The 56,368-nt window shown below is 71.1% G+C and carries 53 protein-coding genes (1 of these 53 cut by a window edge); 28 read left to right on the forward strand and 25 right to left on the reverse strand.

The genetic code is table 11. The features are described from left to right. Positions 1-119 precede the first annotated feature (119 nt). On the reverse strand, positions 120-515 hold the full coding sequence (locus UG56_RS06005; protein WP_143054926.1) for a hypothetical protein: 396 nt from the start codon (positions 513-515) through the stop codon (positions 120-122). 106 nt (positions 516-621) lie between these two features. Between UG56_RS06005 and UG56_RS06010 the strand changes: the two genes are divergently transcribed. From UG56_RS06010 to UG56_RS06030, 5 genes are all read left to right on the forward strand, one after another. Next, on the forward strand, positions 622-1,824 hold the full coding sequence (locus UG56_RS06010) for a homogentisate 1,2-dioxygenase (RefSeq protein ID WP_045549921.1): 1,203 nt from the start codon (positions 622-624) through the stop codon (positions 1,822-1,824). Further along, complete coding sequence (gene fahA / locus UG56_RS06015; RefSeq protein WP_045549920.1) at positions 1,821-3,014, forward strand: fumarylacetoacetase; 1,194 nt, start codon at positions 1,821-1,823, stop codon at positions 3,012-3,014. Before UG56_RS06010 ends, fahA begins: the two co-directional genes overlap by 4 nt. After that, complete coding sequence (locus UG56_RS06020) at positions 3,011-3,400, forward strand: acyl-CoA thioesterase (RefSeq protein WP_045549919.1); 390 nt, start codon at positions 3,011-3,013, stop codon at positions 3,398-3,400. Before fahA ends, UG56_RS06020 begins: the two co-directional genes overlap by 4 nt. Before the next feature lie 49 nt (positions 3,401-3,449). Next, positions 3,450-3,980, forward strand: coding sequence for a pyridoxamine 5'-phosphate oxidase family protein (locus tag UG56_RS06025; RefSeq protein ID WP_045549918.1), 531 nt, complete (start codon positions 3,450-3,452; stop codon positions 3,978-3,980). A 92-nt stretch (positions 3,981-4,072) separates the two neighbouring features. Then, a complete protein-coding gene (locus UG56_RS06030; RefSeq protein WP_045549917.1) occupies positions 4,073-4,324 on the forward strand; it encodes a hypothetical protein in 252 nt (83 codons plus the stop codon). Positions 4,325-4,344: 20 nt separating this feature from the next. Here the strand turns inward: UG56_RS06030 and UG56_RS06035 are convergent, their stop codons facing one another. Genes UG56_RS06035 through UG56_RS06045 form a run of 3 tightly spaced genes read right to left on the reverse strand, consistent with a single transcriptional unit; the run spans position 4,345 to position 7,887 of the window. Then, entirely contained in the window at positions 4,345-5,958 is a 1,614-nt protein-coding gene (locus UG56_RS06035; RefSeq protein WP_045549916.1) for an acyl-CoA synthetase, read from the reverse strand. Positions 5,959-5,968: 10 nt separating this feature from the next. Then, positions 5,969-7,102 (reverse strand): DUF5938 domain-containing protein, encoded by a 1,134-nt coding sequence (locus tag UG56_RS06040; RefSeq protein ID WP_045549915.1) that lies wholly within the window; start codon positions 7,100-7,102, stop codon positions 5,969-5,971. 2 nt (positions 7,103-7,104) lie between these two features. Beyond that, positions 7,105-7,887, reverse strand: a complete 783-nt coding sequence (locus UG56_RS06045) for an SDR family NAD(P)-dependent oxidoreductase (RefSeq protein ID WP_045549914.1) — start codon at positions 7,885-7,887, stop codon at positions 7,105-7,107. A gap of 150 nt (positions 7,888-8,037) precedes the next feature. Between UG56_RS06045 and UG56_RS06050 the strand changes: the two genes are divergently transcribed. Then, on the forward strand, positions 8,038-8,673 hold the full coding sequence (locus tag UG56_RS06050) for a TetR/AcrR family transcriptional regulator (RefSeq protein ID WP_045549913.1): 636 nt from the start codon (positions 8,038-8,040) through the stop codon (positions 8,671-8,673). Positions 8,674-8,676: 3 nt separating this feature from the next. Here the strand turns inward: UG56_RS06050 and UG56_RS06055 are convergent, their stop codons facing one another. Next, positions 8,677-9,543 carry a hypothetical protein gene (locus UG56_RS06055; RefSeq protein WP_045549912.1) on the reverse strand — a complete coding sequence of 289 codons (867 nt, stop codon included), beginning with the start codon at positions 9,541-9,543 and terminating at the stop codon, positions 8,677-8,679. 91 nt (positions 9,544-9,634) lie between these two features. Here UG56_RS06055 and UG56_RS06060 point away from each other — a divergent pair, with 91 nt between their 5' ends. Beyond that, on the forward strand, positions 9,635-10,150 hold the full coding sequence (locus UG56_RS06060) for a DoxX family protein (protein ID WP_045549911.1): 516 nt from the start codon (positions 9,635-9,637) through the stop codon (positions 10,148-10,150). 80 nt (positions 10,151-10,230) lie between these two features. Here the strand turns inward: UG56_RS06060 and nhaA are convergent, their stop codons facing one another. The 4 genes from nhaA to UG56_RS06080 form a co-directional block, all read right to left on the reverse strand. After that, positions 10,231-12,114, reverse strand: a complete 1,884-nt coding sequence (gene nhaA, locus UG56_RS06065) for a Na+/H+ antiporter NhaA (RefSeq protein WP_256206459.1) — start codon at positions 12,112-12,114, stop codon at positions 10,231-10,233. A 9-nt stretch (positions 12,115-12,123) separates the two neighbouring features. Continuing rightward, complete coding sequence (locus tag UG56_RS06070) at positions 12,124-13,542, reverse strand: mechanosensitive ion channel family protein (RefSeq protein ID WP_143054927.1); 1,419 nt, start codon at positions 13,540-13,542, stop codon at positions 12,124-12,126. After that, complete coding sequence (locus UG56_RS06075) at positions 13,539-15,632, reverse strand: adenylate/guanylate cyclase domain-containing protein (protein WP_084100600.1); 2,094 nt, start codon at positions 15,630-15,632, stop codon at positions 13,539-13,541. Before UG56_RS06075 ends, UG56_RS06070 begins: the two co-directional genes overlap by 4 nt. A gap of 396 nt (positions 15,633-16,028) precedes the next feature. After that, the gene (locus UG56_RS06080; protein WP_045549910.1) at positions 16,029-17,423 is read right to left on the reverse strand and encodes a hypothetical protein; all 1,395 of its coding nucleotides are present in this window, start codon (positions 17,421-17,423) and stop codon (positions 16,029-16,031) included. A gap of 355 nt (positions 17,424-17,778) precedes the next feature. On the opposite strand from UG56_RS06080, the gene UG56_RS06085 reads away from it, so the two are divergent. Together UG56_RS06085 and UG56_RS06090 are read left to right on the forward strand one after the other, a co-directional pair. Next, entirely contained in the window at positions 17,779-18,492 is a 714-nt protein-coding gene (locus UG56_RS06085) for a TetR/AcrR family transcriptional regulator (protein WP_045549923.1), read from the forward strand. A gap of 50 nt (positions 18,493-18,542) precedes the next feature. Continuing rightward, positions 18,543-18,959: a VOC family protein gene (locus tag UG56_RS06090; protein WP_045549909.1), complete on the forward strand. Its 417-nt coding sequence runs from the start codon at positions 18,543-18,545 to the stop codon at positions 18,957-18,959. Here UG56_RS06090 and UG56_RS06095 read toward each other — a convergent pair. From UG56_RS06095 to UG56_RS06140, 10 genes are all read right to left on the reverse strand, one after another. Continuing rightward, a complete protein-coding gene (locus UG56_RS06095; RefSeq protein WP_045549908.1) occupies positions 18,948-19,214 on the reverse strand; it encodes a hypothetical protein in 267 nt (88 codons plus the stop codon). The genes UG56_RS06090 and UG56_RS06095 overlap by 12 nt on opposite strands. An 82-nt stretch (positions 19,215-19,296) precedes the next feature. Then, the gene (locus UG56_RS06100; RefSeq protein ID WP_071326898.1) at positions 19,297-20,115 is read right to left on the reverse strand and encodes a sulfurtransferase; all 819 of its coding nucleotides are present in this window, start codon (positions 20,113-20,115) and stop codon (positions 19,297-19,299) included. Positions 20,116-20,127: 12 nt separating this feature from the next. Then, entirely contained in the window at positions 20,128-22,419 is a 2,292-nt protein-coding gene (locus UG56_RS06105; RefSeq protein WP_045549778.1) for a molybdopterin-dependent oxidoreductase, read from the reverse strand. Next, entirely contained in the window at positions 22,416-24,068 is a 1,653-nt protein-coding gene (locus UG56_RS06110; protein ID WP_045549777.1) for a dipeptide ABC transporter ATP-binding protein, read from the reverse strand. The genes UG56_RS06105 and UG56_RS06110 overlap by 4 nt, the downstream gene beginning before the upstream one ends. Before the next feature lie 14 nt (positions 24,069-24,082). Next, positions 24,083-24,928, reverse strand: coding sequence for an ABC transporter permease (locus UG56_RS06115; RefSeq protein WP_045549776.1), 846 nt, complete (start codon positions 24,926-24,928; stop codon positions 24,083-24,085). 2 nt (positions 24,929-24,930) lie between these two features. Further along, positions 24,931-25,959: an ABC transporter permease gene (locus tag UG56_RS06120; RefSeq protein ID WP_045549775.1), complete on the reverse strand. Its 1,029-nt coding sequence runs from the start codon at positions 25,957-25,959 to the stop codon at positions 24,931-24,933. 5 nt (positions 25,960-25,964) lie between these two features. Beyond that, entirely contained in the window at positions 25,965-27,608 is a 1,644-nt protein-coding gene (locus tag UG56_RS06125; RefSeq protein ID WP_045549774.1) for an ABC transporter substrate-binding protein, read from the reverse strand. 34 nt (positions 27,609-27,642) lie between these two features. After that, the gene (locus tag UG56_RS06130; protein WP_045549773.1) at positions 27,643-28,842 is read right to left on the reverse strand and encodes an acyl-CoA dehydrogenase family protein; all 1,200 of its coding nucleotides are present in this window, start codon (positions 28,840-28,842) and stop codon (positions 27,643-27,645) included. Beyond that, positions 28,839-30,083: an LLM class flavin-dependent oxidoreductase gene (locus tag UG56_RS06135; protein WP_045549772.1), complete on the reverse strand. Its 1,245-nt coding sequence runs from the start codon at positions 30,081-30,083 to the stop codon at positions 28,839-28,841. The genes UG56_RS06130 and UG56_RS06135 overlap by 4 nt, the downstream gene beginning before the upstream one ends. A 122-nt stretch (positions 30,084-30,205) precedes the next feature. Next, complete coding sequence (locus tag UG56_RS06140) at positions 30,206-31,078, reverse strand: LysR family transcriptional regulator (protein WP_045549771.1); 873 nt, start codon at positions 31,076-31,078, stop codon at positions 30,206-30,208. A 127-nt stretch (positions 31,079-31,205) separates the two neighbouring features. Here UG56_RS06140 and UG56_RS06145 point away from each other — a divergent pair, with 127 nt between their 5' ends. Together UG56_RS06145 and UG56_RS06150 are read left to right on the forward strand one after the other, a co-directional pair. Beyond that, on the forward strand, positions 31,206-31,937 hold the full coding sequence (locus UG56_RS06145) for an alpha/beta hydrolase (protein ID WP_256206461.1): 732 nt from the start codon (positions 31,206-31,208) through the stop codon (positions 31,935-31,937). Next, positions 31,934-33,292 carry an FAD-binding oxidoreductase gene (locus UG56_RS06150; protein ID WP_045549769.1) on the forward strand — a complete coding sequence of 453 codons (1,359 nt, stop codon included), beginning with the start codon at positions 31,934-31,936 and terminating at the stop codon, positions 33,290-33,292. The genes UG56_RS06145 and UG56_RS06150 overlap by 4 nt, the downstream gene beginning before the upstream one ends. 122 nt (positions 33,293-33,414) lie before the next feature. Here the strand turns inward: UG56_RS06150 and UG56_RS06155 are convergent, their stop codons facing one another. Next, on the reverse strand, positions 33,415-34,308 hold the full coding sequence (locus UG56_RS06155; protein ID WP_045549768.1) for a LysR family transcriptional regulator: 894 nt from the start codon (positions 34,306-34,308) through the stop codon (positions 33,415-33,417). A 94-nt stretch (positions 34,309-34,402) separates the two neighbouring features. On the opposite strand from UG56_RS06155, the gene UG56_RS06160 reads away from it, so the two are divergent. Further along, on the forward strand, positions 34,403-35,098 hold the full coding sequence (locus tag UG56_RS06160; RefSeq protein ID WP_045549767.1) for a type 1 glutamine amidotransferase domain-containing protein: 696 nt from the start codon (positions 34,403-34,405) through the stop codon (positions 35,096-35,098). 16 nt (positions 35,099-35,114) lie between these two features. Here UG56_RS06160 and UG56_RS06165 read toward each other — a convergent pair whose 3' ends face one another. Beyond that, positions 35,115-35,678, reverse strand: coding sequence for a MarR family winged helix-turn-helix transcriptional regulator (locus UG56_RS06165; RefSeq protein WP_045549766.1), 564 nt, complete (start codon positions 35,676-35,678; stop codon positions 35,115-35,117). 157 nt (positions 35,679-35,835) lie between these two features. Between UG56_RS06165 and UG56_RS06170 the strand changes: the two genes are divergently transcribed. The 12 genes from UG56_RS06170 to UG56_RS06225 all read left to right on the forward strand — a co-directional run bounded on the left by UG56_RS06170 (position 35,836) and on the right by UG56_RS06225 (position 47,506). Beyond that, positions 35,836-37,215 (forward strand): MFS transporter, encoded by a 1,380-nt coding sequence (locus UG56_RS06170; protein ID WP_045549765.1) that lies wholly within the window; start codon positions 35,836-35,838, stop codon positions 37,213-37,215. After that, positions 37,212-38,705 (forward strand): aldehyde dehydrogenase, encoded by a 1,494-nt coding sequence (locus UG56_RS06175; protein ID WP_256206462.1) that lies wholly within the window; start codon positions 37,212-37,214, stop codon positions 38,703-38,705. The genes UG56_RS06170 and UG56_RS06175 overlap by 4 nt, the downstream gene beginning before the upstream one ends. Positions 38,706-38,811: 106 nt before the next feature. Further along, the gene (locus tag UG56_RS06180) at positions 38,812-39,777 is read left to right on the forward strand and encodes a VOC family protein (protein WP_045549763.1); all 966 of its coding nucleotides are present in this window, start codon (positions 38,812-38,814) and stop codon (positions 39,775-39,777) included. After that, positions 39,774-40,568 carry an aspartate dehydrogenase domain-containing protein gene (locus UG56_RS06185; protein ID WP_045549762.1) on the forward strand — a complete coding sequence of 265 codons (795 nt, stop codon included), beginning with the start codon at positions 39,774-39,776 and terminating at the stop codon, positions 40,566-40,568. The genes UG56_RS06180 and UG56_RS06185 overlap by 4 nt, the downstream gene beginning before the upstream one ends. A gap of 7 nt (positions 40,569-40,575) precedes the next feature. Then, positions 40,576-41,379 (forward strand): alpha/beta fold hydrolase, encoded by an 804-nt coding sequence (locus UG56_RS06190; protein ID WP_071326899.1) that lies wholly within the window; start codon positions 40,576-40,578, stop codon positions 41,377-41,379. Between the two features lie 53 nt (positions 41,380-41,432). Next, a complete protein-coding gene (locus UG56_RS06195; protein WP_045552050.1) occupies positions 41,433-41,957 on the forward strand; it encodes a cupin domain-containing protein in 525 nt (174 codons plus the stop codon). 3 nt (positions 41,958-41,960) lie between these two features. Next, complete coding sequence (locus UG56_RS06200; RefSeq protein ID WP_045552049.1) at positions 41,961-42,701, forward strand: 3-oxoacyl-ACP reductase family protein; 741 nt, start codon at positions 41,961-41,963, stop codon at positions 42,699-42,701. 16 nt (positions 42,702-42,717) lie between these two features. Then, the gene (locus UG56_RS06205; protein WP_045552048.1) at positions 42,718-43,503 is read left to right on the forward strand and encodes an SDR family oxidoreductase; all 786 of its coding nucleotides are present in this window, start codon (positions 42,718-42,720) and stop codon (positions 43,501-43,503) included. Between the two features lie 10 nt (positions 43,504-43,513). Continuing rightward, a complete protein-coding gene (locus tag UG56_RS06210; RefSeq protein ID WP_071326900.1) occupies positions 43,514-45,214 on the forward strand; it encodes a thiamine pyrophosphate-binding protein in 1,701 nt (566 codons plus the stop codon). Beyond that, on the forward strand, positions 45,211-46,173 hold the full coding sequence (locus tag UG56_RS06215; RefSeq protein ID WP_045551303.1) for a PDR/VanB family oxidoreductase: 963 nt from the start codon (positions 45,211-45,213) through the stop codon (positions 46,171-46,173). The genes UG56_RS06210 and UG56_RS06215 overlap by 4 nt, the downstream gene beginning before the upstream one ends. A gap of 37 nt (positions 46,174-46,210) precedes the next feature. Further along, the gene (locus tag UG56_RS06220) at positions 46,211-46,441 is read left to right on the forward strand and encodes a recombinase-like helix-turn-helix domain-containing protein (protein ID WP_045551304.1); all 231 of its coding nucleotides are present in this window, start codon (positions 46,211-46,213) and stop codon (positions 46,439-46,441) included. A gap of 3 nt (positions 46,442-46,444) precedes the next feature. Next, positions 46,445-47,506: an aromatic ring-hydroxylating oxygenase subunit alpha gene (locus UG56_RS06225; RefSeq protein WP_045551305.1), complete on the forward strand. Its 1,062-nt coding sequence runs from the start codon at positions 46,445-46,447 to the stop codon at positions 47,504-47,506. A gap of 27 nt (positions 47,507-47,533) precedes the next feature. On the opposite strand, the gene UG56_RS06230 is transcribed toward UG56_RS06225, so the two are convergent. From UG56_RS06230 to UG56_RS06245, 4 genes are all read right to left on the reverse strand, one after another. Further along, complete coding sequence (locus tag UG56_RS06230) at positions 47,534-49,075, reverse strand: AbgT family transporter (RefSeq protein ID WP_045551306.1); 1,542 nt, start codon at positions 49,073-49,075, stop codon at positions 47,534-47,536. Positions 49,076-49,080: 5 nt separating this feature from the next. After that, entirely contained in the window at positions 49,081-50,055 is a 975-nt protein-coding gene (locus tag UG56_RS06235) for an alpha/beta hydrolase family esterase (protein ID WP_045551307.1), read from the reverse strand. A gap of 107 nt (positions 50,056-50,162) precedes the next feature. Next, positions 50,163-50,924 (reverse strand): creatininase family protein, encoded by a 762-nt coding sequence (locus tag UG56_RS06240; RefSeq protein WP_071326901.1) that lies wholly within the window; start codon positions 50,922-50,924, stop codon positions 50,163-50,165. Further along, complete coding sequence (locus tag UG56_RS06245) at positions 50,921-51,610, reverse strand: FadR/GntR family transcriptional regulator (protein ID WP_084100606.1); 690 nt, start codon at positions 51,608-51,610, stop codon at positions 50,921-50,923. Before UG56_RS06245 ends, UG56_RS06240 begins: the two co-directional genes overlap by 4 nt. Positions 51,611-51,733: 123 nt before the next feature. Here UG56_RS06245 and UG56_RS06250 point away from each other — a divergent pair, with 123 nt between their 5' ends. From UG56_RS06250 to UG56_RS06265, 4 genes are all read left to right on the forward strand, one after another. Next, on the forward strand, positions 51,734-52,753 hold the full coding sequence (locus UG56_RS06250; protein WP_045551308.1) for a LacI family DNA-binding transcriptional regulator: 1,020 nt from the start codon (positions 51,734-51,736) through the stop codon (positions 52,751-52,753). Between the two features lie 116 nt (positions 52,754-52,869). Next, positions 52,870-54,549 (forward strand): glycoside hydrolase family 13 protein, encoded by a 1,680-nt coding sequence (locus UG56_RS06255; protein ID WP_071326902.1) that lies wholly within the window; start codon positions 52,870-52,872, stop codon positions 54,547-54,549. A 31-nt stretch (positions 54,550-54,580) separates the two neighbouring features. Beyond that, on the forward strand, positions 54,581-55,948 hold the full coding sequence (locus UG56_RS06260) for an ABC transporter substrate-binding protein (protein WP_045551958.1): 1,368 nt from the start codon (positions 54,581-54,583) through the stop codon (positions 55,946-55,948). A gap of 2 nt (positions 55,949-55,950) precedes the next feature. Then, a protein-coding gene (locus UG56_RS06265; protein ID WP_256206465.1) for a carbohydrate ABC transporter permease crosses the window boundary here: on the forward strand, positions 55,951-56,368 show its 5' end (the start). Its footprint extends 545 nt past the window's final position; the window shows 418 of its 963 coding nt (coding positions 1-418); the start codon lies at positions 55,951-55,953; its stop codon lies beyond the right edge, outside the window.

Consider the following 56,368-nt stretch of genomic DNA (forward strand, 5'->3'; position numbering starts at 1 on the left):
ACCGGGGCATCACCGGTCCGCGACACAGGTCGGTGCGGCACCCGGAACACCCGGCGAGGCCCGCGTACCAGGACACCCACAGAGGGTGGTCTCGACAAGCTCGACCACCGGACCTGACCTCACCCGAAGTCGATGAGCCGCCCGTCCTGATGCATGACGCACCCCCGACCGATCCAGGCGACAGCGTGCTCCTTGTCCCCGACAGCGATGTGCGAGTAGCTCGGCGGAACCCAGACGAGCTCGTAGTCGACATCGCCGAGAGCCGCCTCGGTGGCACGGACGGCCTCGTCGGAGGGGTCGAGGGTGCGTACGGCCTGCTCGACGGAGTCGAAGTATCTTCGGCCGGCCTCGGAGAGCTCGTTCGCACACCACGCGCACGTGCCCAACGACTCGATCTGCGCGGGAGTGGCGATCAACGGGGCGTCGAGGCCGAGGAGCTGGGGACAGGCCCGGACGTGCAGGAGACGACCCGTCGCGTGCGCCACGAAAAGGGTCTCGGGGGTCTCGGAGGGCATCCACGGAGACTAGGGGAGAGGGGCTATGCCCCGGGAGGTACCCCGACGAATTCAGGACGTTCGGCCCTCATGATCGGTGTGGTCCAGGTCACGTACGATCCGAGGTATGGCGCACTACCAACAGCGCGGGCAGATTCCACCGAAGCGGCACACCCAACACCGCGACGGCGAAGGGAATCTCTACTTCGAGGAGCTCATGGGTGAGGAGGGGTTCTCCTCGGACTCCTCCCTGCTCTACCACCGCCACATCCCCTCGGCGGTGAAGGACGTACGCATCTGGGAGCTGCCCGACCACGGCACCACCCCCAACCATCCGCTGCGCCCGATGCACCTCGGGCTGCACGACCTCTTCCCGGGTGAGGAGTGGAAGAGCACTGATCCGGTCACCGGTCGAAGGCTGGTGCTCGGCAACGGTGACGTACGCCTCCACTATGCGGTGGCGGGGGAGATCTCGCCGCTCTACCGCAACGCCATCGGCGACGAGTGTGTCTACGTCGAGTCCGGCGACGCGGTCGTCGAGACCGTCTTCGGTGACCTGGAGGTCGGCGAGGGCGACTACGTGGTGATCCCGCGGGCGACCACCCACCGCTGGGTGCCGAGCGGCGACGAGCCGCTGCGGGTCTATGCGATCGAGGCCAACTCCCACATCGCGCCGCCGAAGCGCTATCTGTCGCGGTTCGGCCAGTTCCTCGAGCATGCCCCGTACTGCGAGCGGGACCTCCGGCTCCCGACCGACCCGCAGGTGATCGCCGGGGAGGACGCCGAGGTCCACATCAAGCATCGCGGCCCGGGCGCCAACGGCATCGCCGGCTCGGTCCACGTCACCCCGCACCACCCGTTCGACGTCGTCGGCTGGGACGGCTGCCTCTACCCGTACGCGTTCAACGTCGCGGACTTCATGCCGATCACCGGCAAGGTGCACCAGCCGCCGCCGGCCCACCAGGTCTTCGAGGGGAACAACTTCGTGATCTGCAACTTCGTGCCCCGCAAGGTGGACTACCACGAGCTCGCGGTGCCGGTGCCCTACTACCACTCCAACGTCGACTCCGACGAGGTGATGTTCTACGTCGGCGGCGACTACGAGGCCCGCAAGGGCTCCGGGATCGGCATCGGCTCGGTCACCCTCCACCCCGGCGGTCACGCCCACGGTCCCCAGCCCGGTGCGATGGAGCGCAGCCTGGGCGCGGAGTTCTTCGACGAGCTCGCGGTCATGGTCGACACCTTCCGGCCGCTGGAGATCGGCGAGGCAGGCGCGGCGGTCGACGACGGGAAGTACGCCTGGACCTGGGCGGGAGGTCGCCGCCGGTGACGGCGTCCTGGCTGGACATCAAGGACAGTCTGTTCGGCCTCGAGGCACTTCCGTACGCCACCTTCCGCACCGCAGCCGATCCAGCCCCGCGCCTCGGGGCGCGGATCGGTGACCTCGTGCTCGATGTCGCCGCCGTCACCGGCGTCGGCGCAGGCGGGCTCGACGCCCTGCTGGCTGCGGGACCGGCCGTGTGGCAGGACGTACGCACCGAGGTGACCCGGCTGCTCAGCGATCCCGCGAGCGAGCAGCAGGTGCGTCCCCACCTGGTGCCGATCGAGGACGCCGACCTGCTGCTGCCGTTCACGGTGGCCGACTACGTCGACTTCTACGCCTCCGAGCACCACGCGTCGAACGTCGGGAGGATGTTCCGCCCCGACTCCGAGCCGCTGACGCCCAACTGGAAGCACCTGCCGATCGGCTACCACGGCCGCTCCGGCACGGTGGTCGTCTCCGGCACGGACGTCGTCCGGCCGACGGGGCTGCGCAAGACCCCCGACGGGATCGTCGACGGCCCCTCGATCCGCCTCGACATCGAGGCCGAGCTCGGGTTCGTGGTCGGCCTCGGCTCGGAGCAGGGCACCCCGGTCCCGCTCCGCGAGGCAGCCGGCCACATCTTCGGGATCACGCTGCTCAACGACTGGTCGGCACGCGACATCCAGGCCTGGGAGTACGTCCCGCTGGGCCCGTTCCTCGGCAAGTCGTTCGCCACCTCGATCTCGCCGTGGGTCCTCCCGCTGGCGGCGCTCGAAGCGGCCCGGGTCAGCCAGCCGGAACGAGATGTCCCGCTGACCGGCTACCTGGACGACTCGACGCTGGAGCCCTGGGCCCTCGACCTCGCCCTCGAGGTGCGGCTCAACGGCACGCTGGTCGCCGAGCCGCCGTACGCCACGATGTACTGGACCGCGCCGCAGATGCTCGCCCACATGACCGCCAACGGCGCCTCGCTGCGTGTCGGCGACCTGTTCGCCAGCGGCACGATCAGCGGCCCGGAGCCGGGTCAGCGCGGCTCGTTCCTCGAGCTCAGTTGGTCGGGCGCCGAGCCGTTCACGCTGGATGACGGGTCGGTGCGTACGTTCTTGGAGGATGGCGACGAGGTCACCATCACCGCCACCGCGCCCGCACCGAGCGGCAGCAGGATCGCCCTCGGCGAGGTCAGCGGCCGGATCCTGCCAGCCAAGGAGCGCCCATGACGACGGTCTACGAGTTCACGCCCCGCTACTTCGAGGTCGACATGCAGGGGGTGATGTTCAACAGCTGGTACCTCGGCTACGTCGACGAGGCGATGAACCACTTCATCGACGCCCGCGGGGTGCCCTACTCCCGCTGGAAGGAGCTCGGGGTCGACGCCCACCTCGCCCACGCCGACCTGGACTGGAAGGTCGGCATCGGCTTCGGCGACCGGGTCCAGGTGCCGGTGCGCACGACCCGGATCGGCACCAAGAGCTTCACGCTCGAGTTCGAGTTCCGCCGGGGCGAGGAGGTCGCCTGTGCGGTGTCGGTCGTCTATGTGATCGTCGCGACCGACGGATCCGGCACCACCGCCATCCCGTCCGAGATCGTGACCGCGCTCGGCTAGCGCAAGAACGGTCAAGCGGTGCCAGGGCGCTCGGTGTGAGACTCCTCGTGTGCACGAGACAGACGAAGAGATCGCCGACCTGCAACGCCTCCTGGACGCCTCGATCGGCCGTGCGAACGGCCATCTGACCGGCATCGTCACCGACGACCGACGCCTCGACGCCCGTCAGCTCGCGACCGAGCTGACGGGCATGAAGGTCCTGGTGCTCGCCACCGTCACCGCTCGCGGCGAGCCGCGGACGAGCTGCGTCGACGGCCACTTCCTCCACGGGCGCTGGCTGTTCGGGACCGCCGCCACCGCCATCAAGGTCAAGCACATGCGCGCCCGCCCGGCGGTCAGTGCGACCTACGTCGACGGTGAGCGCATCGGCGTCTTCACCCACGGCACGGCGCAGGTCGTCAGCGAGGGTCCGGAGTTCGAGGAGTACAACGCCTACTTCACCGACTACTACGGCTCCGACCCGCAGACCTGGGACGAGACCGGCGTCGTCTACGCCACCATCGAGCCGAGCTGGACGGTGGCGTACGCGTCCGACCCGGGGTCATTTCCACGCCAAACGGACGCAGACAATGGCAAGTGACAGAAAACGGTGAGCGACCGGGGACTTTTCTGACAGCAGCGAGGCGGAGCGTGGTGGGTGTCCGATCCGAACACCCACCCAAGGAGACCATCATGAAGCTCATCCGCATCGCCGCCGCCGCTCCGCTCGCCGCCGCCCTGATCGCCGGGGGCGCCCTGGCGAGCTCGGCCTCGGCAGCCACCGAGGAGGGCGGCTGGGAGTACACCGGCCGCGACTTCTACTGGCAGGACGACTGTGCGGCCGCCGGCCAGCAGATGTGGTACGCCGGGCAGATCGAGAAGTGGCGCTGCGACGGCTCCGAGTCGCCGTTCGACGACTACTCGCTGTTCGTCGTGTGGCGCTGATTGCCTTACGGCTCAACGCTTTACGGCCGAGTCGGCGCATCCGCCCCCTCTCGCTCGCTTCGCTTCGCGAGGCACGGGGGCAGATCCGCCGACTCGGCACCACCGGCAAGGCTTTTCTTGATCTCGGTCTTGAGCACCTTGCCTACCTTCGAGCGCGGCAGGTCCGGCCAGACCTCGATCTGCTTGGGGGTCTTGACCGCGCCGATCCGCTCCTTGACGTACGCCTTCAGCTCGGCGACGTCGACCTCGGCACCGGGCCGGGGGAGGACGACGGCGGTGACGCGCTCGCCCCACTTCTCGTCGGGCAGCCCGACCACCGCACAGTCGGCGATCGAGGGATGCGTCATCAGCGCCTGCTCGACCTCGGTGGAGTAGACGTTGAAGCCGCCGGTGATCACCATGTCCTTGGCGCGGTCGACGATGTGCAGGAAGCCCTCCTCGTCGAGGAACCCGATGTCGCCGGTGTGGTGCCAGCCGTGCTCGCTCGCCTCGGCGGTGGCCTCGGGGTTGTCGAGGTAGCCCCGCATGACCAGGGAGCTGCGTACGACGATCTCGCCTCGCTCCCCGGGTCCGAGCAGCGTGCCGCGCTCGCCCATGATCGAGACGGTCACCAGGGGCGCCGGACGACCGGCCGAGGAGAGCCGCTCGGTGGCGACCGTCCCGTCCGCGTGGAAGTGGTCGGCGGGCGACATGGTCGCGATCATCATCGGCGCCTCGGTCTGCCCGAACAGCTGCGCCATCACCGGACCGATCCGCGTCAAGGCCTCCTCCAGACGGGTCGCCGACATCGGCGCGGCGCCGTACCAGAAGCAGCGCAGCGACCTCAGGTCGGTCGAGGACAGCGCCGGATGGTCCAGCACCAGGTAGATCAGCGTCGGCGGCAGGAACGTGTGGGTCACGTGGTGACGCTCGATGTGCTCGAGGAACGCCCCCACGTCCGGCGTACGCATCACCACGATGGTCCCGCCCAAGCACAGCACCGGGAAGCAGAGCACCCCGGCGGCATGGGTCAGCGGTGCCAGCGCGAGATAGGTCGGCCGGTCCGGCGCACCCGGCCACGGGTAGGCCATCAGCGTGATCGCCGACATCGTCTCCAGGTTGGTTCCGGTGAGCATGACGCCCTTGGGTCGCCCGGTGGTCCCGCCGGTGCCGACGACCATCGCGAGATCGTCCTCCACCTCGACGGGCTCGAAGGCGTCGGGGGAGCCGAGGAAGTCGTCCCAGCCGATCGCCCAGTCGTAGGTCGCGTCGAGACAGACCAGGGTGGTCAGCTCCGGCAGGTCGCCACGGATCTGGTCGACCAGGCCGGCGAAGGCCGACTGGAAGATCAGCGCCGAGCAGCCGAAGAGATCGAGGAGCTCCCGGTTCTCGGCCGCCTCGCTGCGCGGGTTGACCGGGCACCAGACGCCCCCGGCGCGGCTGATCCCGAAGACGGAGGCGAAGGCGACCGGGTCGTTGGCCGAGAGGATGGCGACCTTCGCCCCCGGCGCGACGCCGCGGGCCTGGAGGCCCGCGGCGACACGTACCGAGAGATCGACGACCTCGGCGTACGTCCAGGTGTCCTCGCCGCAGACGAGACAGGGCGCGTCGCCTCCGAGCGAGGCGCCCTTGTCCAGGTAGTCGACGAGCCGCATCGGCGCCCCCTCAGCCGCGCTGCCGGGTGACGACCGGCTCCGAGACCAGCCCGAAGGCCTGCAGCTGGCCGAGGAGCTCGCGGTGGCCGAACGCCTGGCAGCCCGAGGCGAAGCCCACCCGGCGAGGCGGCTGCTGGAGCAGCGAGTAGGCGACGTACGCCTGCAGCAGCCCGGTCTGCTTGTAGTTCTGGTTGCCGTGGATGACGCAGTGCGCGCGTCCCAGCGGGCCGGAGGCGTGGACCGAGTCGAGCGACTTGTTGAGCCGCGGGTTCTCGCGCGGCGGCATCTGGTTCATCACCTGGGCTGCGGTGGCGGTCAGCGCCTCGTCGCGCTGCTCGGGGTCCATGTCCTTGGTCGCCTCCAGCGCACCCGCGACGATCTGCGGCACTCCGTTCATCAAGGCGGCGTTGAAGACGCCGCCCTGCGCCTTGCAGCTGGCCACCTTCGGGTCGCGGCGGTACCAGACCGGGTGCGAGGTGCCGCCCCACGGCAGTGACAGCGCGAGCTCGTGCTGGCCGGGGACCACGAGCGGGACCAGGCCGGCGGTCGGGTCGAACTCGACGTACGCGTTCTGCTCCAGGTAGTGCGCCTTCGAGGTGGCCGCGTTGACCAGGATGGTGCGGGTCGAGGCGATCGTGGGGGAGCCGCCCCAGAAGACCGCGATGTCGAGGGTGTCGAGGCCGGGCTGCTCCAGGCAGATCTCGGCGGCGATCTCACCGGTGGTGTACATCTGCGCGATGCCCGGCGCGAGCAGCAGCCCCTTCTCCGCGTAGCCCTCGCCGTAGGTCTCGTCGCAGGTGATCAGCCAGTCCTGCTCGCCGGTGGTGTCGGTGTAGTGGACCCCGGCGGCCAGCGCGGCCTCGACCACCTCTGGCCCGTGCTTGGAGAAGGGGCCGACGGTGTTGAGGACGACGCGGGCGCCGGTGAGCAGTTCGGTGAGCGCCTCGACGGTGTGCTCCACCTCGGCGATCTCGTAGTCGGCGGTCTCGATCCCGGGGACGTGGGAGGTCATCGAGTCGACCAGCTTGTCCTTGGAGCGGCCGGCCGCGACGAACGGCACCCCGAGCTCGCGCAGGTATTCACAGACCAGCCGGCCGGTGTAGCCGGAGGCGCCGTAGACGACGACGGGCTTGTTCTCGCTCATGCTCACATCCCCATTCCACCGTCGACCGGCAGGCCGACTCCGTTGATGAACTTCGCCTGGTCGGAGGCGAGGAAGACGACCGCGTCGGCCATGTCCTCGACCGTGCCGAGCCGGCCCGACGGGGTGAGCTCGACGACTCCGGCGACGGCCGCGTCGGGAGACTCGAAGAGCCCGAGGTCGGCGCAGTCGACGGCCAGGCCGACGCCCATCTCGGTCGGCACCAGCCCGGGATAGATGCAGTTGACGCGTACGCCGTAGCCGAGCTTGCCGCTCTCCATCGCCGCGACCCGGGTCAGTCGGTCGACGGCGCTCTTGGTGGCCGAGTAGACCGAGATGCCGGGGAAGGCGATGGTGGCCGCGACCGAGGCGACGTTGACGATCACGCCACCGTTGCCGGCGGCACCGTCGGGCCGCATCGTACGCAGGCCGTGCTTGAGCCCGAGGGCCGTGCCGAGCACGTTGACCTCGAGCATCTTCCTGACGTCGTCGGGGTCGAGCTCGGTGACCAGGCTGGTGATCTCCACGCCGGCGTTGTTGACCAGCACGTCGAGCCCACCGAGGCCCTCGACCGCGGCGGCGACCCCGGCCTCCCAGGAGGCGTCGTCGGTGACGTCCAGGTGCACGAAGGTGCCGCCGATGGACTCGGCCACCTTGGCACCCTGGTCGTCCTTCACGTCCGCGACGGCGACCTTGGCGCCGGCCGCGGCGAGCGCCCGGGCCATCCCCTCGCCCAGACCTTGGGCTCCGCCGGTGACGAGTGCTGTGCGTCCGCTCAGATCGGTCATCTGTGACTCCTTCGTCGCTGTGATGTCGCTGTGATCCGGCTCACAGACAATCGCTAATCTTGACGACTGTCAAGATTTCTCTTGACGATTGACCAGAAAATGACCCGGGTGGCGCCGAACAGCGGACGGGAGGGGGTATCGTTGCGGCTCATGACCCCGGTCGCCGCCCCGAAGGCGTCTCGCCGCACGCCTGCCGACAAGCACGACGAACGCCGCAAGGCGCTCGCCGAGTCGGCGCTGCGCACCCTGGGGGAGCTGGGCTACGCGCGCTCCAGCCTGCGCGAGATCGCCAACAACTCCGAGTTCAGCCACGGCGTCGTGCACTACTACTTCAACGACAAGCTCGAGCTGATCGTCTACTGCGTGCGCTACTACAAGGAGACCTGCGTCCACCGCTACGACGGCGTCGTGGCCGAGGCGACCTCGCCCGACGACCTCGCCGAGCGGTTCGGCGACAAGCTGGTCGAGACGATCGTCGAGGAAGCCCCGATGCACCGGCTCTGGTACGACCTGCGCTCGCAGTCGATGTTCGAGGAGAGCCTGCGCGAGGCCGTCACCCAGATCGACCAGAGCCTCGAGGACATGATCGCGCGGATCGTGGACCGCTACGCCACGCTCGCCGGCGCCGAGCCCGCGATTGCCGCGCCGGTGGCCTACGGGATGTTCGACGGGATCTTCCAGCAGGCGCTGCTCGGTCACCTCAACGGCCGCGAGGGTGCCCTGGAGGACCTGCGGGCCCAGGTGGTCGGCCTGATGCCGATGCTGCTCGCCCCCGCGAAGGCGTAGGGCTCACACCACCATCGTGACCACGGCCGCCGCGGCGAGGATCGTCGCGGCGACGCGTACCGTTCCGATCGGCTCGCGCAGCACCAGGGCCGCCGAGAGCGCGACCCAGATCAGGCTCGAGCTGCGCACCGCGGCGACCAGGGAGACCGGGGCGTGCAGGGTGGCGTAGAGGCTGAGGACGTACGAGGTGGGGACCAGGACCGCGAGCACGGCCACGGTCCGCGCGTGGATCCGGAGCTGGCGCAGCCCCTCGGCGTACTTCCCGCGCACGACCACGCTCCACAGGGCCACCTGGACCACCGTGCCGACGGCGTAGTAGGCGATCGGGTCGAGGCCGCGCTCGACGACCACCCAGCCGTCGTAGGTCGTGTAGCCGGCGATCGCGGCGGCGATGCATCCCGACCACAGCAGCGGCTTGGCCTGCAGCGAGCCCTTGGTGCGGATGGTCTCGAAGAGCAGGGCCCCGACCGCCGCCGCCATCAGGAGTACGCCACCCCACTGCGCCCAGCTCAGCCACTGCCCGAGCACGACCATGCCGGTGAGCGCCACCACGACGGGCGCGAGACCGCGGGAGAGCGGGTAGATCTGGCTGACGTCGAAGTCCTGGTAGGCGACCTGGACCAGGCCCATGGTCAGCGCGTGCATCGCGGTGCTGCCCAGCGAGAGCAGCAGGAGCTCCCCGGTCACCGTGATGCCGTGCCCGCGCACGATCATCACGACCGCGGTGACCGTGACGACCAGGCAGCTCTCCACGATCGCGACCGCCCACAGGGCCGGCCGTCCCGCGGGAGCGATGGTCTTCGAGGCCGTGTTCCAGGCGGCATGGGCGACGGCCGAGCCCAGCGCGAGGGTGACTCCGAGGAGCAGCATTCGGGAGAGCCTACGGCGTCCCTCCGTGCATCGTGCCCGGCCTCCTCCTAGGCTGGGCCGACCACTCCCCATAACAGCGAGGAACCTTCTGATGGACCCCGTCGATCTGGCCCTGATGCTGCTCCGTCTGGCGGTGGGCGGCACGATGATCGCCCACGGCGTCAACCACTGGCGAGGTGGCGGCAAGATCGCCGGCACGGCCGGCTGGTTCGAGAGTCTCGGCCTGCGCCACGGCACGCTTCAGGCGTGGGCCAGCGTGGTCACCGAGATCGGCGCGGGCGTGCTGCTGATCCTGGGCCTGATCACCCCGCTGGCCGCCGCCGGCGTGGTCGGGGTGATGCTGGTCGCCGCCCTGCTCGCCCACCGGCCGAACGGGTTCTTCGTCTTCAAGGAGGGCTGGGAGTACGTCATGATCCTGGCCGTCGTCGCGGTCGTCCTGGGTGTCACCGGACCCGGCACGATCTCGCTCGACTCCGCCCTCGGCATCGTCTACGACGGCTGGATCGGCGGCGCGGTCGCTCTCGGCGGCGGTGTCCTCGGCACCGCGCTCCTCCTCGCCGCCACCTATCGGCCGCAGGGCGACGCCACCGACGCGGACGACGCCTGAGCCTCGCCGAGTCGGCTCGTTCTGACGCGAATCGATGGCGAGTCGGCTCGTCATGACGAGCCGACTCGGCGTGGGTTTCGTCAGCGGCGCGAGCGCATCCCCAGTCGTGCGGTCTCGCCGGTAGCCGACCGTTCCAGCTCGGCGATCAGGGTGCGGGCGTCGTAGCGGCCCTCGTGGCGGTGGACGCCGACGAAGAACGTCGGGGTGCCGCGGGCGCCGCTGTCGTTGGCCGAGGCCATGTCCTCGCGGACGTGCTCGGCCAGCGCCGGGTCCTCCAGGTCGCGGAGGAACTGCTCGACGTCGAGCCCGAGGACACCGGCGTAGCCGGCCAGGTCCTTGTGCTCGAGCTCGTTCTGATGGTCGAAGAGGTGCTTGTGCATCTCCCAGAACCGGCCCTGCCGCCCGGCGGCCTCCGCAGCGACGGCGGCCAGCTCGGCGTGCGGGTGCTGGGGGAGGGGCAGGTGGCGTACGACGTAGCGGATCCGGGGCCCGAAGTAGTCGCGGACCTCGTTGGCGGTGCCGGTGGCGCGGGCACAGAACGGGCACTCGTAGTCGAGATACTCGAGCAGGGTGATCTCGGCGTCCAGGTCGCCGTAGATGTGGTCGCGCGCCGGGTCGACCGGGGTCGAGAGCACCTTCGGCAGCGCCGCGTCCCGCTGGCCGAGGAAGCGCGCGGCGAGCTGGAAGATCACCCAGCCGAGGGCGGAGGCGATCACCACGGAGAGGAGTACGCCGACGATCGCGTCCCGCTGAAGGGTGGGCGAGTCGAAGGCGAGGGTGGTGATCAGCAGTGCGACGGTGAAGCCGATCCCGGACAGCGCCGCGCCGCCGAGGACATGGCCGCCGCCGACGCCCTGGGGCAGTCGGCCGAGCCGCAGCCGGGTGGCGACGAGCGCGCCGCCGCCGATCCCGAGGGTCTTGCCCAGGACCAGGCCGGCGACGACACCCCAGGTCACCGGTGAGGTCAGGGCCTCGCCGAGGACGCCGTTGCGCAGGTCGACGCCGGCGTTGGCGAGCGCGAAGACCGGGACGATGAAGTAGCTCGTCGGCACGTGCAGCGACTCCTGGAGCCGCTCGTTGACCGAGATCGTGCGGGTCAGCTCGTCGCGGGTCTCGCGCTGCAGGGTGGGCAGCGGCGACTGCCGGAACGCCCGGAACCGCGAGGTCGCGACCTCCATCTGGGCCCGGGTCGGCTCGGCCGCGGGCACGAGCAGCCCGGCCAGCATCCCGGCGATCGAGGCATGCAGACCGGCGCCCAGGGTGGCCACCCAGGCGATCAGGACGAGGAGTACGTAGGGCCCGGCCCGCCACACCTTCACCCGGTCGAGCACGAAGATCCCGGCCAGGGCCAGCCCGGCCACGATCAGCGGTCCGACCGAGAGGTGCTCGGTGTAGGCCACGCCGATGACGCTCACCGCGACGATGTCGTCGATCACCGTCAGCGTGAGCAGGAAGATGCGCAGCTGGGTCGAGACCGCCGGCCCGACCAGCGCGAGCATGCCGAGCAGGAACGCGGTGTCGGTGCCGATCACGATGCCCCACCCGCGGGCCGCCTCGCCGGAGGAGTTGAGCAACAGATAGATCAGCGCCGGCAGGATCAGGCCGCCCGCACCGGCGATCAGCGGCACCACCGTGCGGCGGCGGTCGGTGAGCTCGCCGACGGCGAGCTCGCGGCGTACCTCCAGGCCGACGACGAAGAAGAAGACCACCATCAGGCCGTCGTTGACCCAGTGGTGCAGGTTCATCGAGAGCCCGACGTCGCCCAACCGCACCGACAGCACCGTCTCCAACAGGTGCTCGTAGCCGTCCGACCACGGCGAGTTGGCCCAGGCCAGCGCCAGCAGCGAGGCGACCACCAGGAGGGCGGCGCTCGTCGACTCCAGATGCATGAAGTGCCGCAGTGTCGTGCCGAGCTGTCCGGTCAGGTCGTCGTCGCGCCGGCACTTCGTCTGCTGTGTCCCCACAGGAAGATCCTAGGTGTGCTGTCCCTGCGGTGTGTTGGCGCGCTGCATGTCGGCCACCTCGCTGAGCCGCCGGGCCACGCCGTGCTTGGCGACGACGAGCTGGTCGACGACCGCGAGCGGCAGCTCGAGGACCTCCGTCAGCGTGACCGCCGTCGCGGTCAGGGTGCCGCTCTCGCGCAGGAGCGCCTCCGCGGTGACGACCTGACCGCGGTCGAGGCGCGCCACGACGACCGCGCCACCGGAGCCGTTCGCGGAGGCGGGGCCGGCGGGAGCGGTCACCTCGACCACGCCGCTGGCGACGAACCCGTAGGCCGTCGGCACCCGCCCCGGCCGGACGATGTGCTCGCCCGCACCGAACGTCTTCAGGCTGCACTGCGGTGCCAGCGCCTCGATCTCCTCGTCGGTGAGCTCGAGGGTGGTCGAGACGGACCGCAGCGCCGCCTCCACGTCGGCCACCGGGCGAGGGTCGGCGGCGACGCCGTCGAGGGTGAGGCCGGCCCGGCGGGCTGCGTACCAGAGCCGGGTGCGCAGGGTGGAGCTCGCGAGGCCGGCCTCGGAGGCGGTGGCCAGCGGAAGGGTCACGTCGTAGACGCCGCCACCGGCGGCGCGCACCTTCGTGACGGACCCGGGCCGTAGCGACGGCAGGGCGGCGGCGGTCGTGGTCACCGTCTCGACCACCTCATGAGGCGGGTCGGCCGGCCCGAAGGTCAGGCTGAAGGTGTGGTCGTGGGCGCGGGTGGGACGGCTGTCGTTGGTGAACGAGGCCGCGGCCAGCGAGGAGTTGGGGATGACCTGGACCCCGCTGCCGGTGTCGAGGTGGGTGGAGCGCCAGTTCATCTCCACGACCCGGCCGCTGACTCCGCCCACGTCGAGGGTGTCGCCGAGCCGGAAGGGCTGCTCGAAGAGCAGCAGCAGTCCCGAGACCACGCTGCCGATGGCGTTCTGCAGCGCCAGGCCGATGACGATCGATCCGACGCCGAGCGTCGCCCACAGCCCGCCGACGTCGAAGCCCCACACCATCGAGGCGACGAACGCGGCACCGGCCACGACCAGGACCAGCCGAGCCAGGTCGATGAAGATCCCGGGCAGCCGCTCGCGCCAGCTGCCACGCACGGCGTTGCCGAAGAGCAGTGCGTTGAGCGCGCCCAGGGCGATGCTCACGGCGAGCACGCCGACCACGGTCGCCACGATGCGTACGCCGTTGTTGTCGGCCGAGAGGTGACCCACCTGGGTGAGGAGCACCAGCAGAGCCGCGCCCGGCAGCAGCCACAGCCGGAGCCGGTTGACGGGCGCGGCCAGGCTGCTGTCCCGACGGACCAGCCGCAGGTGGACCTCGGAGAGGACCAGCAGGAGGATCGGCAGCCCGACGATGAGCGCCATCGCCCACCCGAACCACCCGGTGCCACCGATGTCGACGATGTGCGTCACGACAGCACCACCCGCCACACCGGGCTCTCCTCGATCGTGCCGACCTGCTCGAAGTCGTACGCCGAGGCGAGCTGCTCCTTGACCTCGTCGGTCACGTAGATCCCGGGCTCGCCGTCGACGGTCCGGACCCGGTAGGCCAGGTCGACCGCCTCACCCCACAGGTTGTAGACCATGTCGCCCTGGCCGACCAGGCCGCCGCGTACGTCTCCGGTGTGCACGCCGGCGCGCAGCACCAGGTCGGCACCGTTGGTGACGTTGAACCGCTCGACCATCCGGGCCACGTCGACGGCGAAGTCGGCGACCCTGCGGACGTGGTCGACGCGCTGGACGATGAGGCCGCTGCTGCCGATGTAGCCGGTGCCGACGCTGCGTACCTTCTCGATGCCGGCGCGGTGGGCGGCCGCGTCGAAGCCCGCGGAGAGCTCCTTGAGCATCGCCAGGGACTCCTCGGCGGGACGCTTGCCGGCGAACGCGTCGAAGCCGTCGATCTCGGTGTAGACGACCGAGGCGTTCTGGTGCTCGGCCGAGATCGTGGTCTCCCCGTGCTGGTAGCGGTCGGCGACCGCCTCGGGCATCAGCGAGCGCAGGATGCGGGAGTTCTCCGCCTGCTGGGCGTCGACGAGCTCCTGCTTGGCGGCCAGGTTCGAGCTCAGGTCGTTGAAGGCGGTCGCCAGGTCGCCGAACTCGTCCCGGGATCCGGCATCGACCTGGGTGCCGAGGTCTCCACCGGCCACGGCACGGACACCGTTCATCAGCCGGCCGACCGGTCTGGTGAAGACCCGCGCCAGCAGGATCGAGATGGCGCAGACGAGCAGGATGACGGCCGCCGTCGCCAGCAGTACGTTGCGGGCGAACCCCTGCACGGGCGCGAGCGCCTCCTCGGTCTCGATGGTCGCGACCAGCGACCAGTCCAGCCCTTCCACGTCCAGCGGTTCGTACGCCGCCAGCACCTGGTGACCGGCATAGTCGGTCATCTCGGCGACACCGGTGTCGCCCTGCTTGGCCACCTCGGAGACGTCCGGTCCTGCGGAGAGCAGCCCGACGGCCAGCTTCATCCGGAGCATCTTGTCGAGGGTCTCCTCGCTCGCGCCGTTGTCGCGCATCTGCTCGGCGAAGGCCTTCGGATCGGTGAGCAGCTCGCGGGAGTTGGTGCGCAGCAGGCCGTCGGTGCCGACGATGTAGGACTCGCCGGTCTCGCCGAGGCCGGTGACCTTGTCGGCCCTGCCGGACCCGGTGGTGAGCATCGTGATCGCGTTGGACGAGACCTCGTAGACGAGCACGCCGGTCGCATCGCCGCCGGTGCCGATCGGGGAGGCGACGAACATCCGCGGCCGGCCGAACGCGGGCTGGTAGCTCTCGTAGTCGGAGATCGCCACGTAGTCGCGGTTGTTGGAGCGCAGCGCCTCGCGCCACAGCGACTCCAGCGCCCCGTCGCGGAGCTCGCCGGTGTCGACGTCGCTGCCGAGGTCCGTGCCCTTGTCGGCGGAGTAGACGATGCGCCCCTCGGTGTCGATCATCATCACGTCGTCGAGGCCGAGGGAGTCGCGTACGGCCCGCCAGTAGGGATTCCACTTCTTGTTGGCGGCACTCCACGCGGAGCCGTCGCCGGCGTCGTCGACATCGGAGACGGGACGCGAGGTGTCGGTCTCGGTGGTCGCCTTGACGGTGTAGCGCGCCTGCAGGTAGGTCCGAGCCGGCGACGTCGGGATGAAGGCCTCGGCGTTGATCTCACCGCCGACGTTCTCCTGCAGACGGGGTGCGTAGTAGTCGTTGTAGTAGCGGGTCAGCGCCGCCGTGTCCGCCGGGTTCACCGTGCCCCGCGCCAGCTGGTTGTAGGCCGAGCTGAAGTCGGCCATCGACTCCGGGCCGACGCCCTGGCTGTCCAGGACCACGCCGCCGGAGACGTTGTTGATCAACGCCGAGACCCGGGAAGCGCGCTCGTCGAGCACGTCCTGGAGGCGGCTGCGGGTGGAGTCCTCGAGCGCCTGCGTGCCGCTGCGGTAGCCGAAGTAGCCCACCACGATCGAGGACAGCACGCTGGTCAGGACCAGCATCAGCAGGAGCTTGGACTGGATGCTTCCGAAGCCCACGCGGCTGCCGCGTCGCCGGGTCGCCAGCGGTTCGCCCGGGCCGCCCGTCCCATCAGCTGCGTCGTGCTCGGACTCGACTGGCCCGGCTGCTGCCGCCGGCGCGTGCGTCTGTGTAGGTCTCGCGTTGCCGCCCGCCCGCTGGACGACTGCGTCACTCTGGCCCATGTGCTCTTCCCCCTTGGCGATGCGCACCCGTGGCGGGGGATCCCGAGACGAGTGCTCCAGGCACCGTGAGATTTCACTTGTCGGTATGCGTGGGGGAGTTGATGCGTGAGCGGCACGACCGGGTGTGCCATCCGGGCGAGCGTACCTATGAACAGAGCCAACGCGCAGCGATCTGCACCAGATGACCTCATCCGTACGCATCGCGAAACGTCCGGGATGGATGTGGCTCGTTCAGGGTCGTACGGCGACGAGACCCGCGAGCGTCCCCTGGAGAAGAGTGCGGTCGGGGAGGATCGTGCCGACCATCTGCAGGGTGTTGGCCAGCGGCCCGAGGCCGAGGAAGGTCTCGGAGAGGATCTGGCCGTCGGCGGGGTCGATCCGGGCCAGGCGCCAGGTCGTGCCGCTGCCGCGTCGGGTGACGGTGTAGAGGACGTCCTCGCCGCGGGAGAGCCGGGGGACCGCGGCCGAGGGCACCTCGTTGCGCCAGACCGACGCGCAGGTGCCGGACCTCTCGTCGACGTCGATGCGCTCCATGCCGCCGGCGAAGTTCGCCTCGGCGGGGACCGATTCGCCCGCGTCCTCGGTCGCCTGCGCGGGGTAGGGATAGCCGTAGGTGCTGGCGATGAAGACCGAGCTGCCCCAGGCCACCGGAGAGTTCTCGGTGCCGCTGCTCTCCTCGGTGAGGATCGGGAGCCGGCACACCTCCCGCCCGTCGCGGGCCCGGTAGACGAGGAGGTTCTCCCGGGGAGCGGCGTTGTCGGTGATCACCACGAGGTCCGCGCCCGTACGTTCCCCGAAGAACGTCGGCGTCGAGCCGCTGCCGTGGCTGAGCTGCCCCGGCTTGCGGGCCTCGCCGCGGTCGTAGGGCTGTCGCCAGACCGTCCGCACCGCGTCGCCGTCCCTGCCGGCACGGAGCAGGTACGTCGCGTGGTCGGTCGTCACCGCGACCCCGCTCGGGGCGCTGGAGATGGAGTTGGCGACCTTCTCGTCCCCACCGCCGAGGCTGGTGATGACGACGTCGCCGCCCGGGGTGACGAACCCGGCGCGGCCCCGGGCGGTGGCGAACCAGACGTTGGCGTCGTAGCCCGGTCCGACGGTGGCGACCGCGTCACCGTCCGGCAGGGACACCGGCACCTCGCGCTCCACCTCGATCGACCAGCCGCGCCATGACTTCGAGTGCGCCAGCCAGAGCAGCGACCCGGAGCCGTCGACGGTGACGAGCCTCGACTCGTGGTCGACGTAGGCGTAGACGCCGCCGAGCAGCGCGCCCGCCGAGAGGTGGTGCCGGGCAACCGGGAGGAGCGTGGTCGGGTCGAGGAGGTAGAGGCTCGGTGCGCGGTCGAGGTACTCGGTGCACAGTGCCTGCACCATCCCGTCCGAACCGCTGAGGATCGTCGGGCACACCGCGGGCAGCGGCACCGGCTGTGCGGGGGAGGGGTGGGCCCCGGGGCCCTCGAACGGCGTCGTGTCGGACGCCCCGGCGTCGCCGTGCATGTTCCAGGTGCCGTCCGGGCCGGCGTACGGGTTCGGTGGCATGGTCGCGCCGGCGGCCGGTCCGGCGGCCGGTCCGGCCACGAGGGTGAGCAGGGCCAGGAGGGTGGCGGCGGGGGCGGTCCGGCGGATCATGACGAGGATCTAAGCACGAGTAAATCGAGCGGATCGGTCGGAGTTCATGTGGCGGTCGCCACAGACGGCCCACGAATGTCCAACAGATGCGTGACCTGTCACCCACATCGTCGTTAGCCACTGTGACGGCGGGTAACAGCCGGATGACAGCACCGAAGCAAGTGGTGCGACCTGGTGCTCAGCCGTTCATGGGGGCTTCCGGTGTACGCGTCCGAGTGTTGACGGGCGCAAACACGCACATCGAGGACATAGCCCGTTCGAGCTATGTCCAATAGGTCCTAAGACTCAGATTTTGTAGAGGATAAAGTCCTTTCAAGTCTTCCTTGAAAGTCTGGACGGGAGTTAGATGGGCAACATGACAACTAGGCGTTCTCGGCCCGGCCGCCCTAGGCATGTTCCCGACTCAGGTACGACCTCACCGCGCGACCAGATCCTGGATGCCGCCTCGCGGCTGTTCGTCTCCCAGGGTTTCGCGGCGACGTCTACCCGCGAGATCGCCGACATGGTCGGCATCCGCCAGGCATCGCTCTACTACCACTTCGCGGGGAAGGACGAGATCCTCGGCGAGCTGCTCCGCCGGTCGGTCCGTCCGACCACGGACAAGGTGGAGAAGATCCTCAACCGCGTGCCACCCCTCGACTACGAGACCGCGCTCTACCTGCTGGTCCTCGTCGACGTACGCACCCTCGCCGATGTGCCGCACAACGTCGGCATGCTCTACCAGCTGCCCGACGTGGCCAAGTGCGAGGTCTACGACGAGTTCCGCAACGAGCACGCCGAGCTGGCCGCCCACTACGCGGACCTGGCCAGCGAGGTCGCCTCGAAGACGGTGCGCTCGACGGTCAGCCGCAAGCAGCTCGGTGACCTGCTCATCCAGCAGGTCGAAGGCGTGATCAACATGCGCACCGAGGACCCGGCCCGCAAGATCCCGTGCCGCGAGGCGTGGGCCATCGCGGCGGCCTGCCTGCGGATCTGCGACGTGCCGCAGGAGAAGATCGACGCGGCCGCACCGATCGCTATCGACCTGCTCCCGCAGTTCATCGACGAGAAGGTCGCCGAGCCGGTCTGAGGCACCGGAACCCGGTGGACTCGGGTGCGCGCTTAGGTTTCGATGTCGGCATGACCCTCTTCGTCTCCCACACCACCATCGACTGCCATGACGCGTACGCGCTCTCGGAGTGGTGGAAGGAACTGCTCGGCTACGTCGACGTGGAGGGCGACCCGAACCTCCCCGGCCACGAGGAGTGCATGATCCTCGACCCGGAGACCGGCCACCGGCTGCTGTTCATCGAGGTGCCCGACGAGGAGCTGCCCGCCAAGCGGATCCACCTCGACCTGCGCCCGCGCACCGGCACCCGCGACGAGGAGGTCGAGCGGCTGCTCGAGCTCGGTGCGACCCAGATCGCCGACCACCGCGGCAAGTACGGCCCCGGCACCGGCTGGGTGATCTTCGCCGATCCCGAGGGCAACCAGCTCTGCGTGCTCCGTTCCGAGGCGGAGGTCGCCGCCTGGGAGGCGCAGCGGTCAGAGGCGTAGCACCGCCCCTGGTGCAGGTGGCTCCGTGCTCTGAGGTCGAGCCGACTCGACGTCGTGGCTGAGGACGGCGCGGTGCAGGGTCCCGTCGGCGGTCGCCCACTCGACCGTCGCGGCGGAGCCGGAGTCGGTGGTCTCGTACGAGAGGACCGCGGTGGTCAGAGCGGACAGGTCGGCGGAGCCGGTGCCGAGCGGCATCAGCGCCGGCTCCGCGCCGGTCGTCACGGTGAGGGCGAAGGTGTCGAGGTGGTCGGGCATCGGAGCTCCTCCGGGTGTCAGTGGTTCCACCCTTGCCCGACCACTGTGAATCAGCCGTGACCTCCATGCGGAGTTGCTGAGATCAGCTGGTCGCGACCGGCAGGTCGTGGTTGCTCCACTGGCTCCACGAGCCGGGGAAGAGCGCGGCGTCGTAGCCGGCGATCGCCAGCGCAGCGACCTCGTGCGCGGCGGTGACACCGGACCCGCAGTAGGCGGCCACGGGGAAGCCGTCCTCGACCCCCAGCGCCGCGAAGCGAGCACGGAGCTCGTCGGCGGGCAGGAAGTGGCCGTCGGGCGCCAGATTGTCGACGGTGGGGGCGGAGACCGCGCCGGGGATGTGCCCGGCCTTCGGGTCGACGGGCTCGACCTCGCCGCGGTAGCGCTCGGCGGCGCGGGCGTCGAGCAGGAGACCCTCGTACGCCTCGACCTGCTCGAACGGCAGCACGGGCAGGTGGCCGGGGGTGAGCGTCACGGTGCCGGTCGCGGGCACGACGTCGTCGGTGGCCAGCGGGTTCCCGGCGGAGGTCCAGGCGCCGAGGGCGCCGTCGAGGAGGCGTACGTCGGCGACGCCCGCCCAGCGCAGCAGCCACCACGCGCGGGCGGCCGAGGTGTTGCCGACCGCGTCGTAGGCGACCACCGTGTCGCCCTCGGAGATGCCCCAGCGGCGGGCCGCCGCCTGCAGGTCGGCGAGCTCCGGGAGCGGGTGGCGCCCCTCGGTCGGCTCGCCGTGGCGGGCCAGCTCGGTGTCGAGGTCGACGTAGACGGCGCCGGGGATGTGGCCCTCAAGGTAGGACTCGTGTCCGGGCGGGCCGCCGAGCTGCCAGCGTACGTCGAGGAGGACCGGGGGCTGGTCGGAGGCGAGCGCGGTCGCGAGCTCGTCGGCGGTGATGAGTACGTTCACAGGTGGAGTCTTTCAGGAGAAAGCGGGCGGCTCATAGGCACGCACGGGCGGTGTCGGGCCGTCGTGGCGGGTGACCGAGACCAGGACGTGGGCGCCGGTGTTGGACTGGGTCAGCGTCGAGGTCGGCAGGTCGCGGGTGAGCACGTTGACGTTGCCGTTGACGCAGTCGGCGACCTCTGGTGCGCTGGGGTCGAACCAGGCGCCGGTGTGCATCTGCACGACGCCGGGAAGCAGCGCGTCGGTGATGCGTACGCCGGCGAGCAGGCTGCCCTGGGCGCTGCGGACGAGCGCCAGGTCGCCGTCGGCGAGACCCCTGGCGGCGGCGTCGTCGGGGTGGAGGCGGATCGGCTCGCGGCCGGCGACCTTGGTGGCCTGGCTCGCCGCACCCATGTCGAGCTGGCTGTGCAGCCGGTGGGAGGGCTGGTTGGCGAGCAGGTGCAGGTCGTACGTCACCGCCGACGGCGACCCCCACCACTGGTCGGGCTCGCGCCACTGAGCGTGCCCGGCGAGGTCGTCGAGGCCGAAGCCGTCGATGGTCGCCGACCAGAGCTCGATCCGTCCGCTGGGTGTCTGGAGCGGATGAGTGACGGGGTCGCGGCGGAAGGCTGCGAAGACGGCGTCCTGGTAGCGGTGCTGCGGCAGGTCCACCCCGCCGGCGGCCCAGAACTCGTCGAAGGGTGGCGTGCCGGCCGGTGTGGACGGCAGCTCGCGCCACTCCTCGTAGAGCTGGCGCAGCCACTGTGCGGAGGTGAGGCCCTCGTCCACGTCGGCACCGAGCCGTCGGCCCAGCTCGCCGTAGATCCACAGCTCCTCGCGTGCCTCGCCGGGAGGGTCGGTGATCTTCGGCATGGTCCGCAGGCGGCTGTCGCCGGCGCCGGCCGCGAGATCGTCGCGCTCGAGCGCCGAGGCGACCGGCAGGACGATGTCGGCGTGCCGGGCGGTCGGGGTCCAGTGGGTCTCGTGGACGACGAAGGTGTCCAGCCGGGCGAAGGCGCTGCGCAGCCGGCCGAGGTCCTGGTGGTGGTGGAACGGGTTGCCGCCGGCCCAGTAGGCGAGCCGGATCTCGGGGTAGGTGAGGACCTGTCCGTCGAAGGCGAACTGCTCACCGGGACGGAGCAGCAGGTCGGCGATCCGGGCGCACGGGATCAGGTCGGCCACCGGGTTGGTTCCCTGTGGGAAGGTCGGCAGCGGCACCGGCGCGACCCCGACCCCGTAGTCGCCCATCGACCCGTAGCCGTGGGTCAACCCACCGCCCGGCAGTCCGATCTGGCCCAGGAACGCCGCGAGGGTCAGTGCCGCCCAGACCGGCTGCTCCCCACGCTCTCCGCGCTGCAGGGCGTAGGCGACGTTGACGAGGGTGCGTCCCGCGACCATCTCGTGCGCCAGCCGCCGGATCCGCTCCGCCGGCGTCCGGGAGATCGCTGCCGCCCACTCGGGTGTCTTCGGGATGCCGTCGGACTCGCCCCGGACGTAAGCGCGGACCTTCTCGGCGCCGACGGTGTGGGTGGCCAGGAACGCGTCGTCGGCGAGGCCGTCGGCGTCGAGCACGTGGATCAGCGCCAGGATCACCGCGGTGTCGGTGCCCGGCATCACCCCGACCCACTCGGCGTCGAGGCCGTCGTAGGCGTCGTCGCGCTGCGCGGTCAGCGAGACGACGCGCGTGGTGCCGCCGACCCGGGAGGCCGCGGCGGTGCCGATGTGGCGGTCGTGGCCGCCGGGGACGACCCAGGTGTTGGAGCGCCGCAGCCCGCCGAAGGTCACCAGCAGATCGGTGTGCTCGGCGATCTGCGGCCAGGAGACCGGCCGGGAGCGGAACTCGGTCGTCGCGGCCTTCCCGATCAGGTGGGGCAGCAGCACCAGGCTCGCGCCACGGCTGTAGTCGCTCACCGAGCGGGTGTAGCCGCCGATCCGGTTGAGGAACCGGTGGAGCTGGCTCTGCGCGTGGTGGAGCCGGCCGGCGCTGCTCCAGCCGTAGGAGCCGCCGTAGACGGCGCAGTTCCCGAACCCGTCGACGACCCGGCTCAGCTCGCCCGCGAGCAGGTCGAGCGCGGTGTCCCAGCCGACCTCGACGTACGTCTCCTCGGGGGAGCCGCGGCGCTCGCTGGGTCCCGGTCCGTCGTCGAGCCAGCCACGGCGGACGGCCGGGCGGAGCACGCGGCTGCGGTGGCGGTGACCGGTCACCACGTTGCCGATCGCGGGGGAGGCGTTGGGGTCGTCGGCGTGCGGCCGGGCCGCGACGAGCTCCCCGCCGGGACCGAGGTCGACCTCGAAGGTGCCCCAGTGGGCGCTGGAGGAGAGGGTCATGCGGTCCTCTCGGCGACCCGGTCGGCGTGGCCGGCGAGCTCCTGACCGGGGACCGCCGCGACCAGCTCGCGGGTGTAGTCGGTGAAGGGCCTGGACAGCACGCGGCCGACCGGGCCCTGCTCGACGATCCGGCCGCGGTTCATCACGGTGACAGTGTGGGCGATCTGCCGCACGATGGCCAGGTCGTGGGAGACGAAGACATAGGTCAGCCCGAGCTCGGCCTGCAGGCCGAGGAGCACGTCGAGGATGTCGGCCTGGACGCTGACATCGAGCGCCGAGGTCGGCTCGTCGAGGACGATCACGTCCGGGCGCAGCACCAGCGAACGGGCGATCGCGACGCGCTGCCGCTGCCCGCCGGAGAGGTTCGTCGGGCGACGGTCGAGCAGCCCCTCGTCCAGACCGACCGCGGTCAGCGCCTCCCGGACCCGCTCGTCCCGCTCCCGCCGCGAGCTGATCCGGTAGCGGTCCAACGGCTCGCGCACGATGTGCCGGATCCGCCAGGTGGCGTCCAGCGAGGTGAACGGGTTCTGGTAGACGAGCTGGAGATGGCGGCGTACGTCCCGGAGGTCCGCGTGGGTGCGGTGACTGATCGTCTCGCCGTCGACCAGCACCTCGCCGGTCGTGGGCTGCTCGAGGCCGAGCAGGAGACGTACGGCGGTGGTCTTGCCCGAGCCGGACTCGCCGACGAGAGCGTGGGTGGTGCCTGGCGCGACCGTGAAGGACGCGTCCGCGACGGCTCGCAGCTCCTGGCCCTCGACGCTGAACGTCTTGCCGACGTCGCGGAACTCGATCTTCGGGCTCGCGGGTGCGGGGATCTCGCGGTCGCGCAGGGTGGCGTAGCGGTCGGGGTTCAGGGCCGGTACGTCGCCGTGCAGCTTGCGGGCATAGTCGGAGGCGGGCGCTGCGAAGACCTGCCGGGTGGGGCCGGCCTCCTGGACGGTGCCGTCCTTGAGCACCACGATCTCCTCGGTGCGGTCGGCGGCGATCGCCAGGTCGTGGGTGATCAGCAGCAGGCCGATGCCCCGCTCCTCACGCAGCCCGGAGAGCAGGTCGAGGATCCGCTTCTGGATGGTCACGTCGAGTGCCGAGGTGGGCTCGTCGGCGATGATGAGCCTCGGCTCGGGGATGATGGTCAGCCCGATCAGCACCCGCTGCAGCATCCCGCCCGAGAGCTGGTGCGGGTAGGAGTCGAAGACCCGGCGCGGGTCGTCGAGGCCGACCCGGGCGAGCGTGTCGAGGACGATCTCACGCCGCTCCGCCCTGCCGCGCTCGCCGTCGAGGAGCCGGGTGGCCTCGAGCGCCTGGGAGCCGACGGTACGCACCTGGTTGAGCGAGCTGGTCGGGTCCTGGGGGATGAAGCCGAGCTCACGGCCACGCAGCGGCCGGAAGCGCCGCTCCGGCAGGTCGAGGATCTCCCGGCCGGACAGGCGCACCGACCCGCTGGCCCGGCCGAGGTCGCGAGGGAGCAGCCGCAGCACCGAGCGGGCGATGGTCGACTTGCCGGACCCGGACTCGCCGATCAGGGCGAGGCTGGAGCCCTCGGCCAGCGCGAAGCTGACGTCGGTCACCACCTGCGTACGTCCGTAGGAGACCGAGAGCGACTCGGCGGCCAGCAGCGGGGCGGGCAGTGCGTGAGGAGAGTTCGTCATGATGTGCTCCCTGGTCAGGCGGGGCGGCGCAGCCAGCGGCTGATCCGGTTGAGGGCGAGGACCGTGGCGACGATGACCGCGGCAGGGGCGTAGATCATCCACGGGGCGAAGGGGAACTTCTCGCCGTCCGCGACGAGGCGGCCCCAGTCCGACGCCGGTGGCGGGTCGCCGTAGCCGAGGAACGCCAGCCCGGCGATCACCAGGATCGCGACGCCGAACTGGAGGACCGCCAGCGGCACGATCGAGCGGGACGCGTTGGGCAGGATGTGGGTGAGCAGGATCTGCCACCGGGAGCCGCCCTGCAGGTAGGAGGCCTCCACGAACGTCGCCTGGCGCACCTTGATCACCTCCGCGCGCATCACCCGGGCGAAGACCGCCACCGCGACCACGCCGGTCGCGATCGCGGCGTTGATCGTCCTGAACCCGAGCGCGGAGACGATGATGACGGCGAAGAGGAACCCGGGGATCGCCAGGAGCACGTCGACGAACCGGGCGAGCACGGTGTCGACCCAGCCCTCCAGGAAGCCGGCCAGCAGGCCGATCAGGCTGCCGGCGACGACCCCGATGGCGACCGAGACCAGCGCGGAGCTGACCGAGGAGGCCGACCCGTGCACGACCCGGGAGAAGAGGTCACGGCCGAGGTCGTCGGTGCCGAACCAGTGGGTGGTGCCGGGACCGAGGAGCTTCTCGGTGGGTGTGCCGGCCGCCGGGTCGTGACCGGTGAACAGCCCCGGGGCCAGCGACCAGGCCACGATCACGGCCAGCCACAGCAGCGAGACCGCCACGGTCGGTGGGACACGAACCAGCACGCCCGCGCGGGGTGCGTCGAGCGACGGCTCGGAGAGGGTTGCGACGGTCATCCTCAGCCTGCCTTCGGTGTGGAGAGCCCCGAGGGGGCGAACGGACCCGGGACGCGGCCGGGCGCGGGCACGGTCGCGCGTGCGCGCGTCTCGGTGAGGCGTACGCGCGGGTCGAGCAGCGGGTAGACGAGGTCGGCCACCAGGTTGACCACCACGAAGACGACCGCGGAGAGCGAGACGACGGCCTGGAGCACCGGGGTGTCCTGGGTGGTCACCGACTGCTGGACGAGGCTGCCGAGCCCGTTGCGGCCGAAGATCTGCTCGGTCAGCACCGCCCCGCCGAGCAGCTCGCCGACGATGAGCGCGATGACCGTGACCACCGGCAGCGAGGCCGGCTTGAGCAGGTGCCGCACGAAGAGGCCCGCCTGGGTCAGACCCCGGGAGCGGGCGACCGTGGCGTACTCCTGGGTGGACTCGTGATCCAGGTTGGCGATGATCACCTCGGCCAGCTGGGCCGAGACCGGGATCGCGAGCGTGAGCGCGGCGAAGAAGGTGCCCACCGGCGTCTCGGAGTCGATCACCGAGAACAGGTGCAGCTGGAAGGAGAAGAAGATCAGCACCAGCAGCCCGACCACGTAGTTGGGCACCGACAGGAACAGCGACGGGAAGGCCCGCAGCAGGTCCCGGCCGGCCCAGCGCGGCAGCGCGTGCGCGCCGTAGCCGACCGCGAAGGCCAGCACGAGCGCGATCACGAGGGCGGCGCCGGCCAACGAGAACGTCGAGGCCGCGACCTGCCCGATCATCGGCGCGACCGGCAGGTTGGTACGCAGCGAGACCCCGAGATCACCGGTGAGGAAGCGCGAGAGCGACTCCCACAGCTGCACCGGCACGGGCTGGTCGAGCTTGTAGTAGGAGACGATCTGGTCGACCTGCTCGGGCGAGAACCCGTTCTCCGGGTTGTTGAGGATGCCGGAGACCGGGTCGCCCGGGAGCACGCTGATCACCACGAAGGTCGCGATGTAGGCCAGCAGGACCACCACGACCGCCTGGCCGAGGCGACGCAGCACGAAGCCGGGGTAGGAGCTTCTCATCGCGCTCACTCGATGGTCGCGGCGGCGAACTTCGCGAACGCCGTGCTGTCGGTCTTGATGCCCTTCAGGTCAGTACTGGCGAGCAGGGGCCGCTGCACGATCTGGGTGATCGGCACGTAGTAGGCCTGCTCGAGCACGTGACGCTGCAGCTCGGCCAGGTCGGCGTCGCGCCGGGCGGGGTCGGTCGCGGCGCGGATCGAGTCGCGCAGCTTGTTGATGGTGGCGTCCGACTCGCCGATGCCGAACCAGTTCTCGCCGCTGTCGGCGTCGGTGAAGACGTTGGCGGCGGTGGAGGCGTCACCGATCGAGCGGGTGACCTCGTAGGCGGCCACGTTCGGAGCCCCGACGGTGATCTTCTCGCCGTAGGTGATCACGTCGTAGGTCTGCACGCTCACCTTGAAGCCGAGCTTGCCCAGCTGGGTGGCGATGAGCTGGTCGACCTGCTTGGAGGTCGGCAGGTAGGGGTTGGAGTAGAGGGTGAACTCCAGCCGCTTGCCGTCCTTGGCCAGGACGCCGTCGGAGCCCTTCCGGTAGCCGGCCTCGGCCAGCAGCTTCGCGGCGGCATCGGGGTCGTAGCCGAACTCCGCGGACTGGTCGGAGACGCCGGGGACGGTGTCGTTGAAGAACGAGGTCGCCGGCTTCCAGTCGGAGGTGTAGACGGTGTCGATGATCTCGTCGCGGTCGATGCCGTGCTGGACCGCCTGGCGCACCAATCGGTCCTTGAAGACGGCCGTCTTGGTGTTGAGCGCCCAGCCGAAGGCGAAGCCCAGGTAGACCGGCGTGTGCACGCTGAAGCCCTGGCCCTTGAGGTCGGAGATCTGCTGCGGCGTCGGGTTGTAGGCGACCTGGGCCTGGCCCGACTGCACCGCGGCGGTGCGTACGGCGGCGTCGGGGCTGACCTTGTAGGTGATCTGCTCGATCTTCGCCGGGCCGGTGCTGCCGATCGCCTCGGGTCCCCACTCGTAGTCGTCGCGCTTCTCGAGGACGACGTTGTCGTCGGCCTTCCAGGACTTCACGACGTACGGCCCGGAGCCGTAGTTGGTGGACAGCTCGGCCTGCTCCTCCGCGGTGCCCGCGATCGCCTTGGGCGCGAACAGGGCGCTGCCGGCGTAGCCGAGGGTGGGGATGAACCCGAGCGTCGGTGCCGAGAAGCTCACCTGGACGGTCGTTGCGTCGACGGCCTTCGACCCTGCGTACGTCTTGGGGAACAGGCTGATCGGAGCGATGCCCTGGTCGGGCTGGCCCTTGGCCCAGTAGTCGAGGTTGGCGACCACGGCGGCGGCGTCGAGCGGGTCGCCGTTGGAGAAGGTCACGCCCTTCTTCAGGTGAAGGGTGAAGGAGGTGTAGTCGGAGTTGTTCTCCCACTTCTCCGCGATCCAGGGCGAGATCTTGCCCTGGTCGTCGACGTAGACGAGCTTGTCGTAGATCTGGCTGTAGACGTTGCCCTGGAAGCTGGAGATCGAGGAGGTGTTGGGCACCCAGGAGTTGCCGAGGGAGTCGAGCAGGAAGGTGATCCGGCCGTCGCTCGAGGCTCCGGAGGAGGCGCTGCCGCAGGCGGTCAGCGAGGCCGCGACGGTGGCCGCGACCGCGGCGAGGGCGATCTTGCGGCGCCAGGTGCCGGGGCGGATGACGGGTCGGGCGATCTTCATGGGGTTCCTTCGGTGATGTGCGGGGGTGGGTGACTCACGCGCCGAGAACGCGCCGGCCGGCCTGGACGAGGGCGAAGTCCTCCTGCGGCGGGTGCACCCGGATGCAGAGGGCGTCGCGCAGGTGGCGTTCGAGACGGTTGTTGCGGGTCAGGCCCGGGTTTCCGAGAGCGGCGACCGCGGTCTGGGTCGCCGAGACGACGGCCCGGGCGATGGCGACCTTGATGACCGAGAGCTGGGGGAGTACCGAGTCGTCGCCGGCCTCGAGCCGGCGCAGGGTGCCGTGGGCGAGGGTCTCGGCGGTGGCGATCTGCAGGTCGATCTCACCGGCGACCGCCTGGATCCGCTCGGTCTCGGCGATCGGCTTCCCCAGGGCGCTGGGCACCCGGGTGCGGGCGAACTCGGCGAAGGCCGAGCGCGCTGCGCGGGCCACACCGATGTAGAGCGCGGGATGCGCGAAGCTGCCCGGACCGGCGGTGGCCGCGGGGTCGCGGTAGGAGCCGTCGGGCTGTCGCGGGATCTCACGGAACGCCTCGTACGGCACCTCGACCCCGTCGTAGACGACGTCGTGGGTGTTGGAGGCGCGCAGACCCAGGTGGTCCCAGGTCTCGACCCAGGTGATGCCCTCGGCGTCGCCGGGGACGGTGACGTGCCCGACCCGAGGCCGGTGCGAGGGGGTGTCCGGCTCGTCGGCGGTCACCCAGACGCTGTGGTAGGTCAGGGCGGTCCCGCCGGTGGCGTAGGCCTTGTGGCCGTCGATGCGCCAGCCGTTCTCGGTGCGGGTGATCGTCGTCTTCGGGATCCCGCCGCGGGCGGGGGCACCCAGCTCGGGCTCGGCGCGGATCGCGTTGACGAACGCCGGCTCGCGGACCGACCGGCGCAGCAGGTGGTCGTAGTGCTCGGCGTACCAGCCACCGAGCTCGGCCTGTGCGGCGTGCGCCATCAGGGTGTTGGTGACGATCAGCGCCACCGACGGGTCGCCCTCGCCGATGGCCTGGACGATGCGGACGGCGTCGATGGTGCCGACTCCCGGGCCGCCGTAGCGCGTGCCGACCGTCGCGGTCACCAGGCCCGCCCGCCAGGCTGCCTCCAGGCCCTTGACCGGCACCTCCCCGGTGCGGTCGTATTCGGCGGCGTGCTCGGCGATCTCGGCGGTGGCCTGCGCGAGTGCGGCCTCGGAGAGGTCCGGGACCGGGAGGTCGTACGTCCTCTTGCCGGCGTCGTCGGTCGCGGTCATGCGCCGGCACCCTCGAGCGCCGCGGCCTTGTCGGCGGCACTGTCGGCGGCGGCGACGAAGTCGTCGCTGTAATAGCCGAGGTGCTCGGACTGCAGCGTGCCGCGGCGCCCCGTCGCCGCGCGGTGGGCGATCTCCTGGCGCACCAGCGGGAGGACGTACCTGCCGTACTCGGTGGCGTCGGCGAGCGTGTCGTAGCCGCGGATGGAGACCAGGTCGGCGCCGGCGTCGACGTAGTCGAGGATCGCGGCGGCGACGGTCTCGGGGCTGCCGACCAGCGCGGTGGAGGCGCCCTGGCCGCCGGTCGCGGCGGCGGTACGGGTCCACAGCGCGCGGTCGTAGCGCTCGGAGGCACCGGCGAACTCGAGGGCGCGCACCGAGCCGATGTTGGTCGCCTTCGACTGGTGGCGGCGGGTGAAGTAGGCGGCCTTCTCGTAGGTCGCGCCGATCTTGCCGATGTAGTCGTAGGCCTTCTCCCAGGCCTCCGCGTCGGTGGCGGCGACGATCGGCCGGAAGGTGACCCAGATGCGCGGGTTCGGCCGCCCGGCGGCGGCCGCGATCGCGTTGACCCGGTCGATCTCGGTGCGCAGCTCGGGCAGCGGCTCGCCCCAGAAGGAGAAGATGTCGGCCTGGGTGCCGCCGATGTCGAAGGCCTCCTGCGACTGCCCGCCGATGGAGATCGGGATCGGGTCGCCGGAGTAGGTGGCGAAGCCGGGGCCGAAGTCGTCGAACCGGTAGAACTCGCCCTCGTGGCTGAACGGCTCCTTCTCGGTCCAGGCGCGGCGCAGCAGGTCGATGTACTCGCCGGTGCGGGCGTAGCGCCGCGGCTTGGGCTCGTAGTCGCCCTGGCGGTGCTGCTCGTCGTCGGAGCCGCCGGAGATCAGGTGGACGACGGCTCGCCCCTGGGTGAGCTGGTCCAGCGTGGCCAGCTTCTGCGCCGCGACCAGGGGGAACGTGGTGTTGGGGCGCAGCGCGACGATCGGCCGGATCCGCTCGGTGAGGGTGCCGACGGCCGCGGCGGTGACGAAGGAGTCGGCCGAGTTCGAGCCGTAGGGGAGCAGCGTGTAGTCGAACTCCTGCTCCTCCAGGGTGGCCACGTAGCGCTTGAAGTAGTCCAGGTCGATGCCGTGGGGGACCTTGACCGGGTTCAGCTCGGTGGACGGGTTCAGGTGGGAGAGGCTGATGAACTCGACCTTGGGCGATGCTGTCGCGGGGATCTGGGCGTCGAAGACGGGGATCGTCACGAGGGGTTCCTTCCGGGGCGCACGGGCTCAGTCGACAAAGTCCACTGACTTAGTCATCAATGCTGGTGGGTGAGGGTCGCGGCGTCCAACAGGAATGTGGGATGTGAATCCTTCGCCCTGGCTTATGCGTTGCTGATCAGGCGCAGGCTCGGGGTGCCGGCCAGGAAGTCGCGCCCGGCGGCCAGGGCGGTCTCCTCGATCTCGGGGTCGAGGCCGCGGCGCGCGATCATCCGCAGGTGAGCGGTGCCCGCGGCCGGGAGGCCGGTGCGTTCACGGATGCCGTGCGGGCTGCCGCCGATGCCGGGGAGCAGGGCGGTGCCGAGGCCTGCGCGTACCCCGGCCAGGACTCCTTCGAGCGTCGTCGAGGTCGCGGTGACCTCGACCTGGTGGCCGGCCTCGGCGAGCAGGGCCAGTGCCCGCTCGCGCAGCCCGCACGGCTCCTCGAACGCGACCAGGCTGAAGGTCTCCGCGGCGACCGGCTCGCGGGGTGCGGCGTACCAGTGGAGGGGGAGGAGGCCGACCTCGTGGCCGGCGGCCTGGCCGCTGGGATCGAGGACGAAGGCGAGGTCGACCGAGCCCTTGGCGACCGAGTCGTAGAGCTGGGTCGAGCGTCCGATCTCGAACCGGGTGCCCGTCTCCGGGAAGGCCTGGGTCAGGGTGCGCAGGAGCTCGGGGAGCATCTGCTCCACGGCGTGCTCGACGCAGCCGACCGTGATCGTGGTCGGGTTGGCCACCTCGAGGAGCGCGAGCGAGGCGTCGTGGGTCGCCAGGATCTTGCGGGCCTCGACCAGCACCCGCTCGCCGTCGGGCGTGAACCGCATGGTCCGGCCGTCCTTCTCGAAGAGGCGGCGCTTGAGGGTGCGCTCGAGGAGTCGTACGTGCTGGCTCAGTGCGGGCTGGCTGATGTGTCTCACGGCCGCCGCCTTGGTGAACCCGCCGCTCTCGGCGATCGCCACGAGCGTACGCAGGTGCTCAATGTCCAGCGAAATACTCATATATTCAGTGTGGACCCTGCGCGAGGCTCGTGGGTGGCCCTCTCAGATACCGATCACGATCGCCGATCGATCAGGTGAGCAGATTGGTCTTGGACGCCACCGGCGACCCGCCCCGAGCATGGTGGGCATGACTGCCATCGCCGTGACCGACGTCCCCCGTGCCTGGGACGAGCCCGAGGGGGTCGCCCCGCGCGGCACCCTGATCCTGCTCACCGGGAGGGGCGAGACCGCGGCGACGTACGCCCGGTTCGGCCGCCGGATCTCGGCCGACGCCTACAAGGTGCGCGTCGTCGAGGTGGACCCGGGCGACCTCGACACCGCCCGGGCGGCCGTTTCGGCGCTGGTGGGCGACGAGGACCTGCCCGCCCCGAAGGTGCTGGTCGGCTCGGACACTGGCGCGACCCTCGCTGCGCTGCTGGTCGGCGAGCTCCCGGTCGACGCCGCCGTCGTCGCGGGTCTCGCGCTGCCCGGATCGGGCGGACAGGTGGACGCCACGTGGGAGGACGAGCTCGAGGTACGCAGCGCCTGCCCGACCTACCGCGGGACGATCTCGGCCGACGAAGGCTTCGCGCGCGGTGCGCTGGCGGCGCCGCTGCCGTGGGAGGAGATCTCGCTGAGCGTGCCCGAGGTGCCGCTGCTGGTCCTCCACGGCCGCGACGACCGGGTCACGCCGGTCGGCGAGGCCCTCAAACCGTGGGTCGGCGCCTCGACCGTCGAGCAGCACGTCGTCGAGGGCGGCCGCCACGACATCCTCAACGACGTCACCCACCGCTCGGTCGCGGCCACGATCGTGCTCTTCCTCGAGCGCCTCAAGCTGGGCGCCGACCTCCCGGTCATCGTGCGGCAGGTCGGCCGGTGACCCTGCCCGACGGGTTTCTTGCCGAGCTCACCGCTGCCGTTCCTGCGGCCTCGACCGGGGCTGCCGAGCTGGCTGCGGTCGCAGTCGACCGCTCCGGGATCCTCACCGAAGGAGTGCCCGACGTGGTGGTCCGGGCGACCTCGGTCGGGGACGTCCGGACCACGCTCCGGCTGGCCTTCGAGCACCGAGTACCCGTCGTGCCCCGCGGTGCCGGCACCGGCCTGGCCGGAGGGGCGGTCGCCGCACCCGGCACCCTCGTGCTCGACGTGAGCGGCCTGGACCGGATCGTCTCCCTCGACCCGGTCGACCAGATCGCCCACGTCGAGCCCGGGGTGATCACCGCACAGCTCGACAGGGTCGCCGGCGAGCACGGCCTGCGCTACGCCCCGGACCCGGCCTCGGCCGCGATCTCGACGATCGGCGGCAACATCGCCACCAACGCCGGCGGGCTGCGCTGCGTCAAGTACGGCGTCACCCGCGACGCGGTGCTCGGCCTCGAGGTCGTGCTCGCGGACGGCACCCTGATCAGCACCGGACGATCGACCCTGAAGGGCGTCGCCGGCCTCGACCTCACCGGCCTCTTCGTCGGCTCCGAGGGCACCCTCGGCGTGGTCGTCGGCGCGACCCTGCGGCTGCGTCCCCTTCCGGAACGGACCCTGACCGTGGCCGCGGCCTACGCAGGGGTCGAGGCGGCGGCGCGGGCCTGCGCCGCGCTCGCCCAGGACCGGCGAGAGCCGGCGATGCTCGAGCTGCTCGACCAGGCCACCCTCCAGGTCGTCGACGACGCCCAGGGCACCGCCTACGCCGCGCGGGGCGGGGCGCTGGTCATCGCCCAGGCCGACGGTCCCGCCGCTGATTCCGAGATCGAGGCCATCGCCGCCGTGCTCGGCAAGGAGGCGACCTGGATCGAGCAGGGCGTCGACGAGGAGGCCTCGGCCCGGTTGGTCGAGGCCCGCCGCCTCGCCCTGCCCTCCATCGAGACCAAGGGCTCGGTGCTGATCGAGGACATCTGCGTGCCCCGCTCCCGTCTGGCCGAGGCGTTCGCCCGGGTCGAGGAGATCGCCCGGCGCCGCGGCGTACGCATCTACTCCTTCGCCCACGCCGGCGACGGCAACCTGCACCCGCTGATCGGCTACCCGCCCGGTCCGGTGCCCCCGGAGGTCCTCGCCGCCGGCGACGACATCTTCGCCCTCGCGCTCGAACTCGGCGGCACCGTCACCGCCGAGCACGGCATCGGCCTGCTCAAGCGCTCCTGGCTCGCCCGCGAAGTCGGCCCGGACGCGCTCGGTGTGCACCGGGCCATCAAGACCGCCCTCGATCCACGGGGGATCCTCAACCCGGGGAAGGCCTACTGAGTCGGCCGGTCCGCCGCGTGTAACACGTCGTTCGTAGGACTATCCGGTCGTTCGGATAGGGCGACCAGTCCTACGAACGACGTGTTACACGGTCGGGGCCCGGCGCGCGAGCGGCGACGAGGTCAGGTGCTCGCCCATCCGGCGGCCTCGGCGCTCAGGTGTCGGCGGACGTGGTCGACCGCCGGTGGTGCGTCGGGGCCGGTGACGAGCCAGAGGGTGTTGAGCGGGCCGAGCCTGGGTTCGTGGAGGCGTACGACGGTGCCGTCGGCGAGCGCGCCGTCGACCAGGTAGCGGGGCAGGACCGAGGCGCCGATGCCGGCGACGACGGCGCGGAGGAGGCCGCGTAGGTCGGGGAGGACGAGCGCGGTGCGGTTGGTGGGGCGTTCGTCGAACTCGGTGAGCCAGTAGCGCCGGATGATCGGCAGGTCGGGGGAGTAGGCAGCCAGCGGCACGCTCGCGAGTGCGCGCAGTGGGTCCTGCTCCAGCTCGGCGGGGTCGACCTGGGCCGCGAGCGCCGGGGCCGCGACGAGGAGGAACTCCTCGTCGACCAGCGCGGTCGACCGAAGGCGCTCGTCGGTGGGGCGTACGGAGGAGACGACCAGGTCGAGGCGGTCGGCGGCGAGGTCGTCGAGGAGGTCCTGCGCCAGCCCGGTGGTCACCGACACGTCGAGGCCTTCGCGCACGAGCGGCGCCAGGGCCGGTACGACCCGGCTGGCCATCACGTCGGCGGCCCCGCCGATCCGGATGCTCGCGGGACCGATCGCCGGCTCGGTGCCGACCGCGCCGCGGAGCTGGTCGACCAGCGGGGTGATCCGGGCGGCGAGTGCGTCGGCCCGGCCGGTCGGCACCAGGCCGGTGCGGGAGCGCTCGAACAGGGTCGCGCCGAGCTCGTGCTCGAGCTTGCGGATCCGCGCCGTCACCGCGGGCTGGGAGAGGTCGAGGCGTCGCGCGGCGGCGCTGATCGACCGTTCACGGTAGGCGTGCGCGAAGGCTTCCCAAAGATCGAGCGAGGTCATAGAAATCATTATGACGGTGCGGGTCGGTGTGGGAGTGAAGTCCGGGATGACCGTCGTTAGGTCATCACCAAACCGAACCACAGAAGGAAGACTCATGACACGCGTACTGATGGTCGTCTCGGCGGCCGACACCCTCGTCCTCGCCGACGGCAGCGAGCACCCGACCGGCTTCTGGGCCGAGGAGGTCGCCGCCTCCCACGAGACGCTCGCCGGAGCCGGCGTCGAGATCGACATCGCCACCCCGGGTGGCCGGAGGCCGACCGTCGACGCGCTCTCGCTCAGCGAGCAGGGCGGCGTCCAGGCCGAGGACGCCGAGCGCTTCCGCGCCTACCTCGCGACCCTCGAGGAGCAGCTCGACCACCCGCTCGTGCTCGCCGACGCCGACCCGTCGGCCTACGACGCCGTCTACATCCCCGGCGGTCACGCCCCGATGACAGACCTGGTCGAGGACCCTGCGCTCGCCGCGATCCTGACCGCCACCGACTCAGCCGGCCGTCCGGTGGTCGCGCTCTGCCACGGCGTCGCCGGTCTGCTCGCCGCCACCGGCGAGGGCGGCTGGCTCTTCGGCGGGCGCCGGATGACCGGGTTCACCGACACCGAGGAGCAGCAGGGCGGCTACGGCGACAGCATCCCGTTCTCGGTCGAGCAGCGGATGCGCGCCGCCGGCGGCGTCGTCGAGACCGGCGAGCCGTGGAGCGACACCGTCGTGGTCGACGGCACCCTGATCACCGGCCAGAACCCGCAGTCCAGCGTCTCGACCGCGAAGGCGCTCCTGGAGCGGCTCGCCTGAACCTACGGGTCAACCGTCACGAGGCGACTTCGTCACCGTCGGTGTCGAAGTCGGCCTCGATGATGGAGCGTTCGAGCTTGCTGAGCAGCCGGGCGAGCTCGTCGCGCTCCTCCTTGGTGAGCTGGTGGAGCAGCGCGTTCTCGGCGCGGAGGTGGTCCTCGATGGCGCGGTTGATCAGGTCGAGGCCCTTGTCGGTGAGCTGGGAGTAGACGACGCGGCGGTCGTCGGCGTCGCGCTGGCGGGTGATCAGCCCGGCGGCCTCCAGGCGGTCGAGCCGGAAGGTCACGCCTGCCGAGGAGAGCAGCGAGCCGCTGGCGAGGTCGCGGCCGGCCTTGCGGTAGGGCGCGCCGGCCCGGCGCAGCGCGGCGAGGACGTCGAACGAGGCGGAGTTGAGGTCGTGCCGGCCGAAGACCTGGGTCAGGACCGACTGATAGCGCAGGTAGATCCGGTGCACCCTTCCGAACAGTGCGATCGGGGAGGGGTCGAGGTCGGGACGCTCGTGTGTCCACTGGGAGACGATCGCGTCGACCGCGTCATCGCCGCCCGAGGACTCATTGACGCCGGATCCGGTGTGACTCATGGTCGAAGTGTACGAGTCGGCTCGGGCTCCGCGAGACAGGAAGTTAACACAGAGGGGGTTGACGTCAGATCGTGACGCACCGCACACTCTTAGGACTTAACGATTAAGCACTTAGCAATTACGTCTGCCGAGTGCGTGAACCGAAAGTTCCCCTCACATGGTCAACATCACCCCGGTGCCGCCGGCTGTCACGGCGGAGCAGATCAGTGCCAGACTCGAGCGGCTCCCGCTCTCGCGCTGGCACGTCAAGACCCGCGTGCTCGTCGGCGTGGCCACCTTCTTCGACGGCTTCGACCAGCTGATGATCGCCTACGCGCTGCCGGTGCTCATCCCGTTCTTCGGCCTGAACCCCGGCATGATCGCCTGGACGATCGCGGTCGGCGGCATCGGCATGCTGCTCGGCGCACTGGCGGGCGGCTGGGCCGCCGACCGGGTCGGACGGGTGCCGGTCCTCATCGGCTCGCTGGTCCTGTACGCCGTCACCAGCCTGCTCATGGCGGGCACCTCGACGCTCTGGCTCTTCCTGGCCCTGCGGTTCGTCCAGGGCTTCGGCCTCGGCGCGGAGGTTCCGGTCGCGGCGACGTACATCGGCGAGATCACGCGCGCCCATCGCCGTGGGCGCTTCGTGCTGATCTATGAGCTGATCTTCCCCGCCGGCCTGGTGGCCTCCGCGCTGGTCGCCGCGTGGGTCGTGCCCACCCTCGGCTGGCGCTGGCTCTTCGCGCTCGGTGCGATCCCGCTGATCCTGGTGCCGTTCCTGCGCCGCGTCCCCGAGTCGCCCCGCTGGCTCGCCGCCCATGGGCGCTTGGAGGAGGCCGACCGGGCGACGCGCCGGATCGAGGAGCAGGTCGCCGCGCAGAAGGGTGAGCTGCCGGCTCCGGACGTCAGCGAGGCGTTGGCCGTCCAGCAGGGCCGGCGAGCGCGCGTGGCCGAGCTGTTCCAGGGCGTCTACCTGCGCCGGACGCTGATGCTCGCGGCCGCCTGGCTCACGGCGTACTTCGTCAACTACGGCATCGCAGCCTGGCTGCCGACCATCTACGGCCGCGTCTTCCACCTGGATGTCGACACCGCGCTGCGCTACAGCGTCGCCACCAGCGTCGCCGGCATCGTCGGCTGCGTCGTCATCGCGCTGACCATCGACCTGATCGGCCGCCGGGTCGCGATCACGGTCGCGATGCTCGGCAGTGCTACGACGCTGTTCATCCTCGCCTCGACCGGGGCGACCAGCGCCGGCTCCGTGCTGCTCTGGTCGGCGCTGTCCGCGATGTGCATCTTCGCGGTGAACCTGGCGCTCTACGTCTACACCGCCGAGCTCTACCCGACCCGGATGCGGGCGCTCGGCTGCAGCGTCGGCGGTGCGTTCGGCCGGCTCGGCATCATCGTCGGCCCGCTCGTCGTCGGCGGGCTCATCGACCGCGGGTTCTCGATCGCCGACGTCTTCGTCGTCATGGGTGCCGTCGCCGTCGTCGGCGCGCTCACCACGGTCGTCTTCGCGGTCGAGACGCGGGAGCGTACGTTGGAGGAGATCTCCCAGTGAGCGCTCCCGGGATGCTGGCAGAGGCGGTCGTTCCGGCCGACGAGATCCTGGTCGCGGGGGAGTGGCGCCGCGGGAGCGGAGCCGAGTCGAAGAGCATCGACCCGGCGGACGGCAGCGTGATCACCACGGTCCACCACGCCACGGCCGAGGACGTCGACGAGGCGGTCTCCCGTGGGGCGGAGGCCTCGGCCGAGTGGGGCCGGCGGCTCCCGCACGAGCGGGCGCGCCACCTGCACCGGATCGCCGACGGGATCGAGGGTGCGGCCGAGCGCCTCGCCCGGCTGCAGACGAGGGACACCGGCAAGACGCTCAAGGAGACCTCCGCCCTGGTGGCGAGCGCCGCGGGCACATTCCGCTACATGGCCGCTGCGCTGGAGACCTTCGACGAGGAGCTGACAGCGCCGCGCGGCAGCTCGCTCACGATGAGCGTCCACGAGCCGATCGGCGTCGTCGGTGCGATCACCCCCTGGAACTCACCGATCGCCAGCGACGCCCAGAAGATCGCGCCCGCCCTGGCCGCCGGCAACGCCGTCGTGCTCAAGCCGGCCGAGTGGACGCCCCTGGTCTCGCTCGCTCTGGCACGCATCATCACCGACTCCGGGCTCCCGCCAGGTCTGGTCTCGGTGCTGCCCGGCAGGGGGTCGGTCGCGGGTGACGCCATCGTGCGCCATCCGGGCGTCGGCAAGGTCTCCTTCACCGGAGGCACCACGACCGGTCGCCTCATCGCCCACGCCGCCGCCGACAAGCTGATGCCGGTCACGCTCGAGCTGGGCGGCAAGTCCCCGACCATCGTCTTCGAGGACGCCGACATCGAGGCCGCGATCGCGGGGATCCTGTTCGGCATCTACTCCAGCTCCGGGCAGAGCTGCATCGCCGGCTCCCGGCTCTTCCTGCCCTCGGCACGTGCCGAGGAGTTCCTCGAGCGCCTGGTCAAGGCGGTGGCGCGGCTGCGGATCGGTCACGGGCTCGACCCCGCCACCCAGGTGGCGCCGCTGGTCCATCACCGGCACCGCGACAGCGTCGCCGGCCATGTCGAGCGTGCCCGTGCGGCCGGCGGGGAGGTGCTGGTCGGCGGCGGGGTGCCCGAGGGGGATGTGTACGCCGACGGTGCCTACTACCTGCCGACCGTCATCGCCGGCCTGGACAACTCCTCGCCGACCTGCCAGGAGGAGATCTTCGGCCCGGTGCTCTCGGTGCTCACCTACGACGACGAGGACGACCTGGTCGCCCGCGCGAACGACTCGGTCTACGGGCTGGCGTGCGGCCTGTGGACCCGTGACTACCGCACCGCCTGGCGGGTGGCCCGCCGGATCGATGCCGGCACGGTGTGGATCAACACCTACAAGCAGTTCAGCATCTCCACCCCGTTCAGCGGGATGAAGGAGAGCGGCCTAGGCACCGAGAAGGGCCGTCGCGGCATCGCGGAGTACACGCGCCAGAAGAGCCTCTACTGGGGACTCGACGAGGCGCCGCACCCCTGGGCCGGCTGACCCGGCGGGTCACAAGAGGGCCTCGAGGTGATCTGGGCCACGGGTTCCTCTTGACACGAAAAAGCCTAAGCACTTAAATATTAACCACTAAGAGAAAGGAGTCGGGATGTCGATCGCAACACTGCACTCGCTGCGCAGCGTCCAGCTGCAGGTGCCGACCCTCACCGAGTCGACGGACTTCTACTCCGAGGTCTGGGGCCTCTCGGTCGTCGAGCAGGACCATGACGACACCTGGCTGCGCGGCACGGGGGAGAACCACCACGTCCTCCAGCTGACCCGCGCGGCGCGCAACGGCCTCGGCGCCATCTCGTTCGCGGTGCGTACGCCGGCCGAGGTCGACGAGGCCGCTCGCCGGCTCGCCCTCCGCGGCATCCCGATGCTCACCGAGCCGGGTGCCCTGGACCAGGCTGGCGGCGGCTACGGCATCCGCTTCGCCGACCCGGAGGGCCGGGTCATCGAGCTCGTCGCCGACGTCCACGCGGTGAAGCCGCTCGACCGTGACCGTCCGGTCCCGATCGGAGTGACGCACGTCGTGCTCAACACCGTCGACATCGACCGCGCGGTGGCCTTCTACACCGACGTCCTCGGGATGCGGGTCTCGGACTGGTCCGAGCACCAGATGGCGTTCCTGCGCTGCAACACCGACCACCACAGCATCGCCTTCAACCAGGCGGCGTGGACCTCGGTCAACCATGTGGCGTACGAGATGCCGAGCATGGACCACTTCATGCGGGGCATCGGCTCGCTCAAGCAGCAGGGCGTCACCCCGCTGTGGGGGCCGGGCCGCCACGGCCCGGGCAACAACACCTTCTCCTACTTCGCCGACCCCGCGGGGCTCGTGTGCGAGTACACCTCCGACGTCGCCCAGGTCGTCGAGGACCAATGGCTGTGCAAGGTGTGGCGCCGGGTCCCCGAGCTCTCCGACCTGTGGGGGACCGCGGGCCCGCCGTCCAAGGACGTACGCAGCCACATGGCCGGCATCGAGGACGTGGGCGTGTTCGCCGACCGTCCCGACCTGGCCGCCGCGTACGCCTCGACGCCGGCCCGCGACCTGGTGGAGGTGGCCCGATGACGAAGGTCAGCATCATCGGCGCCGGCGCCATCGGCCGGCCCGTGATCGAGGCCCTGGTGGGTGGAGCGGTTGAGGACGTCGAGGTCGTGGGAGTCGTCAACGACACCCCGGTCGGGGAGTGCCCGGTGCCGCAGATCCGGCTCGCCAAGGCGATCGAGAGCAGCGACGTGATCGTCGAGTGCGCCGGTCAGGCGGTCGTCTCCGTGCACGGCGTCGAGATCCTCGAGGCCGGCCGAGACCTGCTGATCACCTCGGCGGGAGCGCTGGCCGATCCCGATCTGGTCGCCAGGCTCCTGGCTGCCGGTCCGGGGCGGATGTTCGTCACCTCCGGTGCCATCGGCGGCATCGACCTGCTGGTCAGTGCCGCCAGCCACGGCGCTGTGCACCGCGCCTCGGTGACCACCACCAAGCTGCCCGCGACCCTGCTGCAGCCGTGGATGGACGACGCGACCCAGGAGCGGGTCCGGGCCACCACGGAGCCGACCACGATCTTCGAGGGGTCCGCCGCGGAGGCGGCACGCTACTTCCCGCGCTCGCTCAACGTCGCGGCCACCGTCGGGCTCGCCGTGGGCGACCTGGAGCTGGTCGAGGTGCGGCTCGTCGCCGACCCCGGCGCCGAGCTGACCAGCCACGTCATCGAGGCCGACGCGGACGCCGGCAGCTACCGGTTCGAGATCCGCAACCACCCCTCGGCCGCCAACCCGCGTACCAGTGGCGTCGTCTCGCGCGCCGTGGTCCGGTCCCTGTCCATGCTCGTCGGCCGCCCGGTCGGCGCGGTCAGCATCGTCTGAGGCCGCGATGACGACCACCACGCTCCGTACGACCGGGGTCCACGTCGAGGACACCGGCAGCGGCCCGACCATCCTGTGCCTGCACGGCATCGGGTCCAGCTCGGCCTCGTTCGCGCCCCAGGTCGCGGCGCTGGCCGGTGAGTTCCGGCTGCTGGCCTGGGACGCCCCCGGCTATGCCCGCTCCGCCGACCCCGAGAGCTCTCTCGACCTCGACGGGTTCGCCGATGCGGCGGCCGCCGTGATCGAGGAGTACGCAGCAGCCGGCCCGGTCCACGTCCTGGGTGTCTCCTGGGGAGGGGTCATCGCGGTCCGGCTCGCGACCCGTCACCCCGAGCTGGTCCGGAGCCTCGTGCTCGCCGACGCGAGCCGCGGCTCCGGCACCGCCCCGGAGAAGGCTGCGGCGATGCGGGCCCGGGCCGCCGAGCTCGACGCCGCCGGCAGCGACGCCTTCGCCGGCGGCCGCGGCCCGCGGCTGGTGAGCCCGGACGCGCCGGGCGAGCTGGTCGACCGGGTCGTCGCCACGATGCGCGACGCGATCCGGCTGCCCGGCTACGGCCTCGCCGCCGAGTCGATGGCCGCCACCGACCTGACCTCCGAGCTCGCCGCCATCGACACCCCGACGCTGGTGCTCTGCGGCGACCAGGACCAGGTCACCGGGATCACCGAGTCGCAGGCGCTCGCCGGCGGCATCCCCGACGCCGTGCTGGTGACGCTGCGCGGCGCCGGCCACCTGGCCAACCAGGAGTCGCCCGAGGCGTTCAACGCCTGGCTCTCCTCCTTCGTCGGGATCGTCGAGCGCCTCTACGCCTGACGCCCTCCCTGAACCCACCTGAGAACGACAACACCGCAAGAGAGGAACCACTCATGTCGATCACCCAGCAGCCCCTCACGTACGAGACGGCCGAGAGCCTGGAGGAGTTCACCGACTCCATCATCCTGACCCGCGCCTCGCGCCACGAGGACTGGGACACCCTCGGCTTCCAGGCCAAGGCCGGCGACCAGTTCAAGCGCGCCCAGATCCGCTACGTCGGCTCCGGTGCGACCGGCAACCACGAGAACGACAACCGCACCATCAGGTCGCAGGGCTTCACCTTCTCCAACATGCTGCTGCCCCCGGGCGCCGAGGGCCCCGAGCACACCCACCACGACGCCGAGGAGGCCTTCTTCGTCCTCGAGGGCGAGGTCGAGGTCGGCGTGCACCGAGACGGCCAGGTCGTCAAGCGCACCCTCGGCTACCGCGACATGATCGTGGTGCCGGCCGGCGTGCCGCGGAGCCTGAAGAACAACGGCGATGTCGACGCGCTCTTCTGCGTCATCATCGGCGCCCAGAAGCCGCAGGTCCCGACGTACCCGGAGACCTCCGCGATGCACGGCGTCACCCGGGACTGACCCATGAGTCTCGACGGTGCACCGGTCCTGGTCACGGGCGCGGGTCGCGGCCTCGGGCTGGCGATCTCCCGGCGCCTGGCCCGGGCCGGTGCCCGGGTCTGGCTCGCGGACATCCGCGAGGACTGGCTGGCGACGGCCGCAGCGACCCTCCGCGAGGAGGGCCACGAGGTCTCGACCGTGCCGGTGGACGTCACCGACCAGGCGTCGGTGCGGGCGATGGTGAAGGAGACCGGGCCGGTCTACGGCCTGGTCAACAACGCGGCCCGCGCCGACGGGGTCGGCGGCAAGCCGGTCCACGAGATCGACCCGGCCGAGTGGGACTCGCTGATGGCGGTCAACCTGCGGGGCCCGTGGCTGGTCAGCCGCGAGGTCGTCCCGGGGATGATCGAGGCCGGCACCGGCCGGGTGCTCAACATCGGCTCGGACTCGGCGCTCTACGGCTCCGCGAACCTCGCCCACTACATCGCCTCCAAGGGCGGTCTCGCCGCGCTGACCCGGGCGATGGCGCGTGACCTCGGCCCGCACGGGATCACCGTCAACACCCTGGCCGCCGGTCTCACCACCACCGAGGCCGCGCAGCAGATCCCCGAGCACCGCCACCAGCTCTACCGCGACAACCGGGCGCTGACCCGGGACCAGGAGCCCGCCGACGTCGTCGGGGCGGCGGCCTTCCTGCTCGGGCCCGAGGCCGCCTACATCACCGGCCAGCAGCTCGTCGTCGACGGCGGCTTCGTCTTCCACTGACAGGACCTTCACGACCATGGATCTCCATCTCGCCGATCGCACCGTGCTCGTCACGGGCGGCAGCTCCGGCGTCGGTCTCGCGACCGTCGCCACCCTCCTCGAGGAGGGCGCGAACGTCATCACCTGCGCCCGCCGTCTCGACGTGCTCGAGAAGGCGCTCGCCGACCTCGACACGCCCGCCGACCGGATGCTCGCGATGAGCTGCGACGTACGCGACGCCGACCAGGTGCGCGCGCTGGTCGAGGCCGGGGCGGCCCGGTTCGGCGGGATCGACGGGCTGGTCAACAACGCCGGCCAGTCCCGGATGCTCGGGCTCGACCGGGCGACCGTGGAGGACTTCCGCGACGAGCTGGACCTGAAGTTCGGCGGCGTCCTCAACGTCACCGGGACCGCGCTGCCGTACCTGCGGGCCTCCGACGCCGCCGCGATCGTCACGATCAACGCGGTGCTGGCCCGCCAGCCCGAGCCACGGCTGGTCACCACCTCCGCCGCACGGGCAGGCCTGCTCAACCTGACCAAGTCGATGGCATCCGAGTACGCACCCGACATCCGGGTCAACAGCGTCTGCCTCGGACTGATCGACACCGGCCAGTGGCGACGGCGTTTCGAGGCGGACGAGCAGGCCACCTCGTACGAGGCCTTCGAGAGCGACCTCGCCGCCGACCGCGGCATCTCCCTGGGTCGGTTCGGCCGGGCCGAGGAGGTCGCCGCGATGGTCGTGACCCTGCTGTCCCCTCGCGCCTCGTACGTCACCGGCGCAGCGCTCGACGTGTGTGGCGGCGTTGCCCGCTACGTGGCCTGAGGAGACCGAGATGACCAACCTGACCACCGCTGCCCCTGATGTGGTGACCTACGCCGACGGCGGCGACCTGCTCGTCGCGGTGCTCCGCGAGGTGGGCGTCGACACCGTCTTCGGTGTCATCTCCGTCCACAACCTGCCGCTCGTCGAGGCGGTCTCACGCGAGCTGCGGTTCGTTCCGGTGCGCCACGAGGCGAGCGCCGTCAACGCCGCCGACGGCTACGCCCGGGCGACCGGCGGCCTCGGCTGCGCGCTGACCAGCACCGGCACCGGCGCGGGCAACGCGGCCGGCTCGCTGATCGAGTCGCTGAGCTCGGCCACCTCGGTGCTGCACGTGACCGGACAGGTCGAGTCCGCCTACCTCGGCTCGGGTCGCGGCTTCATCCACGAGACCAAGGACCAGCTCGGCATGCTGCGGGCGGTCTCGCTCGACGCCGTCACCGTGCCCTCGCTGGAGGAGTCGGCCGGCATCCTGCGGGCCGCCGTCGACCGGGCGCTGGGTGGGCCCGGCCGCGCGGGTGGTCCGGTGAGCGTCGAGTGGCCGATCGACCTGCAGTACCTGCCGCAGCGCGAGGTCGTCGAGATCGCCGAGATGCCGGACGCGCCGGTCGCGGCGACGGCGCCCGCCGGCCTCGACGCGCTGACCGAGCTGATCGTCGCCGCCGAGCGGCCGCTGATCTGGGCCGGGGGCGGTGTCGCCGAGGCCGGGGCCGAGCTGACCGAGCTGCTCGAGACCTGGGGCGCAGGCCTGCTGACCTCCAACTCCGGCCGCGGCGCGGTCCCCGAGGACCACCCGCTCGTCGTCGGCAACTACGGCGCCACGCCCGGCGGCGGCGAGCTGCTCGCCGAGGCCGACCTGCTGCTCAGCATCGGCACCCACTTCCGGTCCAACGAGACCCGCGACTACGACCTCGTCCTGCCCCCGGTGCATGTCCAGGTCGACCTCGACCCGGCAGCGCTCGGACGGGTCTTCCCGATCGCGGCCGGAGTGGCGGCGGACGTCCGCGACGTGCTGCCCGCGATCACCGAGGCCGTGCGAGACCGCGGACGGGCCGCGGCGGAGTGGCGTGCCCGGGTGACCCGGGCACGCCAGGACGTACGCGCCACCCAGCGTGCGGGGCTCGGTGACCACGCCGTGCTCGCCGACGCGCTGCGCGCCGCGCTGCCGCGCCGGTCGGTGCTCGCCCGCGACGTCACCATCGCGTCCTCGTCGTGGGGCAACCGGCTCTTCGAGGTCTACGACCCCCGCGACAACGTCTTCCCCCGCGGCGGCGGGATCGGCCAGGGGCTCGGCATGGGGCTCGGCGCCGCGATGGGCCGCCACGACGAGCCGACCGTCGTCATCGCCGGCGACGGTGGCCTGGCCGTACACCTGGGTGAGCTGCTCACCCTCGCCCAGGAGCGTCCGTGGCTGGTGCTGATGGTCTTCAACGACGGCGGCTACGGCGTGCTCCGCAACATGCAGGAGGCCCGCGGCGTCGACCGCGCCGGCGTCGACCTGACCACTCCCGACTTCGCCGGTCTCGCGGGCGCGCTCGGCCTGCCCTATCAGCGGATCGGCACCGCCGCCGAGGCCGCGCCCGAGCTCGAGCGGGCCGTCGCTCGACGTGGTCCGGTGCTCGTCGAGGTCGACCTGGAGTCCTTCGGCCCGATGCCGCGGCCGTTCACACCGCCGGTCAAGGTTCCCGACCCGACCACGAGGAGGTCGTCATGAGTCTCGCCACCGAGGAGCAGGAGCTGGAGCTCCTGGTCAAGCAGATGACCCTGGAGGCCGACGGCGTACTGTCGCTGCGGCTCGTCCACCCCGGCGGCGACCCGCTGCCCGAGTGGAGCCCGGGTGCCCACGTCGACCTGACCCTGAAGGGGTCGCTGGTGCGGCAGTACTCGCTGTGCGGCGACCCCGCCGACCGCGGCAGCTACCGGGTCGCGGTGCTGCGCGAGCAGGCCGCCCTCGGCGGCTCGGAGTACGTCCACGAGGGGCTGCGCCCCGGCCATCGGCTCCGTGTGGTCGGTCCCCGCAACAACTTCGACTTCCTCCCTGCCAAGCGCTACGTCTTCGTCGCCGGCGGCATCGGGATCACCCCGCTGCTCGCGATGCTGACCGAGGCCGAGCGGCAGGGCACCGACTGGGAGCTGTGGTACGGCGGTCGCCGCGAGGACTCGATGGCGTTCCTCGACGAGCTGGCGGCGTACGGGGACCGGGTGAAGGTCATCCCGGAGGAGACCCACGGCCGGCTCGACCTGGCCACCGCGCTGCCGACGCCCGAGCCGGGCACCCTGGTCTACTGCTGCGGACCCGAGGGGCTGCTGGCGGTGGTCGAGGAGCATGCCGCGAGCTGGCCCGAGGGGACGCTGCAGGTGGAGCGTTTCAAGGCCAAGCAGATCGAGGTCGACCCCGACGGTGAGCAGCCGATCTCTGTCGACTGCCGGCGCTCCGGCCGGGTCGTGCAGGTGCCTGCCGACGTACCGGTCATCGACGCCCTCGAGGCCGCCGGGATCACGGTCTCCAGCTCCTGCCGCGACGGGATCTGCGGCACCTGCGAGACCAAGGTGCTCGCCGGCACCCCCGACCACCGCGACTCCCTGCTCAGCGACACCGAGCAGGCGTCCGGCACCACCATGATGATCTGCGTCTCCCGGGCGCGGACCCCCGAGCTGGCGCTCGACATCTGACGCGCCGTACCGACTGCACACGAGGGAGAACACAGCAATGGGCTATCTAGCGCCGATCCAGGCGGCGGTCGCCGAGACGACCCCCTGGGAGACCAAGCTCGCCGGTGCCATCGAAGAGGTCTTCGGTGGCGGCCGGCACGACCTGCCGGGGCTCGTCGACGGGCTCAACGAGCTCGGCATCCCGGCACCCGGCGGCGGTCCGTGGACCACCGAGGGATTCACCACAGCGATCGCCGAGCTCGCCGCGGCGGGCAAGCAGGAGGACTGAGCCATGGGACCGATGGTCAAACGACAGCTGAGCGCGGACCAGATCCTCGCGACCGGCCTGCGCAACCAGTGGTACGCGATCTGCCCCTCCGACATGGTGCCGCAGGGCGGCGTCCACCGGGTGCGCCGGCTCGGGATCGACTGGGTGCTGTTCCGGGAGTCCGACGGCACCCTGCGGATGCTCGAGGACCGCTGCCCGCACCGTGGCGCGCCGCTCTCCCAGGGACAGCACCTGGGCAGCAAGATCGCCTGCGCCTACCACGGCGTCCAGGTCGACGGCACCGGCAAGGTCGTCTCCGTGCCCGGCCTGCCCGGCTGCAACCTGGAGGGCAAGACGCTCGTGCCGAGCCCGCCGCTGCAGGAGCTGGGCGGCGCGATCCTCGCCTACATCGGCGACGAGCAGCACCCCGACCCGGCCCCGGTCGCGCTGCCGGACCCGCTGGTCGACGAGGAGATCTCGTCCTTCCTCTGCTACGCCGAGTGGGACACCCCGTGGCGCTACGCCATGGAGAACCTGCTCGACCCGATGCACGGCGCGTTCCTCCACCGCGAGTCGCACTCGATGTTCGGCGGCGACACCGAGGCCAGGTTCCGCATCCGCGAGACCGACCGCGGCTTCTTCTTCGAGAAGACCGACCAGCGTGGCGTGAACTTCGACTGGGTCGAGTTCTGCCGCACCGGCATCGACTGGGTCGACCTCTCCATCCCGTACCCGCCGACCGCCGGCCCCGGCGGCTCCTTCGGCATCGTCGGCATGGGCACCCCGATCGACGAGCACACCACTGCGGTCTTCTTCTGGCGCTACCGCAAGGTCAGCGGCTGGGAGCGCGACGTGTGGCGCTTCCTCTACCGCACCAAGCTCGAGGCCCGGCACTGGCACGTGCTCGAGCAGGACCGGGTCATGCTCGAGGCGATGGCCGAGGACGCCGACCAGGCCGAGAACCTCTACCAGCACGACCTCGGTGTCGTCCGGCTCCGCCGGCTCTACAAGAAGCTCGCCGAGGAGCAGGCGGCTGGGCTCGCGCCGTCGCCGTCGCCGGAATCGGTTCCGGCCGGGCGCGCCTGAGGCGAGCCCGGCCGGAGGGCCAGTGGGTCAGCGGACCGGAGCCCCCGGACCCAGCGGGATCCCCAGCGCCCACCACACGAAGAACAGCGCGGTCCAGGCCAGGCTCATCGCGATCGCCAGCGGCAGCGTGTAGGAGGCGAGGGTGCCGATGCCGGCGTCCTTGCGGTAGCGCTGCAGGAAGCCGAGGGCCATCACGAAGTAGGGGCTCATCGGGGTGATCGCGGTGGAGCCGGAGTCGGCGATCCGGAAGAGCGCCTGGGTGGTCTCCGGCGGCACCGCGAGCAGCATCAGCATGGGCACCAGGACGGGCGCGGCGATGGACCACATCGCCGAGCCGCTGGTGACCAGCACGTTGACGATGCTGAGCAGCGCCAGAACGAGGAGGAAGACCACCCAGACCGGGATGTTGCTGGTCTTCAGCGCCTCGGCGGAGTTAACTGCGACGACATCGCCGAGGTGGGTCCAGTCGAAGTACGCCAGGAACTGGGCGATCGCGAAGAACAGCACCAGCACCGGGGCCATCTGCTTGATCCCCTGACCCATCAGTGCGGGTACGTCACCGGGCCTGGTGATGGAGCCGGAGAGCGTGCCGTACACGATGCCGGCGAGGCCGAAGAGGACCGCGACGATCGCGGCGATGCCGGTGAGGAACGGCGACTCGGTCAGCGACCCGTCCTCGCCGCGCAGCGGCGAACCGCCCGGGATCACCACCGCGGCGATGACCACGATCGCCGCCAGGAGGGCGAGGAGCGACCAGCGCAGCGCGCGGCGCTCGCGGCCGTCGAGCTGGAGGGAGCCGAAGTCGCCGTCGTCGGCGTCCTCGTCGGCGTCGAGGTCGGGCCGCTTGGAGAGGACGAACTTCGTCATCAGGGTGATCACCGCGGCCAGCAGCAGCGAGGAGGCGATGTTGAAGAACCAGTTGCTGACGGGGGAGACGTACGCGCTCTCGTCGACGATCTGGGCCGCGGCCGTGGTGATGCCGGCGAAGATCGCGTCGTTGGGAGTCGGGATCGGGCTCGCGTCGTACCCGCTGGCGATCGCGGTGTAGGCGACCACGATCCCGAGGATCGGGGAGCGCCCCACGGCCCGGAAGGCGAGGCCGCCGAGCGGCACCAGGATGATGTACGCAGCCGCCGAGGCCACGTGGGCGACCGTTCCGGTGAACGCGACGGCGAAGACGACCCAGCCGACCGGAACGCGCGAGATGCCGGTCTTCATCGCGGCGGTGAGGAAGCCGGTGCGCTCGGCGACGGCGACGCCCATGATGACCACGACGATGGTCGCCATCGGCGGGAACTCGGCGAAGTTGGAGACCATCGTCGAGACCGCCATCGCCAGGCCGTCGCCGCTGAGCAGGCTCTGGACGACGACCTCCTCGCCGTCGCCGGGGGAGATGACCGAGACGCCGGCCGCGGCGCAGATCGCGCTGATCACCGCGAGGATCGCGGCGAGGATCCAGAAGAGCCAGAACGGGTGCGGCAGGGCGTTGCCGACGCGCTCGACCACGCCCATGGCGCGGATGATCCACGGCAGTCTCTCGCTGCCGGTCGGGGTTGCGGTGCTGGTCATGTCAGTCACCCTTCGCTGGTGAGGCGGTGGCGGGAGAAGAAGTCCCAGATCACCGTCGCGGACTCGATGGTGTGGGTGACGTGGCCGCCACCGGAGTAGATGTCGCCGCCCGGCCAGACGTGGCCGCCGCCGTCGACGGCGACGTGCTGGACCTCGGCGTCGTGATCGCACCCGGTCCAGCGGGTGGTGGTGACGTCGCGCTTCGTGCGGGTGGCGGAGGCGGTGCAGCCGTTGTGGTCGGCCCAGCCCTGGACCCATGCGGGGATGGCCGGCAGGTCGCGATCCGGGTCGCCCGCGTAGGGGATGGTCGCGTCGGCGACGCCGTGGATCTCCAGGATCGGTGTCGGCGGCGCCTCCTCGCAGCCGACCCGTGCGCCCGGGTAGAGCGCCGGGGCGACGGGTGCGATGGCCGCGAACGTGTTCGGCAGCTGACAGGCGAGGAGGGCCGTCAGACCGGCGCCGTTGGACTTGCCGGTGGCATAGACACGGGTCGTGTCGATGCAGTGGTCGGCCTCGATGGCGGTGAGCAGGTCGCGGGTGAAGGCGACGTCGTCGACGCCCGGGGCCTCGTACGGTGCGCCCTGCCAGGCCTTGCGGTAGCCCGAGCCGGTGCCGATCGCGCCGTCGGGATAGGCGACGACCGCCGGCAGGTCGGAGAGCTCGGAGAAGCCCTCGACCTCGACGCCCGTGCTGCCACGGCCGTGGTAAGCGACGATCAGCGGCCAGTCGTCGCGGCGCTCGTAGCCCTCCGGGAGGCGGAGCACGTAGCTGCGTTCGAGGTCGCCGCTGGTCAGGTCGTACTTCTGGCTGCTGTCGGACTCCTGGTCCGTCGGCTTGGCGCACGGCGTGGTCGCGCCCGCGGCCTGGTCCTGGTCGGAGGCGCGGGTCAGTGCGGAGGTGGCGGTCGGCGCCAGGGACAGCGCGGCGACGGCCGCGACCGCGACGGCCGGAGCCAGGAGGCGGGATCGTCGTGGGGACATGGGTGCTCCTTGGGGGCGGATCGGTGCGTTTTCGGGTGTGCTGGATCGCCCGGCGACGCGGTGTGCGTCCCGGTCGGGGTCCCGAGCTGAAGGGGTGGGCGGGTGGCCTAGGTGTCGAGCCACTCCTTGATGAAGGCGACGATGCGGTCGGTGGCCTCGGTGAGGATGGCCCGGCCGTCCTCGGCGGTGGCGCGGCGTGGGTCGCCGAGCACGCCGGTGGGGGAGAGGCGGTCGTAGGGAAGGGCCACGGCGGGCTGGCTCACCGAGCGGGCCAGCCGGGCGAACGGATCGAGCTCGTCGGGCGTGGTCGTGCCCGGGGTGAGCAGGTCGTGGCGTACGAGGTGGGGGGCGATGTGCAGCATCTGGGCCGTCTCGGCCTCGCCGCTGTGACCGGAGATCTCACTCAGCTCCATGCGGCCGACGGCGTCCTTCGCCAGCGTCGTCACCGGCGTCCAGGCCAGCTCCAGGTCGGGGCGGTCGCGCAGCAGCTCCTGGGCCAGGGTGCCGAGCGTGGCGTTGTTGCCGCCATGGCCGGTGATCACCAGGAAGCGCCGCCAGCCGTGGGCGGCCAGCGACTCCACGTACTCCCGCACGACGGCGGCGAAGAGCGCCGGCCGCAGACTCACGGTGCCGGCGAAGGCCTGGTGGTGGGGCGAGACGCCGACCGGTACGCCCGGACCGATGACCACCTTGCCCGGGAGCGCCTCGGCGACGGCGTCGGCGAGGGCCTCGGCGCGGATCTGGTCGGTGGCCAGCGGGAGCCCGGCACCGTGCTGCTCGAACGCGCCGACGGGGATGACGACGACCGTCACGTCGCCGGCTGCCTGCTCGGCCTCGAGGGTGGTCATCTCGGCGAGCTTCGCGGTCATCGGGCCTGCTCGGGGCCGAGAGTGCTGGCGATCGCCTCGCGGATCGCGACCAGGTGGTCACGGGTGAGAGCGGCCGCGGCGTCGGCGTCACCGTCGCGTACGGCCTCGACGATCCGGACGTGGTCGGCGTGGTCGCGGTCGCGATCGGTGTAGCGGTGCCGGATCTCGATCTGGTCGCGCGCCCGCACCTGCAGCAGCGCCTCGATGGTCTCGCGTAGCAGCAGGTTGCCGGAGGCGCCCGCCAGTGCGACGTGGAAGTGCAGCTCGGGCCGCTCGTCGGCGTACTGCGGCTTGAGCGAGTTGTCGGCCGAGAGCGTCAGCGCGGTGAGGTCGTCGTCGGTACGCGCCGCGGCGGCCGCCGCAGCGACCGGCGGCTCCAGCACGATCCGGGCGTCGAGGAGCTCGAGCACCGACTCGCTGCGGGACTCGGAGACATGGGGGTTGACCAGCAGCCGCCGGTTCACCCCGCCGCTGACGTAGGTGCCCGAGCCGTGCCGGAAGCGGATGACGTCGGTGGCCTCCAGGCGGCGCAGCGCCTCGCGGATCGTCGGGGTGGTCACCTCGAACCGCTTGGCCAGCTCGCGCGAGGAGGCCAGGGCGTCGCCCGGCTCCAGGCCCGCGGCCTCGATCATGGCGACGATCCCGTCGGCGATGCGTTCTGAGAGCGATGATGTGTTGCTGGTCACAATAAGTGACTAAATCACTTATTGAATTCGCCGTCAAGGAGGACGGCCCTGCCGGAGACGGGGCCGCCTCGGGATCGCACTGCTTGCAGACGGCTTGCGTAAAGCAGTTATATTCTTGCGTTCATGAGTAGACGTCTTGCCGACGCAGCCGCCCGCGCCAAGGTCTCCGAGGCGACCGTGAGCCGGGTGCTCAACGGCAAGCCGGGCGTCTCGGAGGCGACCCGCGAGCGCGTGCTGACCGCTCTCGACGTGCTCGGCTACGAGCGGCCGGTGAAGCTGCGCGGGGAGCGCGCCAGGCTCGTCGGCCTCGTCCTGCCGGAGCTGCAGAACCCGATCTTCCCGGCGCTCGCCGAGGTCCTCGGCGCCAACCTCGCCCAGCAGGGTCTGACCCCGGTGCTCTGCACGCAGACCGCCGGTGGCGTGACCGAGTCGGAGTACGTCGACCTGCTCCTCGAGCAGCAGGTGGCCGGCGTGGTCTTCGCCGGCGGCACCTATGCCCAGCGCGATGCCGACCACGCCCACTACGACCGCCTGGCCGGGCGCAACCTCCCGGTCGTGCTGATCAACGCGGCCATCGACGATCTGCCGTTCCCGCGGGTGGTCTGTGACGACGCCGACGCGATGGAGCAGGCTGCCGAGCACCTGCTCGCGCTCGGGCACGAGCGGATCGGCCTGGTGCTCGGTCCGCGCGACCACGTGCCCTCCGAGCGCAAGCTGGCCGCGTTCCGGGCGGTCTGCGACCGAGCCGGGATCGCGTTCGACGAGGACCTGGTCGTACGCAGCCTCTACTCCCTCCAGAGCGGGCAGGCCTCCGCGGCGCGGCTGATCGAGGCGGGTGTGACCGGGATCGTCTGTGCCAGCGACCCGCTCGCGCTGGGAGCGGTCAGGGCCGTACGTCGGGCCCGGCTGTCGACGCCCGCGGACGTGTCCGTGATCGGCTACGACGACTCCGCCTTCATGGCCTGTGCCGACCCGCCCCTCACCACGATCCGGCAGCCGATCGAGGCGATGGGTCGCGCGGCGGTCGACTTCCTGGTGAGCCAGATCGACGGCACCCTCGGGCCGGTCGACGAGCTGCTCTTCGAGGGGGAGCTGGTGGTCCGACGGTCGACCGGACCTGCAAAGCAGCGCGCAAAGTCCTGAAATTAATTACGCTCTGTCAAGTTCTTGCGCAGTTCCTGATGCCGGCTCTACGGTCTCAGCACGCCGTCACGGTGACGGTCGTCACACGAATGTGAGCTGCTGAGAAGGGAGGGCCCGTGACCGCCACGGAACCTCGACAGAGCGAGCCGGCACCGGCCGCGCTTCCGGTCTTCACGGAGCGCCCGGCCGACTGGTGGCGCTCCGCGGCGATCTACCAGATCTATCCCCGCAGCTTCGCGGACGCCAACGGGGACGGCACCGGCGACCTGGCCGGCGTGCGAGCCCACCTGACCTATCTGCGCGACCTCGGGGTGGACGCGATCTGGTTCACGCCGTGGTTCCCCTCGCCGATGGCCGACGGGGGCTACGACGTGACGGACTACCGCGCGATCGACCCCGTGTTCGGCGACCTCGCCGAGGCCGAGGCGCTCATCCAGGATGCCCTCGAGCTCGGCATCCGCACGATCATCGACGTCGTCCCCAACCACGTCTCCGACCAGCACCGCTGGTTCCGGGCCGCGGTCGAGGCCGGGCCCGGCGCTCCCGAGCGCGACCGGTTCTGGTTCCGGGACGGCCGTGGCCCCGGGGGCGAGCAACCGCCCAACGACTGGACCTCGGAGTTCGGCGGTCCCGCCTGGACCCGCCTGACCGGACCCGACGGCGTCCCCGAGCAGTGGTACCTGCACCTCTTCTCCGCCGAGCAGCCCGACCTCAACTGGCAGCACGAGGACGTACGCCGCGAGCACGAGGAGATCCTCCGGTTCTGGTTCGACCGGGCGGTGGCCGGGATCCGGATCGACTCGGCCGCCCTGCTCGCCAAGGACCCGGCTCTCCCCGACGTCCCGGTCGACCCGCGGCCCGGCGAGCACCCCTACGTCGACCGGGAGGAGCTCCAGGAGATCTACCGCGGCTGGCGGCGGATCGCCCAGGAGTACGGACCCGACCGGGCCCTCATCGGGGAGGTCTGGCTCCCGGACACCTCCCGGTTCATCCGCTACCTGCGGCCCGGTGTCCTGCACGCGGCGTTCAACTTCGACTTCATGACCGCGCCGTGGGACGCCACGGCGCTGCGTACCTCCATCGAGACGACGCTGCGGGTGCACGGGGAGGCCGGGGCTCCGGCGACCTGGGTGCTCTCCAACCACGACGTCACCCGGCTGGTGACGCGCTACGGTCGCGCCGACACCGCGTTCGCGTTCGAGACCAAGCGCTTCGGTACCCCGACCGATCGCGAGCTCGGAGAGCGGCGGGCGAGGGCGGCCGCGATGCTCGCGATGGCTCTGCCCGGGGCGTACTACCTCTACCAGGGCGAGGAGCTCGGTCTGGACGAGGCCGACATCCCGCCGGAGCGGGTGCAGGACCCGATGCACTTCCGCAGCGGTGGCGTCGACCCCGGCCGCGACGGCTGCCGGGTGCCGCTGCCGTGGAGCGGGGACCGGCCTCCGTACGGCTTCAGCGCCCCCGGCACCACCACGTGGCTGCCGCAGCCCGAGGGCTGGGCGCGGCTGACGGCGCAGGCGCAGTCGGCCGACCCGCGCTCGATGCTGTCCCTGCACCGGATGGCGCTGCTGATCCGGCGTACGCATCCCGACCTCGCCACCGGCGACTTCCGCTGGATCGACACGGCTCCCGGGATCCTCGCCTTCCGCCGCGGTGCGCACTTCGCCTGCGTGGTCAACCTGACCGACGCGCCGGTGGAGCTGCCGCACAGCGACCACGTCTGGCTCGCCAGCTCGCCCCTCGAGGCCGGCCGGCTCGCCCCCGATGCTGCGGTCTGGCTGCGGCCCACGACCTGAGACCCCACCACAACATCCAGGAGACAGACCCATGAGATCCATTCGGTTGCGCACCGTCGCGCTCACCGCGGTCGCGGCTGTCGCGTTCGGCTCGCTCGCCGCCTGTGGCGAGACGTCGGACGACGGCGACGGCGTCACCATCACCGTCGAGGGCTGGCGGCCCGGCGACAAGCAGGCCACGATCGACGCCGTCAAGGCCCAGGCCGCGGCCTTCCACAAGGATCATCCCGACATCACCGTGAAGCCGGTGGAGTGGCAGTGGAACGCGCAGACGTTCCCCGCCCAGCTCGCCGGTGGCACGCTGCCGATCTCCTTCCGGGTGCCGTTCACCGACACCAAGGGCCTGGTCGAGCGTGGCCAGGTCGCCGACGTCGACGCCGAGATCCGCGAGCTGCCCTACTTCGACAAGCTCAACCCGAACGTGCTGGCCGCGGCGCAGGGCACCGACGGCAAGGTCTACGGCCTGCCCTCGGACGTCTACGCCAACGCGCTCCACTACAACCGCGACCTGTTCACGAAGGCCGGCCTCGACCCGGACAAGCCGCCGACGACGTGGGAGGAGCTGCGCGCCGCCGCCAAGCAGATCCATGACCGGACCGGTGCCACCGGGTACGCAGAGATGACCACCTCCAACACCGGCGGCTGGATCCTCACCACGCTGACCTACGCCCTCGGTGGCCGGATGGAGACGCAGGACGGCGACACGTTCACCGCCACCGTCGACAACCCGCAGGCCGAGCAGGCGCTGCAGCTGCTGCACGACATGCGCTGGACCGACGAGTCGTTCTCGGGCAACACCGCCTACGACTGGGCCGGCATCAACCAGGCGTTCGCGGCGGGGAAGGTCGGGATGTTCATCAGCGGCTCCGACGTCTACAACGCGCTCGTCACCACCTCGGCGATCGACCCGAAGACGTACGGGCTGACCGCGGTCCCGCTGGGCGACTCCGCCGACGCCGGCGTGCTCGGCGGCGGGTCGGTCAACGTGGTCAGCGCCAAGGCCAGCGACGCGGAGGCCGAGGCGGCGGTGGCCTGGGCCGACTTCTTCCGGGTCCGCAAGTACACCGACGAGTCGGCGGCCGTAGCCGACGCGAAGACCCAGACCGCGGCCGACCAGCCCGTCGGGACGCCGACCTTCCCGATCTTCGACGAGGCCTCGTACACCACCTACCAGGGCTGGGTGAAGGACTACGTCAACGTCCCGCTGGAGCAGATGAGCGGCTACACCTCGCGGATGTTCGACCTCTCGCTCATCGCCGAGCCGCCCGCGCAGACCCAGGCCGTGTACGGCGCGCTGGACCCGGTCGTGCAGAAGGTGCTCAGCGACGAGGACGCCGACATCGCCGCACTGCTGAAGGACGCCGACGCCTCGGTGCAGCAGATCCTGGACAAGGGCTGAGCGTGACCGCCGACATGTCCCGGGTGGGCGGGCCGGCCCTCGTGCGAGGGCCGGCTCGCCGGCGTACGTCTGTCGCCGTGCTCGCGAGGTGGTGGCGCGGCGGCGCGGCGACCCTCGTCTTCCTGCTGCCGATGCTCCTGGTCTTCGGGCTGTTCTCGTGGTGGCCGATCGCCCGGACCGTGGTGATGAGCGTGCAGGACACCAACCTCGTCGGGCCGGCGGAGTGGGTGGGCCTGGACAACTTCCGCACGGTGCTCGCCGACCCGCTGCTGCCGGTGGCGTTGCGCAACACGGCGGTCTTCGCGGGCATCGCGTTCGTCGTCGGATATCCGGTCCCGCTGGTCATGGCCGTGGTCTTCAGCTCGCTGCGAAGGCTCCGAGGGCTCTACGCGGGCCTGGCCTATCTGCCCGTCGTGGTGC

This window comes from Nocardioides luteus (assembly GCF_000960475.2).
GTDB lineage: Bacteria > Actinomycetota > Actinomycetes > Propionibacteriales > Nocardioidaceae > Nocardioides > Nocardioides luteus_A.

Excerpts from the sequence above, each read along its gene's own strand:
- UG56_RS06005 (WP_143054926.1), bottom strand. The coding sequence starts at position 515 with ATGCCCTCCGAGACCCCCGAGACCCTTTTCGTGGCGCACGCGACGGGT.
- UG56_RS06010 (WP_045549921.1), top strand. The coding sequence starts at position 622 with ATGGCGCACTACCAACAGCGCGGGCAGATTCCACCGAAGCGGCACACC.
- UG56_RS06020 (WP_045549919.1), top strand. The coding sequence starts at position 3,011 with ATGACGACGGTCTACGAGTTCACGCCCCGCTACTTCGAGGTCGACATG.
- UG56_RS06030 (WP_045549917.1), top strand. The coding sequence starts at position 4,073 with ATGAAGCTCATCCGCATCGCCGCCGCCGCTCCGCTCGCCGCCGCCCTG.
- UG56_RS06035 (WP_045549916.1), bottom strand. The coding sequence starts at position 5,958 with ATGCGGCTCGTCGACTACCTGGACAAGGGCGCCTCGCTCGGAGGCGAC.
- UG56_RS06040 (WP_045549915.1), bottom strand. The coding sequence starts at position 7,102 with ATGAGCGAGAACAAGCCCGTCGTCGTCTACGGCGCCTCCGGCTACACC.
- UG56_RS06045 (WP_045549914.1), bottom strand. The coding sequence starts at position 7,887 with ATGACCGATCTGAGCGGACGCACAGCACTCGTCACCGGCGGAGCCCAA.
- UG56_RS06050 (WP_045549913.1), top strand. The coding sequence starts at position 8,038 with ATGACCCCGGTCGCCGCCCCGAAGGCGTCTCGCCGCACGCCTGCCGAC.
- UG56_RS06055 (WP_045549912.1), bottom strand. The coding sequence starts at position 9,543 with ATGCTGCTCCTCGGAGTCACCCTCGCGCTGGGCTCGGCCGTCGCCCAT.
- UG56_RS06060 (WP_045549911.1), top strand. The coding sequence starts at position 9,635 with ATGGACCCCGTCGATCTGGCCCTGATGCTGCTCCGTCTGGCGGTGGGC.
- UG56_RS06080 (WP_045549910.1), bottom strand. The coding sequence starts at position 17,423 with ATGATCCGCCGGACCGCCCCCGCCGCCACCCTCCTGGCCCTGCTCACC.
- UG56_RS06085 (WP_045549923.1), top strand. The coding sequence starts at position 17,779 with ATGACAACTAGGCGTTCTCGGCCCGGCCGCCCTAGGCATGTTCCCGAC.
- UG56_RS06090 (WP_045549909.1), top strand. The coding sequence starts at position 18,543 with ATGACCCTCTTCGTCTCCCACACCACCATCGACTGCCATGACGCGTAC.
- UG56_RS06095 (WP_045549908.1), bottom strand. The coding sequence starts at position 19,214 with ATGCCCGACCACCTCGACACCTTCGCCCTCACCGTGACGACCGGCGCG.
- UG56_RS06105 (WP_045549778.1), bottom strand. The coding sequence starts at position 22,419 with ATGACCCTCTCCTCCAGCGCCCACTGGGGCACCTTCGAGGTCGACCTC.
- UG56_RS06110 (WP_045549777.1), bottom strand. The coding sequence starts at position 24,068 with ATGACGAACTCTCCTCACGCACTGCCCGCCCCGCTGCTGGCCGCCGAG.
- UG56_RS06115 (WP_045549776.1), bottom strand. The coding sequence starts at position 24,928 with ATGACCGTCGCAACCCTCTCCGAGCCGTCGCTCGACGCACCCCGCGCG.
- UG56_RS06120 (WP_045549775.1), bottom strand. The coding sequence starts at position 25,959 with ATGAGAAGCTCCTACCCCGGCTTCGTGCTGCGTCGCCTCGGCCAGGCG.
- UG56_RS06125 (WP_045549774.1), bottom strand. The coding sequence starts at position 27,608 with ATGAAGATCGCCCGACCCGTCATCCGCCCCGGCACCTGGCGCCGCAAG.
- UG56_RS06130 (WP_045549773.1), bottom strand. The coding sequence starts at position 28,842 with ATGACCGCGACCGACGACGCCGGCAAGAGGACGTACGACCTCCCGGTC.
- UG56_RS06140 (WP_045549771.1), bottom strand. The coding sequence starts at position 31,078 with ATGAGTATTTCGCTGGACATTGAGCACCTGCGTACGCTCGTGGCGATC.
- UG56_RS06145 (WP_256206461.1), top strand. The coding sequence starts at position 31,206 with ATGACTGCCATCGCCGTGACCGACGTCCCCCGTGCCTGGGACGAGCCC.
- UG56_RS06155 (WP_045549768.1), bottom strand. The coding sequence starts at position 34,308 with ATGACCTCGCTCGATCTTTGGGAAGCCTTCGCGCACGCCTACCGTGAA.
- UG56_RS06160 (WP_045549767.1), top strand. The coding sequence starts at position 34,403 with ATGACACGCGTACTGATGGTCGTCTCGGCGGCCGACACCCTCGTCCTC.
- UG56_RS06165 (WP_045549766.1), bottom strand. The coding sequence starts at position 35,678 with ATGAGTCACACCGGATCCGGCGTCAATGAGTCCTCGGGCGGCGATGAC.
- UG56_RS06170 (WP_045549765.1), top strand. The coding sequence starts at position 35,836 with ATGGTCAACATCACCCCGGTGCCGCCGGCTGTCACGGCGGAGCAGATC.
- UG56_RS06180 (WP_045549763.1), top strand. The coding sequence starts at position 38,812 with ATGTCGATCGCAACACTGCACTCGCTGCGCAGCGTCCAGCTGCAGGTG.
- UG56_RS06185 (WP_045549762.1), top strand. The coding sequence starts at position 39,774 with ATGACGAAGGTCAGCATCATCGGCGCCGGCGCCATCGGCCGGCCCGTG.
- UG56_RS06190 (WP_071326899.1), top strand. The coding sequence starts at position 40,576 with ATGACGACCACCACGCTCCGTACGACCGGGGTCCACGTCGAGGACACC.
- UG56_RS06195 (WP_045552050.1), top strand. The coding sequence starts at position 41,433 with ATGTCGATCACCCAGCAGCCCCTCACGTACGAGACGGCCGAGAGCCTG.
- UG56_RS06200 (WP_045552049.1), top strand. The coding sequence starts at position 41,961 with ATGAGTCTCGACGGTGCACCGGTCCTGGTCACGGGCGCGGGTCGCGGC.
- UG56_RS06205 (WP_045552048.1), top strand. The coding sequence starts at position 42,718 with ATGGATCTCCATCTCGCCGATCGCACCGTGCTCGTCACGGGCGGCAGC.
- UG56_RS06210 (WP_071326900.1), top strand. The coding sequence starts at position 43,514 with ATGACCAACCTGACCACCGCTGCCCCTGATGTGGTGACCTACGCCGAC.
- UG56_RS06215 (WP_045551303.1), top strand. The coding sequence starts at position 45,211 with ATGAGTCTCGCCACCGAGGAGCAGGAGCTGGAGCTCCTGGTCAAGCAG.
- UG56_RS06220 (WP_045551304.1), top strand. The coding sequence starts at position 46,211 with ATGGGCTATCTAGCGCCGATCCAGGCGGCGGTCGCCGAGACGACCCCC.
- UG56_RS06225 (WP_045551305.1), top strand. The coding sequence starts at position 46,445 with ATGGGACCGATGGTCAAACGACAGCTGAGCGCGGACCAGATCCTCGCG.
- UG56_RS06230 (WP_045551306.1), bottom strand. The coding sequence starts at position 49,075 with ATGACCAGCACCGCAACCCCGACCGGCAGCGAGAGACTGCCGTGGATC.
- UG56_RS06235 (WP_045551307.1), bottom strand. The coding sequence starts at position 50,055 with ATGTCCCCACGACGATCCCGCCTCCTGGCTCCGGCCGTCGCGGTCGCG.
- UG56_RS06240 (WP_071326901.1), bottom strand. The coding sequence starts at position 50,924 with ATGACCGCGAAGCTCGCCGAGATGACCACCCTCGAGGCCGAGCAGGCA.
- UG56_RS06250 (WP_045551308.1), top strand. The coding sequence starts at position 51,734 with ATGAGTAGACGTCTTGCCGACGCAGCCGCCCGCGCCAAGGTCTCCGAG.
- UG56_RS06260 (WP_045551958.1), top strand. The coding sequence starts at position 54,581 with ATGAGATCCATTCGGTTGCGCACCGTCGCGCTCACCGCGGTCGCGGCT.